The organism is uncultured Spongiibacter sp., from assembly GCF_964011655.1.
In the GTDB taxonomy this organism is placed as follows: Bacteria; Pseudomonadota; Gammaproteobacteria; order Pseudomonadales; family Spongiibacteraceae; genus Spongiibacter; species Spongiibacter marinus.
In genome coordinates, this window is sequence record NZ_CAXGPO010000003.1 from 112,754 (window position 1) to 153,293 (window position 40,540).

The 40,540-nt window shown below is 55.6% G+C and carries 37 protein-coding genes (1 of these 37 only partly in view); 10 read left to right on the top strand and 27 right to left on the bottom strand.

Translation table 11 applies throughout. The annotated features are described in order from the left end of the window. The 4 genes from ABNS66_RS02985 to ABNS66_RS03000 all read right to left on the bottom strand — a co-directional run. Positions 1-2,111: the 5' portion of a TonB-dependent receptor gene (locus ABNS66_RS02985; protein WP_286838531.1), read on the bottom strand. It extends 412 nt beyond the left edge of the window; only the first 2,111 of its 2,523 coding nucleotides appear in the window; its start codon is at positions 2,109-2,111; its stop codon lies beyond the left edge, outside the window. A 212-nt stretch (positions 2,112-2,323) separates the two neighbouring features. Continuing rightward, the gene (locus ABNS66_RS02990) at positions 2,324-3,421 is read right to left on the bottom strand and encodes a Rieske 2Fe-2S domain-containing protein (RefSeq protein ID WP_286838533.1); all 1,098 of its coding nucleotides are present in this window, start codon (positions 3,419-3,421) and stop codon (positions 2,324-2,326) included. 12 nt (positions 3,422-3,433) lie between these two features. Further along, positions 3,434-4,195, bottom strand: a complete 762-nt coding sequence (locus ABNS66_RS02995) for an SDR family oxidoreductase (RefSeq protein ID WP_286838535.1) — start codon at positions 4,193-4,195, stop codon at positions 3,434-3,436. A gap of 43 nt (positions 4,196-4,238) precedes the next feature. Next, the gene (locus ABNS66_RS03000; protein WP_286838537.1) at positions 4,239-5,000 is read right to left on the bottom strand and encodes an SDR family oxidoreductase; all 762 of its coding nucleotides are present in this window, start codon (positions 4,998-5,000) and stop codon (positions 4,239-4,241) included. A gap of 243 nt (positions 5,001-5,243) precedes the next feature. Here ABNS66_RS03000 and ABNS66_RS03005 point away from each other — a divergent pair, with 243 nt between their 5' ends. From ABNS66_RS03005 to ABNS66_RS03015, 3 genes are all read left to right on the top strand, one after another. Beyond that, on the top strand, positions 5,244-6,110 hold the full coding sequence (locus ABNS66_RS03005; RefSeq protein ID WP_286838539.1) for a TIGR03619 family F420-dependent LLM class oxidoreductase: 867 nt from the start codon (positions 5,244-5,246) through the stop codon (positions 6,108-6,110). A 180-nt stretch (positions 6,111-6,290) separates the two neighbouring features. Further along, complete coding sequence (locus ABNS66_RS03010) at positions 6,291-6,956, top strand: helix-turn-helix domain-containing protein (protein WP_286838541.1); 666 nt, start codon at positions 6,291-6,293, stop codon at positions 6,954-6,956. A gap of 2 nt (positions 6,957-6,958) precedes the next feature. Then, complete coding sequence (locus tag ABNS66_RS03015; RefSeq protein ID WP_286838543.1) at positions 6,959-7,795, top strand: sterol desaturase family protein; 837 nt, start codon at positions 6,959-6,961, stop codon at positions 7,793-7,795. Here ABNS66_RS03015 and hrpB read toward each other — a convergent pair. Together hrpB and ABNS66_RS03025 are read right to left on the bottom strand one after the other, a co-directional pair. Then, on the bottom strand, positions 7,792-10,311 hold the full coding sequence (gene hrpB, locus ABNS66_RS03020) for an ATP-dependent helicase HrpB (RefSeq protein ID WP_286838545.1): 2,520 nt from the start codon (positions 10,309-10,311) through the stop codon (positions 7,792-7,794). The two genes, ABNS66_RS03015 and hrpB, sit on opposite strands and share 4 nt — an antisense overlap. A gap of 46 nt (positions 10,312-10,357) precedes the next feature. Next, on the bottom strand, positions 10,358-11,233 hold the full coding sequence (locus ABNS66_RS03025; RefSeq protein WP_286838547.1) for an alpha/beta hydrolase: 876 nt from the start codon (positions 11,231-11,233) through the stop codon (positions 10,358-10,360). A 155-nt stretch (positions 11,234-11,388) separates the two neighbouring features. Here ABNS66_RS03025 and ABNS66_RS03030 point away from each other — a divergent pair, with 155 nt between their 5' ends. Continuing rightward, complete coding sequence (locus ABNS66_RS03030; RefSeq protein ID WP_286694764.1) at positions 11,389-12,411, top strand: cyclopropane-fatty-acyl-phospholipid synthase family protein; 1,023 nt, start codon at positions 11,389-11,391, stop codon at positions 12,409-12,411. 4 nt (positions 12,412-12,415) lie between these two features. On the opposite strand, the gene ABNS66_RS03035 is transcribed toward ABNS66_RS03030, so the two are convergent. Then, positions 12,416-14,071, bottom strand: a complete 1,656-nt coding sequence (locus ABNS66_RS03035) for an AMP-binding protein (RefSeq protein ID WP_286694763.1) — start codon at positions 14,069-14,071, stop codon at positions 12,416-12,418. 129 nt (positions 14,072-14,200) lie between these two features. Here ABNS66_RS03035 and ABNS66_RS03040 point away from each other — a divergent pair, with 129 nt between their 5' ends. Next, complete coding sequence (locus ABNS66_RS03040; protein WP_286694762.1) at positions 14,201-15,241, top strand: AraC family transcriptional regulator; 1,041 nt, start codon at positions 14,201-14,203, stop codon at positions 15,239-15,241. Here ABNS66_RS03040 and ABNS66_RS03045 read toward each other — a convergent pair. Beyond that, complete coding sequence (locus ABNS66_RS03045; RefSeq protein WP_204996906.1) at positions 15,238-15,603, bottom strand: MerR family transcriptional regulator; 366 nt, start codon at positions 15,601-15,603, stop codon at positions 15,238-15,240. The two genes, ABNS66_RS03040 and ABNS66_RS03045, sit on opposite strands and share 4 nt — an antisense overlap. 81 nt (positions 15,604-15,684) lie before the next feature. Here ABNS66_RS03045 and ABNS66_RS03050 point away from each other — a divergent pair, with 81 nt between their 5' ends. Then, complete coding sequence (locus tag ABNS66_RS03050) at positions 15,685-16,749, top strand: SDR family oxidoreductase (RefSeq protein WP_286694761.1); 1,065 nt, start codon at positions 15,685-15,687, stop codon at positions 16,747-16,749. 42 nt (positions 16,750-16,791) lie between these two features. On the opposite strand, the gene ABNS66_RS03055 is transcribed toward ABNS66_RS03050, so the two are convergent. Further along, positions 16,792-17,235, bottom strand: coding sequence for an SRPBCC domain-containing protein (locus ABNS66_RS03055; protein ID WP_286694760.1), 444 nt, complete (start codon positions 17,233-17,235; stop codon positions 16,792-16,794). Positions 17,236-17,306: 71 nt separating this feature from the next. Then, on the bottom strand, positions 17,307-18,164 hold the full coding sequence (locus tag ABNS66_RS03060) for a LysR family transcriptional regulator (protein ID WP_286694759.1): 858 nt from the start codon (positions 18,162-18,164) through the stop codon (positions 17,307-17,309). Between the two features lie 108 nt (positions 18,165-18,272). On the opposite strand from ABNS66_RS03060, the gene ABNS66_RS03065 reads away from it, so the two are divergent. Next, positions 18,273-18,773, top strand: coding sequence for a lactoylglutathione lyase family protein (locus tag ABNS66_RS03065; protein ID WP_286694758.1), 501 nt, complete (start codon positions 18,273-18,275; stop codon positions 18,771-18,773). 39 nt (positions 18,774-18,812) lie between these two features. Here ABNS66_RS03065 and ABNS66_RS03070 read toward each other — a convergent pair whose 3' ends face one another. From ABNS66_RS03070 to ABNS66_RS03105, 8 genes are all read right to left on the bottom strand, one after another. Next, positions 18,813-19,151, bottom strand: a complete 339-nt coding sequence (locus tag ABNS66_RS03070) for a DUF2834 domain-containing protein (protein ID WP_286694757.1) — start codon at positions 19,149-19,151, stop codon at positions 18,813-18,815. Between the two features lie 108 nt (positions 19,152-19,259). After that, entirely contained in the window at positions 19,260-19,610 is a 351-nt protein-coding gene (locus ABNS66_RS03075) for a nuclear transport factor 2 family protein (RefSeq protein WP_286838245.1), read from the bottom strand. A 27-nt stretch (positions 19,611-19,637) separates the two neighbouring features. Continuing rightward, positions 19,638-20,018: a DUF4345 family protein gene (locus ABNS66_RS03080; protein ID WP_286838244.1), complete on the bottom strand. Its 381-nt coding sequence runs from the start codon at positions 20,016-20,018 to the stop codon at positions 19,638-19,640. A gap of 638 nt (positions 20,019-20,656) precedes the next feature. Further along, positions 20,657-21,067, bottom strand: a complete 411-nt coding sequence (locus tag ABNS66_RS03085) for a VOC family protein (protein ID WP_286838242.1) — start codon at positions 21,065-21,067, stop codon at positions 20,657-20,659. 1,188 nt (positions 21,068-22,255) lie between these two features. Then, positions 22,256-24,814, bottom strand: coding sequence for an ATP-binding protein (locus ABNS66_RS03090; RefSeq protein WP_348655200.1), 2,559 nt, complete (start codon positions 24,812-24,814; stop codon positions 22,256-22,258). Positions 24,815-25,261: 447 nt separating this feature from the next. Next, on the bottom strand, positions 25,262-26,440 hold the full coding sequence (locus ABNS66_RS03095) for an acetyl-CoA C-acyltransferase (RefSeq protein ID WP_286838239.1): 1,179 nt from the start codon (positions 26,438-26,440) through the stop codon (positions 25,262-25,264). A 41-nt stretch (positions 26,441-26,481) separates the two neighbouring features. Continuing rightward, on the bottom strand, positions 26,482-27,633 hold the full coding sequence (locus ABNS66_RS03100; protein WP_286838238.1) for an acyl-CoA dehydrogenase family protein: 1,152 nt from the start codon (positions 27,631-27,633) through the stop codon (positions 26,482-26,484). A gap of 14 nt (positions 27,634-27,647) precedes the next feature. After that, positions 27,648-28,409 carry an SDR family NAD(P)-dependent oxidoreductase gene (locus ABNS66_RS03105; protein ID WP_286838237.1) on the bottom strand — a complete coding sequence of 254 codons (762 nt, stop codon included), beginning with the start codon at positions 28,407-28,409 and terminating at the stop codon, positions 27,648-27,650. 297 nt (positions 28,410-28,706) lie between these two features. On the opposite strand from ABNS66_RS03105, the gene ABNS66_RS03110 reads away from it, so the two are divergent. The 3 genes from ABNS66_RS03110 (at position 28,707) to ABNS66_RS03120 (ending at position 30,732) form a co-directional block, all read left to right on the top strand. Continuing rightward, on the top strand, positions 28,707-29,483 hold the full coding sequence (locus ABNS66_RS03110) for an EAL domain-containing protein (protein ID WP_286838235.1): 777 nt from the start codon (positions 28,707-28,709) through the stop codon (positions 29,481-29,483). A 187-nt stretch (positions 29,484-29,670) separates the two neighbouring features. After that, a complete protein-coding gene (locus tag ABNS66_RS03115; protein WP_204996889.1) occupies positions 29,671-30,324 on the top strand; it encodes a peroxiredoxin in 654 nt (217 codons plus the stop codon). Between the two features lie 27 nt (positions 30,325-30,351). After that, complete coding sequence (locus ABNS66_RS03120) at positions 30,352-30,732, top strand: rhodanese-like domain-containing protein (RefSeq protein ID WP_286838233.1); 381 nt, start codon at positions 30,352-30,354, stop codon at positions 30,730-30,732. An 80-nt stretch (positions 30,733-30,812) separates the two neighbouring features. Here the strand turns inward: ABNS66_RS03120 and ABNS66_RS03125 are convergent, their stop codons facing one another. From ABNS66_RS03125 to ABNS66_RS03165, 9 genes are all read right to left on the bottom strand, one after another. Continuing rightward, entirely contained in the window at positions 30,813-32,015 is a 1,203-nt protein-coding gene (locus ABNS66_RS03125) for an acetyl-CoA C-acyltransferase (RefSeq protein ID WP_204996887.1), read from the bottom strand. A gap of 92 nt (positions 32,016-32,107) precedes the next feature. Further along, a complete protein-coding gene (locus ABNS66_RS03130; RefSeq protein WP_204996886.1) occupies positions 32,108-32,896 on the bottom strand; it encodes an SDR family oxidoreductase in 789 nt (262 codons plus the stop codon). Positions 32,897-32,966: 70 nt separating this feature from the next. Further along, positions 32,967-34,157, bottom strand: a complete 1,191-nt coding sequence (locus ABNS66_RS03135; protein WP_286694746.1) for an acyl-CoA dehydrogenase family protein — start codon at positions 34,155-34,157, stop codon at positions 32,967-32,969. An 85-nt stretch (positions 34,158-34,242) separates the two neighbouring features. Continuing rightward, positions 34,243-35,394: an acyl-CoA dehydrogenase family protein gene (locus tag ABNS66_RS03140; protein WP_286838227.1), complete on the bottom strand. Its 1,152-nt coding sequence runs from the start codon at positions 35,392-35,394 to the stop codon at positions 34,243-34,245. A 34-nt stretch (positions 35,395-35,428) separates the two neighbouring features. Then, complete coding sequence (locus tag ABNS66_RS03145) at positions 35,429-35,968, bottom strand: YfaZ family outer membrane protein (RefSeq protein ID WP_286838225.1); 540 nt, start codon at positions 35,966-35,968, stop codon at positions 35,429-35,431. A 35-nt stretch (positions 35,969-36,003) separates the two neighbouring features. Then, positions 36,004-36,888 (bottom strand): SDR family oxidoreductase, encoded by an 885-nt coding sequence (locus tag ABNS66_RS03150; RefSeq protein ID WP_204996882.1) that lies wholly within the window; start codon positions 36,886-36,888, stop codon positions 36,004-36,006. A gap of 196 nt (positions 36,889-37,084) precedes the next feature. Next, positions 37,085-38,233, bottom strand: coding sequence for an acetyl-CoA C-acetyltransferase (locus ABNS66_RS03155; protein ID WP_204996881.1), 1,149 nt, complete (start codon positions 38,231-38,233; stop codon positions 37,085-37,087). A 44-nt stretch (positions 38,234-38,277) separates the two neighbouring features. Next, the gene (locus ABNS66_RS03160; protein ID WP_286838223.1) at positions 38,278-39,327 is read right to left on the bottom strand and encodes an acyl-CoA dehydrogenase family protein; all 1,050 of its coding nucleotides are present in this window, start codon (positions 39,325-39,327) and stop codon (positions 38,278-38,280) included. Positions 39,328-39,337: 10 nt separating this feature from the next. Then, on the bottom strand, positions 39,338-40,540 hold a 1,203-nt coding region (locus ABNS66_RS03165; RefSeq protein WP_348655201.1), incomplete at its 5' end, for an acyl-CoA dehydrogenase.

The following is a 40,540-nucleotide window of genomic DNA, read 5'->3' on the forward strand; positions in this document are numbered from 1 at the left end:
CCGTTAATACATTCACCATTTAGGCAAGTATTGGGATACTCAGCAAAATCACCGTGAATATAGGAATAAGCTAGGCTTACAACCATCGCTTCAATGGGCGCAGCAGAGATCTCGATCTCGCTTCCCCAACGCTCCGCGACACCAGCATTGATGATGCCCGACGCCGCGGTGCCGCTAGAAGTGTCGATCACACTGGTTTGCAGGTCATCATATTTATAGCCGTATAGCCCGGCGTTAACGCGCAGGCGATTATCCAGCCAGTCTGTTTTCACGCCGACTTCAACTTGCTCAATGGTTTCTTCTTCAAAGCCATTTCCGAAAATCTCACCATTGTAGCCACCGGAACGATACCCCGTGGCATAGCGAAGGAAGCCATTGATGTTATCGGCAAAATCATAAGCAAGGGTGGTGTTATAACTAAAATTGTAAAAATTATTGTCCAGGCTTGTCGAACGCGCAGGAGTTGTTCCGAAGGGGCTGACGACCTGTCCAAAATTGTAATCAACGGCTTTTTTCTCTTCGGTATATCGCATGCCAATGGTCAAGGCTAAGCGGTCTTCCAGCTGAGCAAAGCGGTAGGTACCCTGACCATACACTGCCAAAGCATCCGTATTGAGCGTATATTTCTCTGCCTGACGGCCCGCGAGCGGTAAAGCAAAGGCCGCGCGGCGGTCGTAGTTCGACTCGTCTTCAAACCAAAAAAGCCCCAAGGTGTAATCCAGCTGAGGGGTAGAGCCAATCAACTGAAATTCTTGCGAAAACTGCTCATACTCTGAGTTGGTATCTTGCAGAGAGTGCCCCGCTCCTAATTGGTCAACCGCATTCCAAACACCATCAACGAGAGGATAGGAGAAACCTCCACTACCCCCATAAAGCTGCAGCAAAGCGCCGTGTAAACTGTCGTTATACGCTCCGATACCATTTACATCTAAACTGCTATCAATATCGTCAAGGTCACCAAATACATAGGTCTCAATGTCTCGATAGGCGGTTATCGACTTAAAGGTCACCTCCCCAAATGTCTCATGCTCGCCTAAGAATAGTTCAGCAGTAATTGAATGACCATTTGAGTCATTTTCACTGATTGGCGCATTTTCTGCCCAACCGCCCTTGGGTCGCCCTTCACCGCGCTCAAGTGCTCGCTCATAGGCTTCGATCGTTTTATTAATAGAGGGAATCCAACGGCTGGAAATTCTTGGATCAGAGCCAGGAACCATGGCCAAGCCCTGAGCATTAGGCAAAACCGTGTTTTTCAAAAAATCTAAACGACTGGTTCCCTGAGTCGTCAACGCAGTAAAACCAACCACTTTTTGCAGGGCACCCACCTCATCAAGCTCACTGTGGTCGTAGATATAATCTACCGTTAGATCTTCTGTCACTTCCCAGCGCAGGGCCGCGCGCCACGCCGTGCGATCCATGCTGTCGAAATCACTACCGCCGGAGTAGTTTTCGTATAAACCATCGCGATCTTTTTTCAGGAAATTAAAGGCTGCACTCAACTTCCCCGCGCCCTCTCCAACCGTGCCCACCGAATCCAGGTCGACACTACCTTTCAATGTCCGCAGCCCGTAATTACCAAGGCCCCCGGTAAGGTCTACCGCGAATTCACCCAATGGCTTGCGCGAAATCACATTGATGGCACCGGCGGTTGAGTTGCGCCCATAAAGCGTGCCCTGCGGGCCACGCAACACCTCAATACGCTCAATTTGAGCGACATCCATCGCGCCACCGAGCATTTTGCCCACGTAGACGCCATCCATGTACATGCCGACAGCAGGGTCTAGTGAAATATTCGAGGCCACCCCGCCAGAGATACCACGAATACTTAAACTGGTGGCGCCCCGGGAACCTGGCGCAGAATATCCACCCATACTAGGCATGGACGCAAACATGTCATCCGTACTGGTTATGCCACGCTTTTCAATACCATCGCTGGTTATGGCCGTTATAGAAATAGGTGTGTCTTGCAACGACCCCTCTCTACGCTCAGCAGTTACCAGCACCTCTTCCAAGGCCTGTGCTGATGCTGTCGATACCCATGCAGGCATCGACAGTAGTGACATCGCTAATGGCAACATTTTCATTTTGCCTGTGGACGAATAGTTTTTCATGCCATGACTCCCTTTTCATTATTAGAGCTAAGAGCGGCTACCTCTCAACCTGTCTTGCACGTAGCGACTGTGGGCATCGCTAACATATTTACTTATTTATTTTAGATGCTAAAAAATTTAACGCCGCGGCAATTAAAAAACGACAACATAATCATTCATTAAGATGTGCCGAAGCGTTCATTTTTTGTACAACACAAAAAGTTTAAAATGTGCTATTCCACCAAGCTTGGAAAGGCTGCTTCTACCAGTCGGCTTCCGGCAGGTGGCTCCTCCAGCCCGGGAATATGACAAATGCCGTTAACCTCGTTTGCACATTGAACAGCTGCTTCAACTGGCTGATAAAACTGTTTGTACCAACGCCGCCCTCGCGCAAACGGCCCATCACTTTTTAGTTGTAATACCCGCGTCGCCGCCCGCTTGTTTTGCCAGATACCAAAGTCAGACGCCAACGAATCCAAGGCCCCCGCCTGAATTTGACGGGCCTGCTCCCGCTCCGCCTCGCCCGGCGAGCTGTTGCCACTGTTCACTAACACGCCGTGCCAGAGTTTGGTCACACCGTCTTCCACCGGTGTATTGGCAATGAATTCAATGCTCTCCACCTCGGCAAATAACTGGTGAGACAGCAACAGGCCGGGGCCGGTGTACCACGTGGTGGTTTGCAGCATCGCCTGGTATTCCTTGTGAAAACCGCCCTGACGCTGAATGTAGATGTGGTCGCGCCACTCATTCTCGAAGTATTCGCAGGGTGCACCGTGGGTCGGCCCTAAGTGCCGGGCATCCGCCATATTATCGATCACCTCCTGAGGCTGAACGGGCAGCTCACCGAGGTGATCCATTTGCCACTGAATCCACTGTGGCTGGTGCCACTGATCCAAGGCCGGTGCTGGGTATTGCGGCTGGCTACCGTCTTCGTCAAACCACATCCAGATACCACCAATGCCCTCCTCCACCGGGTAGCTGGTTAGCTTAGCCGAGCGCGGCATGGGGCCGTCGTGATAGGGAATGTCATCGCAAACCCCATCCGGCCCAAAGCGCCAGCCGTGGTAGGGACAGCGAATCGACGAACCTTCGATTTGCGCGCCTTCTTTAGCGATAACCGCGGTATCGCTGGCGGCGATGTGACACTGCATATGCGGACAATAGGCATCGAGCAGCACCGGCTTGCCATCCTCGCCACGATAGAGTGCAAAATCGCGGGCAAAAAAACGCAAGGCCAGCGGCGACTGTCCAAGCTCGCTCGACTCTGCAATTAAAAACCAACCTCTGGGAAAGGTGTTTGGACCCAGTCCATAGTCTGCGGCCTTCGCCATTGCTTACTCCTTTTAAATGCTATCGGGGCGGAACATGGCGTCATGACCGCCGTCCACATACAGCAGAGAGCCGCTGACAAACGCCGCCTCTCCGCTCAGTAAAAATCCGATGGCGTTGGCCATATCCTTTGTCTCACCCGCTCGCCCGAGGGGGATGCTGGCCAGAAACTCTTTGATCGCCGGGCCGTATTCCGGGTGGTTTTCCGTCTCGGCTGTCATCGCGGTGCGGGTGTAACCCGGTGCCACTGCATTCAAACGTACGCCGCGGCGCGCGTAATCGGGCGCCTTATGACGCATCCACCGCGCTAATGCCTGCTTGGAACCGCTGTACGCGGCATGGCCGCTCACCGCCGATAAGCGCGCCGCCATCGCCGCATGATCACCGGCGATAAGCGCCTCGATATACGCGTCGTCGCTGGGCTGGGGCGCAGAGTTAGAGGACACCAGAACCACCGAGCCGTGGCGCTGCGCCAAGGCATCAGCCAAGCCCTCCACTAGCGCGACCGATCCAAAAAAATTCACCTCGGGGATCAGCTCAACACGCGGACTGGTTCCGCCGATGCCTGCGCAACAGACCAAGCCATCCAGACCATCGGGGAAGGCGCTCAATATTTGGCTGACCGCGCCGCGGCGGCCCGACTCCGTCGATAAGTCTGCGACAATATCGGCATCCTGGCGGTCCAGGCCGACCACTCGCTCGCCATCACTCACCAAGCGCTCACACACCGCCGCACCAATGCCTGATGCGCTGCCTGTTACCACGTATCCGCCCATGATCTTCCCCTTTGTTATTCTGATTGCTTGGCTGAGGCAAGCCTCAGCCGACTCTTGATTGGCCGCCGTCCAGCGCGATGCTTTGACCATTCACGTAGCGACAGGCATCGCTGCATAAGCTGGCGACAAACTCACCAATATCCTCTTTGCACTCACCGATGCGGCGCATGGGGATAGAGGCAACAAACTCGGCAGCTTCCTCTGGCCGGTTCTCTGTCCACCATTGCAATGCCGGCGACATTGCGTGGGGCAAGATGACATTCGTGCGAATACCCTCAGGCCCCCACTCGCAGGCGGCGGCTCGGCTGTAGGCGCGAATCGCTTCCTTCACCGCCGCATAAGCTCCGTACCCAGACATATCCCAACGCATCGCCGCCGACGACGCCAAATTCACAATCACGCCATCGCCTTTCAAATGGGGGTAGCACAACTTCATCAGGCGCAGCGTTGCCACCGGCCCGGACTGCCAGCCCGCCTCAATCGCGTCTTCGCTCACGTCGAGCAAATTCCCCAATGGCACTTCCTGGGCATTGTTCACTAGGATCTGAATGCCACCCAGCTCCGCCACGCAGCGTTCAACCGCGGCGGCTAACTCCTCTGCACTCTTTACATTGGCGCTAATCGCCAAGGCCTCGCCGCCCGCTGCCGCAATGCGCTCACGTGTTGATTCGAGCTTGTCGAGGCTGCGCCCGAGCAGCGCGACCGCGGCGCCGCGTTCGGCTAACGCCAGCGCAATACCCTGGCCAACGCCTTGCCCGGCACCCGTTACCAGTGCCACTTTATTTTTCAAAAACTGTTCTGCCATAACTCCCCCTTGGCATTTTTAAGGATGGTAGCCCCCTGTCTCGGCGAACCCGACGACAAAAAACACTATTTTTATGCACATTTTCGTCACCCCATCGGTGCTGAATTTTTTGGCCAACGAATCTGATTGGAAATGTGCTCAGCAAGTGTAGTGCGCCTCTCTACTATGGGCGCCACCCATCGCGGTGAGCTCGCCGTGACCCTTCGACGACTATCCTGCAACGAATAACGAGAAGCGCGAATTATGAAGTTTTGCTACAACCCAAGTATGTGTCCGGTAGACCAGTACACAGCGCTTGCTCACAGCGCCGAGCAGCTCGGCTTTAACAGCTTGGCACTGCCAGACAGCCTGAGCTTTCCCGAACACTCATCGTCGAAATACCCCTATAACGGCTCCGGCTCGCGAAATTTTCTGAAGGGTCAGCCGTTTGTCGAACCCATGGTTGCTATTCCCTTTCTTGCGGCACATACCAAAACACTGCGTTTTGTCACCTCGGTCTACAAGCTGGCGGTTCGCCAACCATTGGTGGTGGCCAAACAGTTGTCGAGTCTGCTGTCACTGTGCGGTGACCGGCTGGACTTCGGCGTTGGCATCAGCCCCTGGCCAGAAGACTTTGAAGGCTGCCAAATTCCCTGGGAAAAACGCGGTCAGCGCCTGAACGAGCAAATCGATATTCTTCGCGGCCTGCTCAGCGGCGACTTCTTTAGCTACCAAGGGCAACAGCTGTCGATCGACAGCATGCAGCTCTGCCCCACTCCCGAATTCGCCTTGCCGATTTTGATTGGCGGCCACTCCGACGCCGCCTTAAAACGGGCCGCAAGACTTGGCGATGGCTGGATTGGCGCCGGCGCCAGCCTCGACGAATACCGCCAGCTTATCGACACGCTTAAGGAATACCGCAAAGTCTACGAGCGCGAGCACCTGCCCTTTCGTATTCAAGTGGCCTCGGGTGATGTATTTAGCCAACGAGGACTCGACGCGCTCACTGAAATGGGCGTGGATGAGTGCCACGTCGCCTTCCGCAATGCCTATGAAGATGGCATCGACCAAAGCAGCCTTGCACAAAAACAAGACCAACTGGCCAGCTTCGCGCAGCGCTTTATTTCATAGGGCCTGTTAACCCTAGCAAACTTCACTCTTGCACCCAGCGATGGGTGCGTCCCGCTTGCCGGCGTATGCCGGCTTTTTTTTGCTCGGCGCACTGCCAAAGCAAAAAATGGTGAAAGCAAAAACCCCCAGCCCAAAATAAGACACTTGACTTATTAAGACGATCGTCTTACCTTGCCCAGCATGACAACAGACCAGCACGACAATCTCAGCTTAAGCTGCGGCGCCTTGCAGCTCGTACTCAGCGCCGAGCAATTGATCGCCGACAAGGGCATAGACGGGGTATCCAGCCGCGAAGTTGCCCGCGCCGCCGGTCACAAAAACCACTCTGCGGTGAACTATAACTTCGGCTCCTTTGACGGCCTGATAGAAGCGATCATCGACTATCGGGTGCGGCCGATTAATCAACAGCGGGAAGTGCTGCTCACCGCCTTGCTGGAACAGCAGAAACAGCCAACGCTTTACGCGCTGGTCGATTTAATGGCCAGACCACTGGCCAGTGAGTTGCTTCGCGGCAATGGCGAGAGCCGCTATCTAAGCTTGATTGCGCAGCTGTTATCGCGCGGTCACTGGCGCGAGCTGTTCCTGCGCAATCGCGCGCGCTCTTCGGCCTTGATCAAAATCAGTGAGCTTATGGCCGCGCAATTGGCCGATACGCTGCCGAGTGAGATCTACAACGAGCGCGTTCGCTTGCTGGGTAGTCAGATTATTTACAGCATTGCAGAGTGGGACAACTTGCAGCACAAGGGCCAGCTCGCGCTGGACGAGAGCAGCTTGGAGTGGCGCCTGCAAAACCTGATCGAATACGCGATAGGCGGCCTGACCGCCAACCATAATAAGAGGAACTAAGCATGGAACTCATGCCGCACATCGAGCTCGTTATTCTCAGTATTTTCCTGATCGCCTTCCTTGTTGAGCTGGCGGGGGGCCGCCTTAAAAAATCGCCACGGCCGCTGCGCGACTTTGTATTTATGTTATTTGGCATGTTTTCCAACCTACTTCTGGCTGGCGCGGTCATCGGTAGTGTGATCGGTTGGCTGCTAGCCAAGCAATTTCCAGACAGCGCTGGCAGCCTCGCTGGCACGGCCTTCTGGTTGGCCTTTCCGGTTATTTTCTTTATTGAGGAATTTGCCCATTACTGGCTGCACCGCGCCGCCCATGAATGGCGCTGGCTGTGGAAAATCCACCGCACCCACCACAGCGCCGAGCACCTGAATATTTCCGTGGTCTACCGCTACAATTTCTTTTGGGTATTCATGTTGCCGCAAACCTGGATGGGCGCTTTTGCAGTGTATTTCGGCCTGGGAGAAGCCTTCCTGGCAGCGGTGTTTGTCACCTACCTGGTGAACCTTGGTACCCATAGCAGCTATCGCTGGGATTTGTGGCTGCGTAACAAAGCCCCCGTATTGGAACCCGTATGGAAGGTGATTGAGCGCGTCGTGACCCTGCCCGACACGCATCACGCCCATCATGCCTATGGAAAGTCTGCCCACCCCAATGGCAACTATGCCGTCACCGTGTTCTTGTTTGACATGCTGTTTGGCACCGCCAAAATTCCCAATGGCCGCCAAACCCGCTACGGCTTGCCCATTTCCCCGCGCTTGCACTGGGCTGAGGAGCTGCTGTGGCCAGTGGTGCGCAAACCGCTGCTGCCCAAGCCCGAGCAAGCGGCAAAAACCGACGCCTAGCGAGCCGCTCGCGCCTTGGTATAGGCGGTGGCCTGTGCCGACAGCGGATCGTCTGGCCAGGGGTGTTTGGGATAGCGCCCCTTCATTTCTTTTTTTACCGCCTCGTAACTACTGCGCCAGAAGCCTGCCAGATCACTGGTAACCTGCAACGGTCGCCGGGCCGGTGACAATAAATGCACCAACAATGGCTGCCTACCCTCGGCAACGCGCGGGGTATCTTCGCAGCCAAACATCTCTTGCAGCTTCACCGCCAACACCGGCGGGGAAGCACGATAATCGACGCGAATTTTCGAACCTGACGGCACACTAATACGTTCCGGCGCGGCGCGCTGCAGGGCCTGCTGCTGCGGCCAGTCCAACTGCGCCAACAGCATGGCCTCAACATCCAGGGCCTGAATATCACGTAATTTGCTCACCCCGTTTAGATACGGTGGCAACCATTGTTCCAGCGAGTCCAACAGCGCGCTGTCGCTAAAGTCAGGCCATTGCCCGGGCGCGCAGTCGTGCTCGGCCAGCAAGGCCACCCTCCCCTGAAGCTGACGCGCTGCCTCCGACCAGCGCAGCAATTCCAATCCTCTGCGACGCAACAAGGCCATCAGTGCCTGCTCGCGCAGGGACTCGTCCAACGCGGTTTCTGGTCGGCTGTCGAGCAGTAACTTGCCCAGCCAGCGCTGGCGCTCGGCAACAAAACGCTGCTGAGCATCATCCCAATCTGCCGACACCCGCTCGCTGATTAGCGGCGACAGCGCGTCTTCTAATACCGACTCAGGCAGTGGACAAGCCAGGCGAATGCGGTCATTGCTGTCGCCGACATTGGCACTGAGTTCAATGGCCACTATGTAAGGGCTGCCGCGCAGCGGATCATCACTGGCCAGGAATGCCGAGCGGCCGTTACTTAATTGAAATTCATGGCTGCCTGCAGCGCGCTGACGACCAATGCGGTCGGGAAAGGCCCTGGCGGTCGCGATTGCCAGCGCTCGCTCGGTGTTGCCATCAAAGACGCCGTCGCTATTCGCGCCCGCCAACAAGCGCTGATACTGCGCGCTCTGCTGCAGGATACGGCGGTAGCGTTTTGGCTCGCGAGATACCTCGGCCATGCGCAAGGCAATGTCAGCCCCCGCCATGCCCGGCAGATCGCGCTCACCCAACAGCGCTGCCAACAAGCACGCCGACTCGGCAACACCCAGCGCATGGCCATGCAATAACATGTGCGCCAGTCGCGGTGGCAATGGCAGGCGCGCCATTGCCTCGCCGTGCTCGGTCAAGCTCAGCGCCGCGCCGCTCTCGTCCACCGCGCCGCAGGTTTTCAGTAATGCCAGCGCCTGCTCGCAGTGTGCGGGCGGTGGCGCATCCAACCAAAGAAGCGCCTCCGGGGAACTGCCCCACTGCAGGCATTGCAATACCAGGGCACTCAGGTCACTTTGCAGAATTTCAGGTTCGCTGTGGGCCTGCAAACGCTGTTGCTCGGCTTCGCTCCACAGGCGATAAGCCACCCCCGGCGCCTGCCGACCGGCGCGGCCAGCGCGCTGCGCTGCCGACGCCGCGGAGATTCGCTGAGTATGCAAACGGCTGCTGCCGTTGCGCGCATCGAACACCATTGTCCGCTCTAGACCACTGTCGATGACGATGTTTACGCCATCGATGGTCAGACTGCTCTCGGCGATATTGGTGGCCAGTACCAACTTGCGCTGACCCGGCGGCGGTGTGGCGATGGCCCGCCGCTGCTCGGCCAGACTCAGATTGCCATACAGCGGCGCGATCAAGGTGTGCTTGTCGAGCGCTGGCGCTAATCGACTGGCCAGACGATGAATGTCTGCCTGTCCAGGTAGAAAGGCTAAGATATTGCCAGCATGCTGGCTGTGAGCCGCTACGATACAGCGCTGCATCTGCTCCAGATAATCCGGGGCACGACCGTCGCGCCGCTTTGCCAGTGCCTGGTAGTGAATATCGACCGGATATTGCCGCCCCTCACTGCGCAGCACCGGGGCGTTGTTTAAATACTCGCTCAGTGCGTCGCCATTCAGGGTGGCCGACATCAGCAGTAATTTCAGCGGCGCATCGCGCAGCTCGGAAAATAAGCGCCGTCCTTCCAGGGCGAGCGCCAAGCCCAGGTCGGCATCCAGACTGCGCTCGTGAAACTCGTCAAAGATCAGCAGGCCCACCTGCTCCAGGCTCGGGTCGTCCTGTAGCATGCGTTGCAGAATCCCCTCGGTGATCACTTCAATGCGAGTCTTGCCGGAGACTCGGCTCTCCAGGCGCACGCGATAACCCACGGTCTCGCCCACCGCCTCGCCCAACAGCTGCGCCATGCGCTCGGCGGCGCCCCGCGCGGCAATACGGCGCGGTTCCAGCATGAGAATTTTGCGCCCGGCCAGCCAAGGGGCATCGAGCAGCGATAGGGGTACTTGGGTTGTTTTACCCGCACCTGGCGGCGCTTCCAGCACCAGCTCATCACACTGCGACAGCGCGTCTTTAAGCTCGTCGAGCAAGGCAAAAATGGGCAGCACGTCGGCCATAGAAAACGGTTCAAGCAAGGCGGCGGCATGCCGCCGCAGCAAGGGTTTAGATAAAGGCTTTCAAGTCGCGCAGAAAGTCTTCCAACTTATCGTGGTGTACCCAGTGGCTAGCGCCGGGGTAGCGTTTGATTATCGCATCTTTGAAGTAGGCCAAACGACCGCTTTCTTCCGGGTCTTCAACAAAGGTTTCTGTTCCCCAAGCCAGCAAAGTCGGGCATTCGATATTGGTGAAAATTTCCTTCAGTTCTTCCTCACCACTTTCCAGCCGGTTCAGCTTGCGGGTGTAGTTATCAAACTTCCAGCTGTAGGTACCGTCTTCATTCTGGCTGGCGCCGTGGCAGGTCAGGTGCCGAGCCTGCGCCTCGGTGAGATGGGGGTTTTCCTCGTGCATACGCTCAAAGGCATCGTGGAGGTTAGCGTAGCGGCGCGGCAGGCGCGATGACATGCCGTGGCGTACTTTCACCCAGTCGCGCATTTTCTGCCGATAACTCATGGTATCGCACACTTCGGTCTCATCTTTGTTCGGCAAAATGCCTTCAATGTTGACCAGCTTCTTTACGTTCTCTGGATAAATAGACGCGTAACGGCTGGCGATATTGCCCCCCATCGAATGGCCAACAATGGTCGCCGGGCCTAATTTCTTCTGATTAATTAGCTGCGCGATATCGCACACGTAAGCTTCGAAGCTGTAGTGACCATCGGGAGACCAAGCACTGTCGCCGTGGCCACGCAAATCGGGCGCGATAATATGCCAGTCGTGGCGCAGCTCTTCGGCGATCCAGTCCCAATTTCGGCAGTGGTCCTGGCCTCCGTGAATCAAGATCAGTGGTGGCGCGTCCGGGTTGCCCCAGTCCACGTAATGCAGCCTCAGGCGCTGGGAAATATAAATATGCGACGTCGGGCCATGTAAATCGGGAATCATCACTCTCTCCTTATCCAATAGCCCCAGGCGGGCTGCCACCCGAGGCCCTGACCATCATAGGACGCAAGACTAAATGAAACTAGGGCCTGTTAACATCCAGCCGGGCGCTTTTACCGTAAAACATTTATAAACCTAAAACCCAATGGAGCGTCGCTATGCTAGATCCCATTTCACTGGCTGAGCGCGGGTTAATCCCTGACCCCCTTATTCGCCGCGGCATCCGCCGCCAACTTCAAGACCGTCTGGCCCAAGAGGGCCGCGATGATATCGATGCCAGCGAGCAGCGCCGTCGAGAATTTCGCGAAGCGCTGCGTCACTCAGAAATTGCCATCAATACCGACGATGCCAACGACCAGCACTACGAGGTACCTGCTGCACTCTTTGAATTGATGCTTGGCCGTCGCTTGAAATACTCAAGCTGCTGGTGGGGCGATGGTATCGACAATATTGACGACGCTGAAGAAGCCATGCTTGAGCTTTACGCCGAGCGCGCTCAACTGCGCGGTGGCCAGCGTATTTTGGAGCTCGGCTGCGGCTGGGGGAGTTTCTGTTTGTGGGCCGCCGAGCGCTACCCCGGCAGCCATATTACTGCGGTATCCAATTCCCACGGACAGCGCGAATACATCGAGGCTCAGGCGCGACTGCGTGCGCTGGATAACTTGAAGGTAATCACCTGCAATGTCGCCGACTTAACACTCGACCAGCGCTTCGACCGGGTTGTTAGCATTGAAATGCTGGAGCATGTGCGCAACTACCGCGAGCTGCTGAAAAACGTCGCAAGCTGGCTGGAGCCAGAGGGCCTGATGTTTGTGCACATATTCTGTCATGCCCACCTGCACTACCCCTTTGATGGCGGCTGGATGACCGACAACTTTTTCGCCGGTGGTCAGATGCCCGCCTTCGACACGCTTATGCACTTCTCGGAGCATATGCGTGTCGCCGATAGTTGGCGCGTGAACGGCCTGCATTACGCGCAAACGTTGGAGGCCTGGCTAGAGAAGTTAGACCAGCAGCGTCCGCGGGCAATGCAAATTCTCGCCGATGCACCCAACCCTCGCGTTCAATTCCAGCGCTGGCGCATGTTTATGCTGGCCTGCGCGGAGTTGTTCGCCTATCAGGGCGGCAATGAATGGCTGGTAGGCCATTATTTGCTCACCCCTGGGCAGCAAGCCGACTGAGCCATTAGGCGCTGAGTTGGGCCTCCTGCTCAGCGCGTTGACGCAGCACAAAGCGCTGAATTTTGCCGCTGGAGGTTTTCGGCAGGGCGTCGACAAATTCAATTTCACGCGGGTAGGAATGCGTCGACAGGCGGCTGCGCACATGTTGCTGCAAGGCTTCCACCAGAGCGTCGTCGCCAGTGCTACCTTCAGCCAACACCACATAGGCTTTCACAATCGCGCTACGCTTAGCATCGGGCTTACCCACAACACCGCTCTCTACCACCGCCTCGTGCTCCAGCAGACTGCTCTCCACTTCGGCAGGGCCGATGCGGTAACCCGCTGAGGCAATAATGTCATCATCGCGACCGGTGTAAGCGTGCGACCCGTCACCGTTGCTGATGACCACATCACCCGTTAGGTAGTACTTGCCGTGATAGGGGCGTTTTTCATCCCAGGTGTAGCCCTGGAAGAAGTACAGCGGCGAATTTTCCATATCAATCGCCAGCTCGCCCGCCTGCCCCGGCGCCACTTCATTGAAGTTTTCGTCCAGTGCCACGAGTCGATAACCGGGAATTTGGTAGCCCATGCTAGCCTCGTGCTGAGGGTGGGACAACTCGTGGAAATTGGCCGACGTCATGCCCGTTTCCGTCTGGCCGTAGTGGTCACAAACCGTGCAATCAAAGGCGCGTTTTACCCAGCTAATCACCTCTGGATTTAGCGGCTCGCCGGCACTGCTGGCCACCCGCAGATCGATCTCAGGGTAGTCTGCCAACAGCTTGTCGTTCGCCATTAACAGGCGGTAGGCAGTGGGCGCCGCCGCCAAATTACTGATCTTATATTTGCGTAAAAACTCAAAGGTATTGTCGGCCGTAAAGCTGGCCTCGTTAAAGTGTGTGGTGCAGCCCAGCAACAGCGGGCCAACCACCGCGTAATACAAACCGTAAGCCCAGCCGGGGTCGGCCACATTCCAAAAATTGTCGTCCTCACGCAGGCCGACGGCGTAGCGCATATACATCCAAAATGCCGCCAGTGCGCGGGCAGGCACCGCTACGCCCTTCGACTTGCCGGAGGTTCCCGACGTAAACATCTGCAGGAAAGGCTCGTCAGCCGAAATTTTAACCGGCGCGAACTCTTCGCTCTGGCGCTCAATTTCCGGCCAGTAGAGAAAGTCTGCTTCGCTGGCCAGCGCATCACCTTCATCTGCCAATAACAGCGATGTCGGCAAGCCCTTAACCTCGCGCAATTTCAGCCACTGCTCGGTATTGGTAACAATCAGCTTGGTTTTCGCGGTTTGCAGGCGATATTCAATTGCACCGGAGCCGAAAGCGGTAAACAAAGGCTGATAAACCGCACCCGCACGCAGTGCACCCAGCACACATATCAATAGTTCAGGCGTACGCGGCAACAAACAGGCAATACGATCGCCACGGCCAATTCCGCGGGCCTGCAAAAAGCCGGCGAACTGCGCGGATCGGCGCTGCAACTCAGCAAAGGTCATCTCCCCAGGCTGACCGTCAACACGCTCGTAGCGCAGCGCCACGCGACTCTCGTCGGTGGCATAGCGGTCACAGATCTCCTCGCAAACGTTCAGACCGTCGTTAAAATCACCGACAAAATTCTGTACTATTTGCTCCATGGAAAAGTTTTTAGCGAATTCCTGATAATTGCTCGCGTTCATGTTCCTGCCCGTTTGTTAATGCGTGTTTTATAACTATTGTGTGCTAGCGCCAACGCGCTAGACCGCGAAGAAAAAACTCAGCTTAGGCAATGCACCGCCCGAACAGAATGACATGTTCCAGCAGATAATTTGACAAGTTTTGCAGCACAGGACGGCCGCCATTTGATGAAAAATCTCACCTTTTCGTCACACTATGCCCGCGCGATCCTGTGGGGTTTAGAACAACAGGGGCTGGACACCGACGTCCTGCTGCAACAACGCGGCATCGACCCTCAGCTGGTGCGCCAGCCTAAAGCCCGCGTGCCTACCGACCAATTTATCCGCCTGTTTAGACTGTGCTGGAAGGTCCTTGATGACGAGTTTATGGGCCGCAGCACGCTGCCCTGCCGGGTCGGCCACTTTCACTTGATGAGCGCCCTGGTCGTTCACGCCGACAACCTCGAGGAAGTCCTCAGACAGAGCATTCGCGCCTACAGTTTATTTTCCGATGATGTCCGCATCGAGTTGCGACACAGCGGCGACGAAGTGGAACTGAGCCTCAACCACCTGCGCCCCGAACTCGACCCCGATAACTTTCTGGTTGAATGGTTACTACTGGTTTGGCACCGCTTGGTGGGCTGGATGATCGGCCGAAAAATCGTCCTCAGCCACGCCAATTTCAAACACGCCCTGCCCGCCCATTTTGACGAGTACCGTTTTATTTTTCCCTGCGAATGCCACTTTGAGCGTGAGCGAAACAGCCTGTTTTTCAGCAAAAACTACCTGAGCATGCCGGTATGCCGCAGCAAGGAAGAGGTCGATGAATTTGTTCTGAGCTCCCCCCGCGACCTGCTGATCTGGACCGACGAAGACAACAGCCTCAGCACCCGCGTACGCCAGCTTCTCGAAGCTCAGGAAGAGTCGCGCCTACCCAACTTGGAATGGGTGTCAGAGCAGCTGCATATGACCTCCTACACCCTGTGTCGCAAGTTAAAAAGTGAGGGCAGCTCCTACCAAAAAATTAAAGACAACCTGCGCCGCGACCAGGCTATAGTGATGCTCACTCGGCAAAATCTCAGCGTTAGCGATATTTCGACGAAACTGGGCTTTGCCGAACCGGGAGCCTTTTCCCGCGCTTTCAAACACTGGACGGGGCTCAGCCCGCTCAGTTACCGCAAGCAAGACCACTAAGCCCGGGCCGCCGCTGCGCTGGCGAGTAAGCGTTGTTGCTCCCGGTCGAGCATACGACTCACCTGCTTTAGCTCGCGAATCTTGGCATCCACCGCGGCTTTTTTCTCCGCCATCAACAACGCGCCCTGCTCACAGTCGATACGGTCACTGCGCAGCGCGTCCAGCACATCGGAAATCTCGGCGAGTGAGAACCCCAGCTCCTTCAGTTGGCGAACCATTGCCACCCGTGCCACGGCTTTTTCCGGATAGTCGCGGTAGTTGTTGCCGCGCCGTTGCACTTCTTTTAACAGACCCGCCTTCTCGTAATAGCGCAGTGTATGGCGGCTAACACCGGTGCGCTGCTCCAGCTCGGCTATTCGCATCTACCTCTCCACAACAGGGTTTGACATTAGAGTGCACTCTACACCTTAGGGTAGCTTCACCGTCAAGCGAGGAGCAATACCATGACCATACTGATTACCGGCGCCACGGGTTTTATTGGCCGCCACGTCTGCGCTGAATTATCGAAAAACCAAACCCTTATCGCGGTGCTGCGCCAACCCGAGCAACAACTGCCGCTACTTCGCCAGCAGGTCGATGCACTGGGTGGCAACGGCGCCCACATCCAGGCGGTCGCCGGCGATCTGGAGCGGCCGAACCTGGGAATTAAAGACTCGTTGCCCACGCTAGACGCCGTCATCCATCTCGCCGCCCGCTTCGCCTGGAAGTTAGCCCCCAACATCGCCCACAACAGCAATGTAGGCGGCAGCCTGGCGGCGGCCGAACTGGCGCGGCAACATCAGTGCCGATTGGTTTTTATCAGCGGTTTTATGCTGGAAAATCACCAACACCTAAGCCGTCTCGGCATCCACCCAACCGGTCCCGAGCGCACCGACTGGCGCAGGGTATACCGCCGCGCCGGCGCCTACGAGGCCAGCAAGCTGGAAGCGGCGTTCCGCGTTCGCGCTTTTACACAAGCCAACGATATGGATCTTGTCGAAGTGCAACCAGCCACTGTTGCGGGCCACAGCCTAACCGGCATGTTGGATGCTCAGCAGCCGCTATTTAATTTGCTGGATAACCTCGCTCATGGGCGCCTGGCCATGGTGCCGGGCAGCCCCGAACATTGGCTGCCGCTGGTCGCTGTTGATGTATTGGCAACGCTGATTGCCCATGCCACCATCAGCGAAAATGCCCCCGGGCGATTGCTGGCCCTGGACGCCAATACGCCAAACTTACAAGGCACACTGGCAATTGCCGCGCAGGCGCTCGACATGACTGCGCCTAAACGTCACTTACCCCTGCGCCTACTGGCATGGCTGCTGCGCATTCCCGGCATGCCCACGGTAATGAACACCTCACCAGAGGCACTCAATTTTATCCAGACCACCCATTTCGATACCCGTGACACCCGGCAATTCATGCAGCAACAGGGCATTAAAACGCCGGATATCACGCAAGTGATTACTCACTCGGCGCAGTTCTATCACCACCTTCAACAGGCTGCGCTGTCCCCTGCCGCGAGCTGACACGCCCTTCCCGCTACGCCGTGTTGCCGTTGACGATGCCGCTCAAGCAGCGGCTTCAACAAACTGCTTCAAGGCGAGATTCTCGGCCGCCATGCCCTCGCGCACTGCCTTACCGGTAAACATATCGGCCAGTGCGCGCAGTGGCCCTGTTATCGGCAGCTCATTTCTATAACGCACGCCTCCGCCGGGCAACGCTTCTATCGAGCGGCTGCGCTCACCGTAAGCGAACAGGGTGAACCACCCCATATCGCACCAGCGCAAACGTTTTCCGGGAACCACTTCCAGCACCTTGTGTTTCACTTTCATGGTCTTGCCGCCCAAGCGAACAGTCACGTCGGCAATTTCGCCCTCGCGACACTGGCCCTGCGCCTGAATCAACCACGGATTCCAGCGGTGGTAGCCGTCAAAATCGGCAATCACTGCAAACACATCGTCCGCATCAGCATTAATATCAATGTGCGTGGAATAGAAAATCTTCCGAAACATAAGCAACCTCCGTAACGCCATTGCCATCACCTTCAGCACGGCAAGAGCGCAATAAGATAGTTATCGCCGTTTTACAGCCAGCGCTCCGCTTCCGCTATGACCGTTTCCGTTCGGCGGGCCAGTGCACCACGCCGTGGCACGCATAGGTATAGACGTTCGCTGACGGGCTGGGCAAGGCGGTGAATGCGAATCTTCTTCTGGTTATGGAAGGCTTCAACCGCATACGCTGGTAAAACAGTAAACCCCAGGCCCATACTCACCGGCTCTAAAATCAGGCCAATTTGATTAGAAAACCCCCTTCGCTCAAACTGACCACAGTGCTGGAACTCGGGAAAATTAGCGCCGAGCAGTAAGTTCGCGTGATGGCTTCCATCGGGGTGATCAATAAAACCGAGGGCAAGCAGCGACTGCCAATTCGGTTTCTTAAGCGAGGCTGGCGTGACCAGCAATAACGGCTCTTCAGTCACTGGTCTGGCGCTCAGTTCGGCAGTGGTCGGCCTGGCGCTCATAAGGCCGATATCAATCTTCGCCTCGGCAAGTGCTTGCTCTACTTCTGAGTTGGGCGCAAAGCGATACTCAATAATAAGCTTAGGGTGTTGGCGCTGCAGCGCCAAAAGTTTGGGGTAAAGCTTTAAGCCAACACTACCCGGCGACATCACGCGAACCCGCCCCTCGAAGGGCGGGTCTTCACTGACCGCATGCTCCAAGTTCGCCAGCGACAGTAAAATCCCCTGGGCCTCGGCATAAAGGCGCTCCCCTGCCGGCGATAACCGAAACTGCTTGCCCTCTCTCACCAGCAATTCCACTCCCAGCTGCTCTTCCAACTTGCGAATATGCTGGCTAACACCGGACTGCGTCATATGCAGCTGCTGAGCCGTGCGCGTGAAATGGCCCACGTCAACCAGCGTGCAAAAACTGCGTAACCACACTGCATTTATCATTACATTTATTAATCATTCAAATGACGAATGATAATTTTACGTTATTATTTTCACTATGTAATCTGCCCTCGTTGTTCACCACTAGGAGCAGGAAAGATGAAGCAGGTTTACCCACGCAATTTTTCGCATATCGGCATTTCCGTACCCAATCTCGATGAGGCCGTTAGCTTCTACACCGAAGTGATGGGCTGGTATTTGATTATGGCGCCGACCGAGATTGTGGAAGACGAGAGCGCCATTGGAGAAATGTGCACAGACGTATTTGGCGCAGGTTGGGGCAGCTTCCGCATTGCCCATCTGTCAACGGGCGACCGCATTGGCGTGGAGCTGTTTCAATTCAATAACCAAAGCAACCCCGACAATAACTTTGAATACTGGAAAACCGGCGTATTCCATTTTTGCGTCCAAGACCCGAACGTAGAGGAACTCGCGGAACGTATCGTCGCTGCCGGGGGCAAAAAACGTATGGAAAAACCCCGCTATTACTATCCCGGAGAAAAGCCCTACCGGATGATCTACATGGAAGACCCCTTCGGCAATATTCTAGAAATTTACAGCCACAGCTATGAATTGATTTACAGCGAAGGCGCCTATTAACACGTGCTCGCCCCCGCTATCGGGGGCTATCGGTAAGCGTCAAGCTTCATTCGCCTGCTGCCTCACCTGCCTGGCACGCAGCAGTAGATACCCGGCAAATCCCACCGCGACACCTGGCACCACGCCAACAAGCAAACACACCCAACCATGCCGAACGCCGTATTGCCTGGCCTCAAAAACCACCCAGACCGCCAACACCGCCCAACACACCAATACATCGGTTGAGTAGCCCGTTGAAAATGGGTTTACAAAACCCGCCGCGAACGCGCCGATAATATCCGGGTTTTCCAACAACGGCGGCACAACCACCGCAGAGAAGAACACGGTGAAAAACACCGCTGCCAAAACCAGCAGCCCCCTAAAAACCGACTCTGACATCACGCCCCCTACCTATTTCTATTTTTGCCGGTCAGTGTATCCCGCCGCGTTACCGCATGGCGAGCCTGCTCTGGAGCGTGTGGCTAGGTGTTGTAGCTAGGCGTTGTGTTAGGAATAGTGAGCGTAGGCGCGGATGACTTTACCGTTGTCTCCAAAGTGGAAAACTTCGTTCGAAAGCCCCAACACGCCCTCATACACCAACGCGACACTATTGGCGCCGCACAATGTATGCAGCAAGGTGAAATGCAAATCCGGGAATTTTTTAAGCGCCCCCGACCAGTACTCGCCGACGGCAGCTTTGCCACGCAGCGTACCGCTGGGCTCTCCGGTTAACTGAATAATCGCTGGCGATGACATTTCAAAGTCATCGTCATAGTGAGCCAGAATTTCATTTAAATCGTGGGAATTCCATGCCGATACCCACTCCTGTGCAAAGGCCTCGGCCTGCCGCTTATCCATGCTTACAACTTCCTATAAAAATACGTTTTACTGTGCTCGATCAACCTTCAACAACAGCAGCGCAATTGCGCATGCTGCCAACTCCAAAATGAGATAGCCGTACATATAAGCGTTTGCACCGCCATCAAGATATATGCCCAAAGAGCGTCCAAACGCCATGCCAAACATCAACAAAAAAACGCTAACCACAGCAACCCGCAGAGTGTTTACGTTGCTGGCCAGCAGCAACAAGATCACCCCCACTGCTGCCGACATGCCGCCGTAGGTCGCTCGCAAATCGATAACCGCAGAACTGGATGTCACCGAGCCATCAACAACAAAGCCAAAGGTCTCTAGTGGCATTGCAAAGAACAGCAGGCCATACACAAAGAAAATCAAGGCCGTGGCAAGTACAAAGACTTTGCTCATAGTAATCAGTGCTCCTGTCGTAGTAAGGCTGCTAACAAACAAAGGCTCTCGCCTGATAACCGTTATCCGATATGCGCGATGCAAGTCTTTCGAAAAATAGCGTTAGATATCTCTACGCCTCCGGCTACGCTGCCTAAAGCCGATCCGTCGCGCAGATGGGCTCGAATCCAAAGCCAACCGCGAAGCTCTTACCATAAATCACAATAAGAGCATCCGCCATGAAACAATTACTACTTCGCACATACGACGGTTACACCTACATTTTTGACTCAAACAGAAATCCGCTAAGACACATACCGGACCCTGTTAGCCGGTTTTATATCATGACGATCCTGGCTGCTATGTGAAGCTTCAGCTTCGCTATGTACGTAGGGAGCATCATCTACTTTGGCATCAGTTTAGCGGCTCACGTGATACTTTTACTGATGTTTTTCTTCACCATCGCCGTATTCCACGACGCAGAAAAGAACCGATCCTCGTGGCTACTCAAGCTTCGCAGCCAAAAGCGATTCAAGGCTCGATAAGGGTAGTAACACCTTCCGGGGTTTGAAGTCCCGGCCTGTAGACAGTCCGCGAAGCTTCGCAAAGTCAAGCGGCCCACCCCTGCCCCAGCGCCCGCTGGGCGAGGTGACTAATAGCTATTCGTGAAGCCAAGGCGCGTAACTAAGCCCTATCAACACGCCCTCGGGACTCATAAAGCGAGCAATTGTCTGCCCCCAAGGCTCCGTGCGCGCCTCATGAATAAAAGCCTGCCCTTTCTCTTTCATTTCGTACACGGCCGCCTCGACCGCCGCTGCATCGGCCAGCTCAAACTCTATGGTTGAGCTAGGCTCCGCAAACTCCGGCGGCCATTCATCCTGACCAAAGCAGGACTGCGCTGCCATCGCCAGCGGCCATACCCCAAAGTGGTTCGCGCCGGGAAACCGGTCCATAAAACGATAGTCATCCATCGCTTCCAATGGCAAACCCAAAGCATCTTTATACAAGGATGCACTCGCCGCCGGGTCTTTTGTTATTGTCGCAAACCCTGCAATACACTTAACGTCCATTTTATCTCCTATCGCCCATAGGCGATCCTATTGAATTCCACTTAGCGGAGTGGTTTGTCACTTGGCTTGGATCAACGTCGATACAATAGAGACGATTTGGCAAGTTAATATCTAAAATCAGTTAATATACTTTCAATTCCCGCAATTGGAGCGGTTAAAACAACGCCGAACCCACCCCAGCAGCGCTGATTTTGCGCTGCGACAATAAGCGTTTGGTGTGCTACTTTTCACCAAGCAGGAAGCTGTGCAATATTGTTTTTTCATACTGGGAAGTTGATTTATGCATTGGGCCACGTAGAGTACAGCGCACGGGTACTTCTCATATAACCATCTTCGTGAAACCACCACGCCCATATTCTTCCTGCAACCTCCTGGCCAATGGATTGCCCTCCGTAATGAGGCCATTCAACCCAATCCCCATGCGTCAAATCGTTCCGGATCGATATGAAGTGTTCAAACGGACTTCCGTCTTCCTCTGAAATGAATTTCTGCCGTTTAGCCTTTCCCACTAACTTGCCTAAGGTGCCACTAGGATTTTCTAACCCTCGAAAAAGCCAAGCACAGCGAAGCACTGATTCAAATACAAGCGAATAGGTCTGAAACGCTTCAACATAACGATGATCGGAGGCAGCTTGCTGTACCGCTTTTGATAACCATAATGTCGCGGTATGAGCAATGCGGCATACAATAGGTGTATCACTATTTTTCGCAGTAATCGGGCACCTATTGAATAGTAACGCGGGGAAAAACTGCGGACAGTTGAGGGCCATTAGTTGTTGACGATCACTCTGGTCCTGACGCAAATAGTAAGCACATGAACATCCGCAGAATCGACAAGTATGGCTGTAAGGCTTTGCGCCGCACTGTTTTAACCAATCCGCTGGATAGTAACTCCAATCAATTTTCTGCTCGCAGAGCACACAACTATTTATTCGGGCGTTAGCAACGTCGATGTGTGGAGCCCATTTCTCTCGCGATTTCGTATCCCACGCAATCATTTATGCTATGACCTATCCCGTATGAAAACGCTTAACGCCTAAGTTCAGCGGCGCTTGAGGCGACGGCCGTTTTGCGGCAGCAAAAATGGGTGGCGGGTCAAACGTCCGCTGCAACGATTTGTTGGGCGGCAACTCCACCGTGGCTAGATTAACTACAAAACAGGTTTCCAAATTGCTAACCAGATCGGGGCTATATAGATAGAGTTCGAGCATTTAACTGCATTCCAAAAATGTTCTGTCCAACGCCTTCGATGGTGCCCCACTTCGGTTCGATTCCAGCGGCGACCAGCGTGTCGTGCAAAAAGTACGCAAGCGAGTTTTCATTTGCGGGCACAGAACCCTCGAACTTAAGAGAATTGAAGGAAGAGTTTTTCACCGGCAGGTATAAAGCATGGCCAGAAACACTTCTCACATGGTTATTCGGGTCCACGTGATTAGGCAAATCACTTGTGAGAAAGGCTAGTGGTTTAGCGCTTAGAATGGACTGAATTTCGGTGATTTTTACGATTACCTGCTTTCCATCATCAAGCGCAAGCAAAATCATCCCATCAGGACGCGGGTCAACTCCAAACTCAGCGAGAGCGTGCGGCAGAAAGCACGCATCAATTGGATCAAGGCCTTGTGACCGGATCAATCCCAACTGCTCTTCTGCCCAGTTCGAAATTTCCTGAAAATTTGGATGATCTTTTAACGCAACCTGATTTCTCTTGGCGGTCAACGGAGGGCAATCGATATACCCAATGAATGAATCCTGCCCTGAGGCACTGGGGTTCACGGCAAGGCCGCCTACTGTAAACAGCGACAAAAACCCTCTGTCTGCGTGCATAAGTGATAACGCAGCAAGTCCTATTTGTTCATCGCCAACAGTTATGGGCCGCATTCGTTGAATATGCCCTCTGACCTTGTCGGCGCTTTCGTCGCCATTCAAAAACTCAGAAAACGATATCTTTTTAAGCCAGTCGTGAACATCCTTTGCTGGCGTTCCAGGATGAAGCAACAACTTCGCGCCGTCTCCTTGCTCAAGATACACTTGTACATCAAGCCCTGCGACCAAGCGTTGCAACATTGCACCTAATGGGACGAAAAATTCTTGCGCGCCCATGCGAGGAGTGCGGACCTTGAATGACAACCCTTGTGGAATTACATCGTCCTTAAGCTGCAGCGTCACTCGCGTGGATGAAGTAAAGCCAGGAACTTTTCCCGTACACATCAAGGGCCGCAGTGAAAGTTGGTTTTTAAACTTTAATTCTCGGCAATCATCAAGTCCGCAATCCCATCTACGACTAATTACAGAGACAGACTCTGCAACCATAAATGCCGAGTAAAAACCAATTCCAAACCTTCCGACGGGTTTGTACTTGGACGCACGCAGGCCAGGAAATTCCGAGCGAACGAGTTCGGTGCTCCAGAAACTGCTCCCAAAGTCGAGCAAGACGGATGTCAGGACGCGCTCTGACATGCCAAGACCATCGTCCTCTACCTCGAGTTCGTAGTGGCCACAAGATTTGACCCGAACCGTTACTGAGCCGACATAATCGCTCTGAAGCACCTGCCGAGCTGCAATGGCATCGCGTGCATTTTGAATGAGTTCACGAAGTACAACCCACAGTTGGTCAGTGTTGCCATATAGCTGCTCACCTCCCAATTGCCGTACCAGCCCTTCGACGTTTCCAACATGTAGCTCAGCGTTGCAAGGTTGCCAACCAGATACTCTCAAGTAGGTAGACATAAGTCTTGGTGAATCAACTCCCGAGACGCCTTTGCAATCGAATGGAGGAGCTTCCGGCACGTCCAATTCGCTCAAGAGTGAATTAGACGCACGAATTTCACGATCGATAAGGCGCGCGGCATCGTACGCTACCCACCAAGCCTCGAAATCAGATTCGGCAAATGATCGCGTGGACGTGATCAGTAGATGCCCTGGATCAACCGGGTCTATTGATGGCCGGCCGATCCAGTTCTGGGCCTTCCAATGACTCAGGGATACGCCACTTCTATTGAGCAGAGCGTACAAAAAATCAGGAGCCCTCCTGCCATCGATATGCATAGCATCAGCGCAACGCAATATGCAGGCAATCTTTTGGGGACACACCGTCCACTCTGAGGGGAACTCGCTTGGACTGTTAACAAACCTAGGAAGTTGACTTTGAACCTCTTCAATGGACCAATGATGGCTAGCTGCGATTTGGCCAATGAGTTCACCAACGTTTGTCCTCAGGTGTTCATCCGATATTAAAAAATGTTCAGGCGCGTCGTTGCTCTTCCAACTACGAGAACAAAGCTGACTTGCCTGTCCCGCATGAAGCAAACGTATGGCCTGAAAATCCGCAGAGTGTTTACGAGCACTTTCGTTGTTTGTCCTGTCTGAAACTGCTGCAAATGAATCTTTCCATTCGACCGTTTCTCGAATTTTAGTTAAGCCTCCTTCGTAAGCCTCGAAGCAAAGCGCCGCATCGTGTAGCAGTATGGCGCCGCCAAGAATGAAGCCCTCCAATGGATTCAGCGGATACGATTCCCCTACAAGCAAAGAGGCAGTTTCCCAGAGCGCGTCCAGGTGGGTTACGTCGTGAACGGTTAGTTCTGGAATATCCGTGCTAACCCTTTCTACGAGAACGGAAACGCGACTTCGAAATGACCGTAGCTCCGTGCGCAATCGCTCCAGTTCACTGGCATGGCCGTATGCCCCTTCATTCCTGAGGCTCCGTAGCCAAAGAGTTGTAGCTTCAAACGCCAGATTACTGGGAGCCATGTTTTTACCTAGAACTAGTCAGATGGGTGGCGCATGAGCGCCACCGTTTGCCCGAATTTGCCGCCCAACATTCATATATCGCGCACGCTCGGTTTGCCCACGCGCTACTTTGGCGAAAATTGCCATAAGAGTTCGAATTAATTGAAAAATTAGCGCTGTATCTGAAAATACGCGACAGGGATAACGCGCATGCGTGTAAATCTTGGAGGCGGGGTCTCATAGATATTGCCCATATTTCCTTATGTGGCTGTTTTGCGGCGCGTTTTTGAAAATCGCTCAGGATTAACGCGCATTCCTTGCTGGAAAAACGAGCACGCCTGCTCGTTAAACAAAATATACGGGATTATTGCGCAGCGCGGAAGGCGTAGCGCACGGCTTTTTGTAGGCAATAAAAAGGCCTCGATAAGAGGCCTTGTGGAGGTGTACTGCGTTTGTAGGGGTTTGCGGTTACAGCAGTTCTATCGCGACTGCCGTTCCCTCACCACCACCGATACACAATGAGGCGATGCCGCGCTTTAGGCCGCGCTGTTTCAGCGCGTTGATAAGGGTAACGATTATTCGTGAGCCGGAGGAGCCGATAGGATGGCCCAGTGCGCAGGCGCCGCCGTGTATGTTGACCTTGTCGGCATCTAAACCCAGCTCTTGAATAGCCAGCAGCGTGACCACGGCAAAGGCTTCGTTAATTTCAAACAGATCAACGTCGTCGAGACGCCAACCCGCTTTTTCCAACACCTTATTGATGGCGCCGATGGGAGCCAGGGTAAATTCTGCCGGTAGTTGGGCATGGCTGGCGTGGGCGACGATTCGCGCAATGGGTGTTGCCCCGGCGGTTGCCGCCGCGCTTTCCGATGCCAACACCAAGGCAGAGGCACCATCGCTAATGGAGCTGGAGTTTGCCGCCGTTACGGTGCCATCTTTCGCGAAGGCAGGTTTCAGGCTGGGGATTTTTTCAGGCTTCGCTTTGGGCGGTTGTTCGTCGGCATCGACGACCGTGTCGCCACCGCGACCGGAGACGGTGACCGGCACAATTTCATCGTTGAAGGCGCCACTTTCCATTGCCGCCACGGCTTTGCTTAGCGAAGCGATGGCAAAGTCGTCCATGGTTTCGCGGCTGATGTTGTAGTCGTCAGCGCTACGCTGGGCGAATACCCCCATTAAGCCGCCCTCGTAGGCGTCTTGCAGGCCGTCGAACAACATGGAGTCGATCACTTCGCCGTGCCCCATGCGCATTCCGCCACGCGCTTTGGGTAACAGGTAGGGGGCCTGGCTCATGTTTTCCATACCACCCGCAACCATAATGCCGTTGCTGCCCGCTTTGATAGAGTCGTGGGCGGCAATGACCGCCTGCATACCGGAGCCGCACATTTTATTCACGGTGGTACAGGGCGTAGCATCGGGCAGGCCTGCAGCCCGCGAGGCTTGTCTGGCAGGTGCCTGGCCCAGGCCAGCGGGCAACACGCAGCCCATAATCACCTCTTCCACTGCAGATGCGTCCAGGCCTGCTCGCGACACGGCCTGGGCGATACACACCGCGCCCAACGTCGGCGAGGCAACACTGCTCAAGCTTCCCATCAGGCCGCCCATAGCGGTGCGCGCGGCACCGAGAATAACAACGTTATCTGTCATAATTGGTTTCCTATTCGTGTGCGTTTAGCGTGGATGGGCCACTAGCCTCTACCCAGCAGAGATCGCGCGATCACTTCTTTCATTACCTCTGACGTACCGCCATATATTCGCTGTACGCGGGCATCGGTAAAGGCGCGGGATACCGGGTATTCCGTTGTGTAACCGTAGCCGCCAAATAACTGCAAGCAGCCATCGGCAACCCGGCACTGCATTTCCGTTGCGCTGTATTTGGCCATAGAGGCGGTGGCGGCATCCAGTTCACCACGCTTGTATTGCTGTATGCACTGCTCGACAAACGCCGCATTTACTTGGGCATCACTTTCCATTTCGGCCATGCGAAAACGGGTGTTTTGCAGTTGGCTGAGCGTTTGCCCGAACAGCTCGCGCTCTTTGGCGTAGTCGATAGTCAGGTCCAGCACACCGCGCGCCGCCCCGCAGGCGATCACGCCAATCACCAGGCGCTCGCGCGGTAGCTCTTGCATCAGGTAGGCAAAACCCTTGCCCTCTTCCCCCAGCAGCGCCGAAGCGGGTACGCGGCAGTCTTCAAAGAACAGCTCTGAGGTATCGCCACAGTGCTGGCCGATCTTGCTGAGGTTTCGGCCGCGTTCAAAGCCCGGCAAGGAGGTATCGACCAGGAACAGGCTAATGCCTCGGGCACCGGCCGTGGGGTCGGTTTTCGCGGCCACAATAACCATGCCGGCGTGCTGGCCGTTGGTGATAAAGGTTTTGGAGCCATTGAGAATATAGTCGTCACCGTCTTTTTTGGCGGTGGTGCGCATGGCCTGCAGGTCACTACCCGCCCCGGGTTCGGTCATGGCGATGGCGCCTACCACCTCCCCGCTGACCATTTTCGGCAGCCAGTATTGCTTCTGCTCCTCGTTGGCAAGGTGGCTGATATAGGGTGCAACAATATCTGAGTGCACCATTACGTTGGTGGCCAGGGCACCGTAGCCCATGCGCGCAATTTCGCTGGCAACCAGTGTCGAGTATTCAAAGGGAACGCCGCAACCGCCGCAGTCTTCCTCTACATCGACGCATAGCAGGCCAGCTTCACCCAGGGTATTCCAGAGCTCGCGGGGCACAATGCCCGCTTCGTCCCAGCGCTCGTAATGGGGCGCTACTTCGGCTTCCAGTACTTTACCTAGCATGTCGGCAAACATAGCCAGTTCTTCGCGATTTACCTCGTTTGTCATTGCGCTTCTCCGAATTAACGCGGGGCCATGCGCAGCGCGCAGTCCAGGCGAATGGTTTCACCGTTGAGAATGGGGTTTTTAACGATCTGCTCAACCAACATGCCGTATTCCTTTGGCTGCCCAAGGCGCTGGGGGAACGGCAGTGTGGCGGCGAGGCTGTCTTGCACCTCTTGGGTGAAGCCCGCCATCATCGGCGTCATAAACAAACCCGGTGCGATGGTGTTTACACGAATGCCCTCGCGCGCCAATTCACGTGCGGCTTGCAGAGTCATGGCCACAACACCGCCTTTGGAGGCGCTGTAGGCAACCTGACCGATCTGGCCTTCAAACGCTGCCACTGAGGCGGTATTGACGATTGCACCGCGCTCGCCGTCGGCATTGGGCTCGCGACTGGCCATATCTGCTGCTGCCAAGCGCATAACATTAAAGCTGCCGACCAAATTTACCTGAATCACCTTGTCGAAATTTTCCAGCGGCATGGGGCCGCTCTTACCCAGAATGCGTGAACCCGGCGCAATGCCTGCACAGTTCACGGCAATACCGCAGGGGCCGTGGGCCTCGCGCGCTGCGGCAAAAGCGGCCTCAGCACTTTCTGAAGACGACACATCGCAGCGCACGAAAATACCGCCAAGTTCATCGGCAACCTGGCGACCGCGCTCTTCCTGCAGGTCAAAAATGGCGACCTTACATCCCTCTGCTGCCAGGGCACGTGCGGCCCCCTCACCCAAACCCGATGCCCCGCCGGCCACTACTGCTGCAACGCCGTTAAACTCCATGATCTTCCTCTTTGCTCTCTCGTTATGCTGGCCGCATGCAGCACCAACGCTGACGGCCAATTTTCAGTGACAGCAGTGTCGCGCAGCCCCCAGCGGCAAGCCATGACATATTGCGGCAGGAAATTTGTTAAAAAATGCAGCTTAGGCCTTTCAACAAACGGGAAGCGTTAGGCAATATACTAATACCCATATATACTTTATGTGTATTAACCCGTTCGGCTCAGCATTGGCATAGCAGTAGTGGCGCCTGTTCAGCCTCGGTTTTGCTCCATTGGCAAACGGAGAGCCCAGCCACCGATGAACACCGACATCAGCATTGATGACATTATTAACGGGGTAGACAAGCACGAGTTCGAATTGCGCTTCTCTCCCCAGGTTGACCTCAGTAAGGGCGTGGTCACCGGCATGGACACCAATCTGGTTTGGGCAAAAGATGGCTACGAAACCTTAACCAAGTCAGCCATATTGGGAATTCTTGATCGCCACAATAAGCGTATTAGCTTTTTCCTCTACTATTTGCTGCGCGCGCTCAAAGCCCATGCCGAGCTGCAGCGTATGGGCCATCACTTTCCCTTGAGCATCACCCTGCGGCCCAGCGAGCTGGCCAGCGAGGGCTTTTTTAATGCTGTAACACAGATATTTCACGACAGCGGCGCCTCAGCGCAGGACATCACTCTGCAATTGCCCCCCACCTTGTTCGACGACTTCTACAACCACTTGCCAACACTTGGCCGACTCATCGACTTTGGTTTTAAAATATCGATTCGGGATTTCTATCAAGACCCAAACACCCTGAGCAAAGTAAGCAGGGATGTTATTCACGAAGTGGTGACACCTCCGGGCCTCGGCCAACGGCTGACCACCAGCACCAAAGCCTCCGACAACTTACGCAAACTCGTTGACGCGGCCACAAGCCAGCAATGGCGTTGCGTGGTGGACGGTATTGGCAACCGACACTGCCTGGACGCCGCCGCCGCGCAGGGTGCCCGCGTTGTACAAGGCCGCTACTTTGGCGAAGGCCTGACCCTCGAGGCCGCGCGACAACTCCTGGACTCCCAGCTCAGCAAGCGCTGACTCTGCCAGCTCGCTGGTATTCCCCCTGCATAAATACTGTCCTTAGCGTTGATTTAGCCGCCCCCACCGGCACGACCTCAGCAAATGTAAAATCATATATTCCAAATTAGAATAACCATATTCCTTGAAGTTATTACGCTAAGGCGCTACGTTAGAGACTCACTTTTCACTACCGGAGCCTATTGCGATGGAAGACACCCAACAGCCCGTGGCCGGACTACCACGGATCAACGAACCTGCTCCCGACTTTAATGCCCTGACGACCGACGGCCAAAAGCAGTTGAGCGATTACCGTGGTAAATGGCTGGTGCTGTTTTCCCACCCCGCCGACTTTACCCCGGTATGCACAACGGAATTTATCGCCTTTGCCAAAGCGGCCCCCGACTTTGCCGCTCTCAACTGTGAATTACTCGGTCTATCGATCGACAGCATTCATTCCCACATCGCCTGGATGCGTAATATTCAGCAGAACTTCGGTGTGGAAATTCCCTTCCCGATTATCGAAGACCTGAAGATGGACGTTGCCAAAGCCTACGGCATGATCCACCCGGGTGCGGGCGATACCTCGGCAGTACGCGCGACCTTTATCATCGACCCCAACGGCGTGCTGCGTGCAATGGTGTACTACCCAATGAGTAACGGCCGCTCAATTCCCGAGTTTTTGCGCCTATTGGAAGCACTGCAAACCAGTGAAGAACACGGCGTAGCCACCCCCGAAGGCTGGAAAAAAGGCGACAAGGTGATTGTTCCACCCGCCAAAACCGCCGCTGATGTAAATGCCCGCATGGCGTCCAACGACTATGACTGCACCGACTTCTACTTCTGTACCAAGTCTTTGTAAAACGCAGCCACGTGTAAGGGAGAAACCATGAAAACCGTTCACGATATGGTTGAAGAGGCAAAAGGCCACATTCAGGAAGTTAATGTCGACGAGGCCAAGCAGGCGATAGCCGATGCTGACTACCTTATAGACGTGCGTGAGGAAGATGAATTTCACGCCGGGCATATTGAGGGCGCAATCAATATTCCACGCGGTGTGCTGGAGTTTAAACTCAGCAGCGAGGAGGCCCTGGCTGACCGCATGCAGAAAGTGGTGCTCTATTGTAAAAGTAGTGGCCGCTCAGCGCTGGCAGCCGCAGCAATGAAGGAAATGGGCTATCAGCAGGTGGTCTCGCTTGCTGGCGGTATCGAAGCCTGGCAAGCGGCTGACCAAGCGGTGGTCACGCCAAGCCTGCCGGATTTTGAATAAGTCGCCGGTATAAAAAAACCGCTATGGCTCTCACCATAGCGGTTTTTACTTCCTGCCAGTTTTGGCTTTTTTATAATTTCTTAGAACACTTCAAACAGCGCTGCAGCGCCCATGCCGCCACCGATACACATGGTCACCACGGCGTATTTTTCACCGCGACGCTTGGCTTCCAGCAAGGCGTGGCCCACCAGACGCGCACCACTCATACCGAAGGGGTGGCCAATAGAGATACCGCCGCCATTCACGTTCAATTTGTTGTTGTCGATACCCAACTGGTCGCGGCAGTAAATCACCTGACAGGCGAAGGCTTCGTTCAGCTCCCAGATGCCGATATCGTCGACTTTCAAACCCTGACGCTTAAGCAGCTTGGGAATCGCAAACACGGGACCAATGCCCATTTCGTCGGCCTTGCAGCCGGCAACGGCCATACCGCGGTAAGCGCCCAGAGGTGCCAGGCCCAATTGCTCGGCGCGCTTGGCTTCCATCAATACGCTGGCTGAGGCGCCGTCTGACAACTGCGAGGCATTACCGGCAGTAATGAAGCGACCTTCTTTCACCCACTGGCCGTCTTTCCAAACCGGTGCCAGGCCTTGCAGACTTTCCAGTGTAGTGGAGGGGCGATTGCACTCGTCGCGATCCAGAACCACGTCTTTGTATGTAACTTCTTTGGTTTCTTTGTTAAACACCGACATGCGCGTCGCAAAGGGCACGATCTCGTCGTTAAACAAACCGGCTTCCTGCGCCGCCGCGACACGCATCTGACTTTGCAGCGCGTATTCATCCTGCGCTTCACGGCTAATGCCATAGCGCTCGGAAACAATTTCTGCGGTTTCGATCATCGGAATATACGCCGTGGGATCGATTTCCGTCACCGTTTTTGAAACGTTGCGGTAGGTGTTCTTGTGCTTGGTTTGCACCAGCGAAATCGACTCCAGGCCACCGGCAACGGCAACGTCCATTTCGTCACACATAATCGACTTAGCGGCCCAGGCGATGGTCATCAAACCAGAGCTGCACTGGCGGTCGATAGTCATGCCCGCCGTGGTGTCAGGCAAACCCGCGGCAACGCTACACAGACGGCCCAGGTTGTAGCCCTGTGTGCCCTGCTGTGCAGCGGCACCCATGATCACATCTTCAACCGATGCGGGGTCGATACCCGCTTTTTCCACCGCGGCTTTTACCGCGTGACCACCCATTGCCGGGGCTTCGGTGTCGTTCAGGGCACCGCGAAAGGATTTACCCATGCCGGTACGGGCGGTAGAGACGATGACGGCTTCTTTCATGTTGAACCTCGTTCGCTTAGGCGCCGCATGTCCGTGCGACGCCGGGATTGAATTCTATTAGCTCTGTGCTGGCTGCGATAGCCTAACGCGCCTTAGGCCCGTTGCGAAGAGCAGCTGATGATTTCTCCGGTCAGGTAGCTAGAATAATCTGACGCCAAAAACATCATGACGTTAGCCACTTCCCACACCTCGGCGCCGCGCCCGAAGGCTTCGCGGCCTTCCAGTTCGGCCAGCAATTCTTCTGGCGCTGATTTCTTCAGCATCGGGTGAACCGCCAGCGACGGCGACACGGCGTTAATGCGCACGCCAAAATCGGCTGCTTCCAGCGCCGCGCAACGCGTCAGTGCCATCACACCCGCCTTGGCAGCGGCATAGTGAGACTGCTCTTTTTGCGCGCGCCAGCCCAGTACCGAGGCATTGTTAACGATCACGCCAGCACCGCGAGCCTTCATGGTGCGCATCATCTGGCGAGTCATGCGCATAGTGCCATTTAGGGTAACGTCGATGACCTTGTCCCACTCGGCGTCTTCCATATCGATCAATGACTTGGTGGTGCCAAGACCCGCGTTGTTAATCAATACGTCCACGCCACCGCAGAACTCTTCAGCAAAACCGATCAGCGCCTGAACATCATCCTCGACGGCAACATTGCAGACTTTACCAGCAACTTGCTCCAAGCCCGTTTCGCTTTTTAAACGCTCCACGGCATCGTTCAAGCGGCCCTCGTGGATGTCGCTAATAACAATACTCCGGCAGCCCTCTTCTACGGCGCGCTTAGCCGCCGCAAAGCCAATGCCGGCACCTGCCGCGGCGGTAATCAATACCGACTTGCCCTTGAGCAGGCCGTGGCCTGCCACGTATTCTGGAATCTTCACACTCATTCTATCGCTCCATTGCGCGCCGACCAGCGCAGCGCGTTTTTAACTGTCGTTGTGGTTGTTTGTTACGGCTTTACCACTTGGGTTCTTTGGGCATTCCCAAGCCGCGCTCGGCAATAATATTGCGCTGAATCTGGTTGGTGCCGCCGTAAATGGTATCTGAGCGGGTAAACAAGAATAGCGACTGCAGACGGTTTAGCTCGTAGGGCGCCTCCGGCAAAATCGTCGCCTCCGGCCCCATAATATCCACCGCCAGCTCACCGAGGTCGCGGTGCCAGCTCGCCCAGTACAATTTGTAGATCAGCGCCTCTTTTTGCAGACTGCCGTCCCCCTTGTCGCCAGACAGCATACGCATGCTGTTGTAGCGCATGATTTTCAGGCCAATGTGAGCCTGGGCAATTCGCTGGCGGATCTGAGGGTCGTTAGCTGCGCCGTTTTCACGGGCCAGTTTTACCACCTCGTTGAGCTCATTTTGGAAGGCCATTTGCTGACCGAGTGTGGATACGCCGCGCTCAAAACCGAGCAAGCCCATCGCCACTTTCCAGCCGTCGCCGGGTTCGCCAACAATGTCATCGGCATCGCACTCGGCGTCGTCAAAGAACACTTCGTTAAACTCTGACGTGCCGGTAATTTGCTCGATGGGGCGCACCGTCACCCCGGGTTGATCCATTTTTACCAGGAAGAAACCCAGCCCTTTATGCGCCTTTGAATCAGGGTCGGTGCGGGCGATAACAAAGCAGTATTCCGACTCGTGGGCCAGTGAGGTCCAGACCTTCTGGCCATTGATTACCCACTTGCCTTTCGCCTCGTCAAAGCGGGCCTTGGTTTTTACATTGGCCAGGTCTGAGCCAGCTCCCGGCTCGGAATAGCCCTGACACCAGAATTCGGTACCCGCCAGAATACCCGGCAGATACTTGGCTTTTTGCGCCTCGCTGCCAAAGGCAATTAGTGTTGGTCCGGTAAGGCCGTCGCCGATATGGCCCATACGACCGGGCGCACCAGCGCGGGCGTATTCTTCATAAAAAATAACTTGCTGCTCGATCGACAAACCACGGCCGCCGTATTCCGTTGGCCAACCCACACAGGTCCAACCGCCTTCGGCCAGTTTCTGCTCCCAGCGTTTGCGCTCCTCGGGGAACATATGTTCGTCGCCGGGGCCACCGCGAAATTTGAGCTGGGCAAACTCACCGGTAAGATTGTCGGCCAACCAGCCCGCAATCTCTTTGCGGAAGGCTTCGTCTTTTTCGCTGAATTGTAATTTCATACTTGCTCTCGCTTAGCGTATTCGTTGCACACGCAGATCGTCGCGCGATCTATTTGCCTGCCAATGGCTGCTTATTACTCTGTGGCTATTCGCCGTCGAGCAGCAGGGCGGCAATATTTTCGCGGTGTTGATCGCTGTTACCCAGCAGGTGTTCGCTGGCTTTGGCGCGTTTGAAATACAGGTGAACGTCGTATTCCCAGGTGAAGCCCACACCGCCGTGCATCTGCATGGCTTCGCCAGCATTTTTGAAATACGCCTCGGAGCACCAGGCCTTCGCGATACTGGCGGCTTCGGGAAGTTCGGCGCTAAGCTCGCCACCAGTGAGGGCTTCGTCGGCAACACAGGCTGCGTAGTAAATGGATGAGCGCGCTACTTCGTTGCGCATCATCATGTCTGCCGCTTTGTGCTTAATAGACTGGAAGCTAGCAATCGGGCGATTAAACTGCTTGCGCTCTTGGGTGTACTCCACCGCTGAAGACAGCAATTGCTGCATGCCACCCGCTTGCTCTGCTGCCAGCGCAACAGTGGCCAGTTGCAGGGTTTTATTCAGTGCATCGGCCGCATCGCCTGACTCACACGCCAGCTTGGCACCGGCAGGCACACGCAGGTCTTTAAGCTGTATGGCTGCCTGGCGACGCGTCTGGTCCATGGTCGGTAGCGCTTGGCGTTCAATACCGGCCGCTGCGGCATCCACAGCGAACAACAGCACCGCATCGCTACCTTCTTCTTTAGCCGCAAGAATCAGCAATTCGGCACTGGCGCCGTCGATAACATAGCGGTAGTCACCGTTTAGCAGATAATCGTCGCCGTCCTTGCGCGCGCTGGCGCTGACCGAGTCGGCCGTCCAGCCGCCAGTATTACTCCACGCCAGCGTGGCAGTTTTACCTTCGCAAATCGCGCCCAGGTGCTCGGCCTTTTGCTCTTCGGAACCCGCACACAGCAGTGCATTGGTGGCCAGGCACACGGTTGAAAAATACGGCGCGCACAGCAGGTAGCGGCCCATTTGTTCAACAATGGCAATCAGCTCGATATAGGAAAGCCCGAGACCACCGTAGGCCTCGGGAATATGAATGGCTTGCCAATACATCTCGCCACACAGGCGCTGCCATAGCTCGGCATCGTAACCCAGCTCAGACACCATTGCGGTGCGCACCGCTTCGCTGGTGGATGTATCTTTAAGAAAGGCCTCCGCCGTATCGCGGATCATTTGCTGTTCGTCGGTAAACGCAAAATCCATACAGACTCCAGTTCACGACGGAGACCCCGTGACCTTACAGCCGCAGCTGCAAGCGCACAAAGGGACCGTCTTCAAAGTCGAACTCACCGCCCTTCTCGGCGTCGAATTCGATGTCACCAAATCCCAGCTGAATTGCTGAGTTTTGAAAGATTGATATTTCAGCGCTAAGCGACCATTCGCTGTAGCCGTCCACGTCGCTAAAACCAGTGGCTTCAGGGCCGTAGTAAATACCGCCGCGCAAACGTAGTACGTCGTTCAGTGGCAGGCTCAGATCACCGCCAAAGGCCAGAACGCCACCATCGAAACCGCTGTCGTCGGCCGTTAGCGTCACGGCTTTGGCACCCACGCGGCCGGTTAAGGCGCCGCGACGGCCGTTGGCATACAGGCCGGCAGACAGCAGGTCTGCATCGTCTTCGTGGTGCAACCAGTCGAATTGCGCACTGGTTTCCGGGCCGATGTCGCCGGCAATCGATGCTCCAAAGCTCTCATCGCCAAAGCGGAAGGCAACGCCTCCCGCCAGGGCGCTATGCGCGGTGGTGGCAAGCAGTACTGCAGCGAGTAGCGGTGATTTCATGGTGTTGATTCTCCGTGGATTGATGTCCTAGAAAATCAGCTACCATACACTTTCTGCGCGGGAACTGCCTCTGCCAATAGCTTCTCGACAGCCTGGCCAACTTCCGCTGGTGCCCAGCGATCGCCTTTATCGACCTCGGGGCCTTTGCGCCAGCCATCGGCAATGGAAATTTTGCCGCCCTCGGCTTCAAACACTTTGCCGCTCACTGAGGCTGCTTCCGCGCTCGCCAACCACACCAACAATGACGACACGTTTTCCGGTGCCCAATAGTCAAAGCTGCCATCGTCCGGCTTGGCCATGCGCTGCGCCATGGATTCAACGGCGGTTGTCATGCCCGTGCGGGCCGCTGGCGCGATGGCGTTGGCAGTAATGCCGTAGCGCGCCAGCTCGGCGGCCTGGTTAAGCGTAAGCGCCGCAATACCGGCCTTGGCCGCTGCGTAGTTCGACTGACCGACAGAGCCTTGCAGGCCAGCGCCGGAGGTGGTGTTGATAATGCGTGCGTCCACGGCCTTGCCCTCTTTGGACTGACCGCGCCAGTAGTGAACCGCATGGGAGGTGATGCAGAAATGGCCCTTCAGGTGAACCGCCATAATGGCGTCCCAATCGGCTTCGGTCATTGAGGCGAACATGCGGTCACGGTTAATACCCGCGTTGTTCAGCACCACATGCAGGTCGCCAAAGGTATCAATGGCCTGCTTCACCGCATTGAGGCTATCGTCGTAGTTGGTGATATCTGAGGTGTTAACAATCGCGGTGCCGCCAGCGGCCGTAATCTCATCGACCACTTTTTGCGCAGCGTCTTGATTAATATCGTTAACGATCACCTTGGCGCCTTCACTGGCAAATACCTTGGCGTGTGCCGCGCCCAAACCACCACCGGCACCGGTGATAATCACTACACGATCCTGACAAATACCCATTGCAGATCCTCTCTTGTTTCTTCTCTGCGCCGATCACACGGCGCGCTTAAATTTGAATGACCACCGCTACTGAGAGCGTCAGCTGCGTGTGGCTGGCAAGGCGCCGAGACGTTTTAAGTCGGGAGTTTACAAAGCCGTAAATGACCGTCTTAAAAAGGCTTGGCAACGCCGCCAGCCGCTTGCAGATGGCGTTCCGCTATAGACGCTCGATGATGGTGACATTGGCCTGGCCACCACCCTCACACATGGTCTGCAAACCATAGCGACCGCCGCTGCGCTCCAGCTCATGCAACAGCGTTGTCATCAAGCGCGTGCCGGTCGCCCCAAGTGGGTGACCCAGAGCAATGCCGCCGCCGTTGATATTGGTTTTAGCGTGGTCGTAGCCGGTTTCCTTAAGCCACGCCATGACGACTGAAGCAAAGGCTTCGTTGATTTCAACAACATCGATATCCGCCAGGCTCATGCCGGCTTTTTTCAGCGCATACTCCGTGGCAGGAATCGGCGCAGTCAGCATCCAAATTGGGTCGTCAGCGCGCACACTCATATGGTGAATACGTGCACGCGGCGTTAAGTTATAACGCTTGAGCGCCGCTTCGCTCACCACCAACACGGCGCTTGAGCCGTCACAGGTTTGGCTGGACACCGCGGCAGTGACTTTGTCGCAACCGAACAGGTAATCCAGCTCGGCCATTTTTTCCAAGCTCGTCTCGCGGGGGGTTTCATCGTGTTGAACGCCAGCCAGGGGCAGCACTTCGCGGTCAAAGCGGCCTTCTTTAATGGCCTGCAATGCGCGGCGGTGCGACTCCAGCGAGTACTCTTCCAGGTCGCGACGACTCAGCTCCCACTTGTCGGCAATCATCTGCGCGGAATTGAATTGCGTTGGCGGCTTAGCGCCGTAACGGGCAACCCAGCCTTCAGAGCCGGAGAACGGGTCTTTAAAGCCCAGCGGCTCAGCGGCTGTCATGGCCGAAGAAATGGGGATCTGGGTCATGGTTTGCACGCCGCCGGCGATCACTACATCTTGGGTGCCAGACATTACCGCCTGCGCGGCGAAGTGAACCGCCTGCTGCGAGGAACCACACTGACGGTCAATAGTGGTGCCCGGCACCTCTTGCGACAGGCCCGCTGCCAGCCAAGCCGTGCGCGCGATGTCACCGGCCAAGGGGCCGATGGTATCGACGCAGCCGAAGATCACATCGTCGTATTCGTTATCGGGAATGCCGTTGCGCTCAACAATGGCCTTGAGCACGTGAGCGCCGAGGTCGGCGCCGTGGATCTGCGCCAAGCCGCCCTTGCGGCGCCCGGTGGGGCTTCTCACTGCATCGACAATGTAGGCTTCTGCCATAATAGTTTCCTCTTATTGCCCGCTCGGCAGGCGATAACCGTCAATTAAAAAGTTGCGCCGGCACCGAGTGCGGCGTTATCGGCCAGCAGTGCGGCGGCCACGCGATTTTTATGGAAGCCTGCCGTGCCATAACTGCTGTTAAATGCCCAGGCGCGCTTCATAAAGATGTGTAGGTCCACTTCCCAGGTGTAGCCCATCGCACCGTGAACCTGGATGCTGTTTTTCGCCGCGAGGTCGGCCACTTCACAGGCGGCCAGTTTCGCGTGGCTCACCGACAATTCTGCGCGCGGCGTGTCGTTGGCAATATCATAAGCAGCGCGATAAACCGGTGTTTTGGCGTATTCCAGTTTGTAGGCGATATTCGCCATGTGGTGCTTAACGGCCTGGAAGCTGCCAATGGCCACGCCAAACTGTTTGCGCTCGCTGGTGTATTGCACCGACAAATCGATCATTCGTTGAGCCAGACCCAGCGACTGCGCGGCCACACCCAGTGCGCCGCGATTCAACGCTTTGTTGATCAACGCCTGGGCGGCATCGCCCTCGGCCAGACAAACCGCCGCCGCGGGGTCGAAGTCCACAGCAAATAATTTGCGACCGGGGTCGACAGATTCATTGGCTCGCAGGCTGGCATTGGCGGCTTCTACCGCATAGATCGCGCCGTCTTTTTCCAGCAGCAGCAGATCGGCGCAATGGGCGTCTTCCACCAACTTGTTCACCGCCAGCCCCACCACCGCACGCGCCTCACCCGAGGCGATTTTTGGCAACCACTGCTCAGCAATCGCGCTATTACCACATTCACTAAGCAGCGGCGTTGCCACTAGCACACTATTCACCAGCGGCTCAGACAGGGCGACGTAGCCGGCTTCCTGAGCCAGCAGGACGAAGTCCAGTTCGTTCATGCCCAGCCCGCCGAAGTCTTCGGGAACTGTCAGCCCGGTCAGGCCCAACTCGGCCAATTGCTGCCACAGTTCATCGCTGCGACCGCTATCGGTTTCCCACAGCTGACGAATTTTGTCGGGGGTAATTTCATTCACCAGAAAGTCGCGCACTGATTCCTGAAACAAGAGCTGATCTTCGCTAAAGGTAAAGTCCATGTCAGTCTCCTTATTTGCGCGGCATGCCGAGCATACGCTCTGCAATGATGTTGCGTTGAATCTCGTTGGTGCCGGCATAAATCGGCCCGGACTGGGCAAACAGCCAACCGTCTAACCAGCGGCCAACGTCACCGGCATCGGGCGACTCGGGCAGCAGCTCGCCGCGGGTTTCAAGAATTTTCAGCGCGGTGGCGTGCATTTGCTGGTCGAGCTCAGACCAGAAAATTTTATTTGTCGAGGCCTCGGCACCGATTTTTCCACCCTGCATTAGTCGGCAAGCCGTTTGGTAGGTCGTCAGGCAGTACGCCTCGGCATCCATATAGGCGCGCAGCACTGCTTCGCGAATGCTGGGATCTTCATCGGCCGTTTCTTGATTAGCTTTGTACAGCTCTACCAAGCGTTTCGCTGTTTCCTGGAAACGCGCCGGTGAGCGCAGCATCAAACCGCGTTCAAAACCCGCGGTGGCCATCGCCACGCTCCAGCCCTCACCTTCACCGCCCAGACGGCAGTCGACAGGCACTTTGACATTGTCGAAGAAGATTTCAGCAAAGCCCGGCAAGCCGTCCAACTGAGGAATAGGACGAACGGTAATGCCCTCGCTGTCCAGTGGCACCAGAATAAAGGTCAGGCCGCGATGGCGCTCTGACTCGGGGTCGGTGCGGAACATACCAAAACACCAATCGGCCCATACCGCGCGGGTCGACCAGGTTTTTTGACCGTTGATAATGTAGTGGCTACCGTCTTCGCTAAGGTCTGCTCGCGAGCGGATGGCGGCCATATCAGAACCGGCATTCGGCTCAGACCAACCCTGACACCAAATATCCTTGCCGGTGGCCATGCCATTAAGGAAGCGCTTTTTCTGCTCTTCGGTGCCGTATTCCATCAAAGTGGGGCCAAGCAGGAAAATGCCGTTTTGGTTTACCCGCAGTGGCGCAGACGCCGCGTAGTACTCTTCTTCAAAGATCAACCACTGTAATAGGTCGGCGCCACGGCCACCCATTTCTTCCGGCCAGGTGATCATTCCCCAGCGGCCTTCGTACAATTTGGCCTCCCACTCGCGGTGCTGCTGGAAGCCTTCTTCGGTGTCGAAAGACTTCAAGGGCTCGGCGGGAACATTGGCCTTTAACCAGCTGCGAACTTCTTCGCGAAAGGCTTGGTGCTCTGCGGTGTATTCGAGTTTCATGGGTGATTCTCGTCTCGGTTCAGCGGCGGG

Coding starts and splice junctions, on each gene's coding strand:
- ABNS66_RS02990 (WP_286838533.1), bottom strand. CDS start 3,421: ATGGCGAAGGCCGCAGACTATGGACTGGGTCCAAACACCTTTCCCAGA.
- ABNS66_RS02995 (WP_286838535.1), bottom strand. CDS start 4,195: ATGGGCGGATACGTGGTAACAGGCAGCGCATCAGGCATTGGTGCGGCG.
- ABNS66_RS03000 (WP_286838537.1), bottom strand. CDS start 5,000: ATGGCAGAACAGTTTTTGAAAAATAAAGTGGCACTGGTAACGGGTGCC.
- ABNS66_RS03005 (WP_286838539.1), top strand. CDS start 5,244: ATGAAGTTTTGCTACAACCCAAGTATGTGTCCGGTAGACCAGTACACA.
- ABNS66_RS03010 (WP_286838541.1), top strand. CDS start 6,291: ATGACAACAGACCAGCACGACAATCTCAGCTTAAGCTGCGGCGCCTTG.
- ABNS66_RS03015 (WP_286838543.1), top strand. CDS start 6,959: ATGGAACTCATGCCGCACATCGAGCTCGTTATTCTCAGTATTTTCCTG.
- hrpB (WP_286838545.1), bottom strand. CDS start 10,311: ATGGCCGACGTGCTGCCCATTTTTGCCTTGCTCGACGAGCTTAAAGAC.
- ABNS66_RS03025 (WP_286838547.1), bottom strand. CDS start 11,233: ATGATTCCCGATTTACATGGCCCGACGTCGCATATTTATATTTCCCAG.
- ABNS66_RS03030 (WP_286694764.1), top strand. CDS start 11,389: ATGCTAGATCCCATTTCACTGGCTGAGCGCGGGTTAATCCCTGACCCC.
- ABNS66_RS03035 (WP_286694763.1), bottom strand. CDS start 14,071: ATGAACGCGAGCAATTATCAGGAATTCGCTAAAAACTTTTCCATGGAG.
- ABNS66_RS03045 (WP_204996906.1), bottom strand. CDS start 15,603: ATGCGAATAGCCGAGCTGGAGCAGCGCACCGGTGTTAGCCGCCATACA.
- ABNS66_RS03050 (WP_286694761.1), top strand. CDS start 15,685: ATGACCATACTGATTACCGGCGCCACGGGTTTTATTGGCCGCCACGTC.
- ABNS66_RS03055 (WP_286694760.1), bottom strand. CDS start 17,235: ATGTTTCGGAAGATTTTCTATTCCACGCACATTGATATTAATGCTGAT.
- ABNS66_RS03065 (WP_286694758.1), top strand. CDS start 18,273: ATGAAGCAGGTTTACCCACGCAATTTTTCGCATATCGGCATTTCCGTA.
- ABNS66_RS03070 (WP_286694757.1), bottom strand. CDS start 19,151: ATGTCAGAGTCGGTTTTTAGGGGGCTGCTGGTTTTGGCAGCGGTGTTT.
- ABNS66_RS03075 (WP_286838245.1), bottom strand. CDS start 19,610: ATGGATAAGCGGCAGGCCGAGGCCTTTGCACAGGAGTGGGTATCGGCA.
- ABNS66_RS03080 (WP_286838244.1), bottom strand. CDS start 20,018: ATGAGCAAAGTCTTTGTACTTGCCACGGCCTTGATTTTCTTTGTGTAT.
- ABNS66_RS03085 (WP_286838242.1), bottom strand. CDS start 21,067: ATGGACGTTAAGTGTATTGCAGGGTTTGCGACAATAACAAAAGACCCG.
- ABNS66_RS03090 (WP_348655200.1), bottom strand. CDS start 24,814: ATGGCTCCCAGTAATCTGGCGTTTGAAGCTACAACTCTTTGGCTACGG.
- ABNS66_RS03095 (WP_286838239.1), bottom strand. CDS start 26,440: ATGACAGATAACGTTGTTATTCTCGGTGCCGCGCGCACCGCTATGGGC.
- ABNS66_RS03100 (WP_286838238.1), bottom strand. CDS start 27,633: ATGACAAACGAGGTAAATCGCGAAGAACTGGCTATGTTTGCCGACATG.
- ABNS66_RS03105 (WP_286838237.1), bottom strand. CDS start 28,409: ATGGAGTTTAACGGCGTTGCAGCAGTAGTGGCCGGCGGGGCATCGGGT.
- ABNS66_RS03110 (WP_286838235.1), top strand. CDS start 28,707: ATGAACACCGACATCAGCATTGATGACATTATTAACGGGGTAGACAAG.
- ABNS66_RS03115 (WP_204996889.1), top strand. CDS start 29,671: ATGGAAGACACCCAACAGCCCGTGGCCGGACTACCACGGATCAACGAA.
- ABNS66_RS03120 (WP_286838233.1), top strand. CDS start 30,352: ATGAAAACCGTTCACGATATGGTTGAAGAGGCAAAAGGCCACATTCAG.
- ABNS66_RS03125 (WP_204996887.1), bottom strand. CDS start 32,015: ATGAAAGAAGCCGTCATCGTCTCTACCGCCCGTACCGGCATGGGTAAA.
- ABNS66_RS03130 (WP_204996886.1), bottom strand. CDS start 32,896: ATGAGTGTGAAGATTCCAGAATACGTGGCAGGCCACGGCCTGCTCAAG.
- ABNS66_RS03135 (WP_286694746.1), bottom strand. CDS start 34,157: ATGAAATTACAATTCAGCGAAAAAGACGAAGCCTTCCGCAAAGAGATT.
- ABNS66_RS03140 (WP_286838227.1), bottom strand. CDS start 35,394: ATGGATTTTGCGTTTACCGACGAACAGCAAATGATCCGCGATACGGCG.
- ABNS66_RS03145 (WP_286838225.1), bottom strand. CDS start 35,968: ATGAAATCACCGCTACTCGCTGCAGTACTGCTTGCCACCACCGCGCAT.
- ABNS66_RS03150 (WP_204996882.1), bottom strand. CDS start 36,888: ATGGGTATTTGTCAGGATCGTGTAGTGATTATCACCGGTGCCGGTGGT.
- ABNS66_RS03155 (WP_204996881.1), bottom strand. CDS start 38,233: ATGGCAGAAGCCTACATTGTCGATGCAGTGAGAAGCCCCACCGGGCGC.
- ABNS66_RS03160 (WP_286838223.1), bottom strand. CDS start 39,327: ATGGACTTTACCTTTAGCGAAGATCAGCTCTTGTTTCAGGAATCAGTG.